Source organism: Streptomyces sp. NPDC002640 (genome assembly GCF_053592575.1).
The window spans coordinates 1-52,761 of record NZ_JBSFVZ010000005.1; the positions used below are offsets into that span (position 1 = coordinate 1).

General features: G+C 69.3%; 56 protein-coding genes. 49 read left to right on the plus strand and 7 right to left on the minus strand.

Annotation, left to right across the window (positions count from 1 at the left end; all coding sequences use genetic code 11):
* Positions 1–82: 82 nt before the first annotated feature.
* Positions 83–1,390 (minus strand): ATP-binding protein, encoded by a 1,308-nt coding sequence (locus ACWD3O_RS08265; protein WP_451415233.1) that lies wholly within the window; start codon positions 1,388–1,390, stop codon positions 83–85.
* 419 nt (positions 1,391–1,809) lie between these two features.
* Here ACWD3O_RS08265 and ACWD3O_RS08270 point away from each other — a divergent pair, with 419 nt between their 5' ends.
* From ACWD3O_RS08270 to ACWD3O_RS08300, 7 genes are all read left to right on the plus strand, one after another.
* A complete protein-coding gene (locus ACWD3O_RS08270; protein WP_451415234.1) occupies positions 1,810–3,744 on the plus strand; it encodes a hypothetical protein in 1,935 nt (644 codons plus the stop codon).
* Between the two features lie 225 nt (positions 3,745–3,969).
* The gene (locus ACWD3O_RS08275; RefSeq protein ID WP_451415235.1) at positions 3,970–4,134 is read left to right on the plus strand and encodes a hypothetical protein; all 165 of its coding nucleotides are present in this window, start codon (positions 3,970–3,972) and stop codon (positions 4,132–4,134) included.
* A gap of 191 nt (positions 4,135–4,325) precedes the next feature.
* Positions 4,326–5,474, plus strand: a complete 1,149-nt coding sequence (locus tag ACWD3O_RS08280; RefSeq protein WP_451415236.1) for a hypothetical protein — start codon at positions 4,326–4,328, stop codon at positions 5,472–5,474.
* A 369-nt stretch (positions 5,475–5,843) separates the two neighbouring features.
* Entirely contained in the window at positions 5,844–7,286 is a 1,443-nt protein-coding gene (locus tag ACWD3O_RS08285) for a hypothetical protein (RefSeq protein WP_451415237.1), read from the plus strand.
* A gap of 248 nt (positions 7,287–7,534) precedes the next feature.
* A complete protein-coding gene (locus ACWD3O_RS08290; protein WP_376620886.1) occupies positions 7,535–7,762 on the plus strand; it encodes a hypothetical protein in 228 nt (75 codons plus the stop codon).
* A 267-nt stretch (positions 7,763–8,029) separates the two neighbouring features.
* Positions 8,030–8,308: a hypothetical protein gene (locus ACWD3O_RS08295; RefSeq protein WP_451415238.1), complete on the plus strand. Its 279-nt coding sequence runs from the start codon at positions 8,030–8,032 to the stop codon at positions 8,306–8,308.
* 134 nt (positions 8,309–8,442) lie between these two features.
* Positions 8,443–8,766, plus strand: a complete 324-nt coding sequence (locus ACWD3O_RS08300) for a hypothetical protein (protein WP_451415239.1) — start codon at positions 8,443–8,445, stop codon at positions 8,764–8,766.
* A 31-nt stretch (positions 8,767–8,797) separates the two neighbouring features.
* Here the strand turns inward: ACWD3O_RS08300 and ACWD3O_RS08305 are convergent, their stop codons facing one another.
* Together ACWD3O_RS08305 and ACWD3O_RS08310 are read right to left on the minus strand one after the other, a co-directional pair.
* Positions 8,798–9,130: a hypothetical protein gene (locus tag ACWD3O_RS08305; RefSeq protein ID WP_451415240.1), complete on the minus strand. Its 333-nt coding sequence runs from the start codon at positions 9,128–9,130 to the stop codon at positions 8,798–8,800.
* 131 nt (positions 9,131–9,261) lie between these two features.
* Positions 9,262–9,534 carry a hypothetical protein gene (locus ACWD3O_RS08310; protein WP_325749252.1) on the minus strand — a complete coding sequence of 91 codons (273 nt, stop codon included), beginning with the start codon at positions 9,532–9,534 and terminating at the stop codon, positions 9,262–9,264.
* A 207-nt stretch (positions 9,535–9,741) separates the two neighbouring features.
* Between ACWD3O_RS08310 and ACWD3O_RS08315 the strand changes: the two genes are divergently transcribed.
* The 35 genes from ACWD3O_RS08315 (at position 9,742) to ACWD3O_RS08485 (ending at position 44,148) form a co-directional block, all read left to right on the plus strand.
* The gene (locus ACWD3O_RS08315; RefSeq protein ID WP_451415241.1) at positions 9,742–9,990 is read left to right on the plus strand and encodes a hypothetical protein; all 249 of its coding nucleotides are present in this window, start codon (positions 9,742–9,744) and stop codon (positions 9,988–9,990) included.
* A gap of 29 nt (positions 9,991–10,019) precedes the next feature.
* Positions 10,020–10,256, plus strand: coding sequence for a DUF3263 domain-containing protein (locus ACWD3O_RS08320; RefSeq protein WP_398689317.1), 237 nt, complete (start codon positions 10,020–10,022; stop codon positions 10,254–10,256).
* A 204-nt stretch (positions 10,257–10,460) separates the two neighbouring features.
* A complete protein-coding gene (locus tag ACWD3O_RS08325) occupies positions 10,461–10,724 on the plus strand; it encodes a hypothetical protein (protein ID WP_451415242.1) in 264 nt (87 codons plus the stop codon).
* Between the two features lie 243 nt (positions 10,725–10,967).
* Positions 10,968–12,134, plus strand: a complete 1,167-nt coding sequence (locus tag ACWD3O_RS08330; RefSeq protein ID WP_451415243.1) for a hypothetical protein — start codon at positions 10,968–10,970, stop codon at positions 12,132–12,134.
* A 28-nt stretch (positions 12,135–12,162) separates the two neighbouring features.
* The gene (locus ACWD3O_RS08335) at positions 12,163–12,453 is read left to right on the plus strand and encodes a hypothetical protein (protein ID WP_332757046.1); all 291 of its coding nucleotides are present in this window, start codon (positions 12,163–12,165) and stop codon (positions 12,451–12,453) included.
* Between the two features lie 62 nt (positions 12,454–12,515).
* Positions 12,516–13,160: a bifunctional DNA primase/polymerase gene (locus ACWD3O_RS08340; protein WP_451415244.1), complete on the plus strand. Its 645-nt coding sequence runs from the start codon at positions 12,516–12,518 to the stop codon at positions 13,158–13,160.
* 254 nt (positions 13,161–13,414) lie between these two features.
* The gene (locus tag ACWD3O_RS08345) at positions 13,415–13,957 is read left to right on the plus strand and encodes a hypothetical protein (protein ID WP_376620896.1); all 543 of its coding nucleotides are present in this window, start codon (positions 13,415–13,417) and stop codon (positions 13,955–13,957) included.
* Positions 13,958–14,114: 157 nt separating this feature from the next.
* Positions 14,115–14,933, plus strand: a complete 819-nt coding sequence (locus ACWD3O_RS08350; protein WP_451415245.1) for a hypothetical protein — start codon at positions 14,115–14,117, stop codon at positions 14,931–14,933.
* 138 nt (positions 14,934–15,071) lie between these two features.
* A complete protein-coding gene (locus tag ACWD3O_RS08355) occupies positions 15,072–15,350 on the plus strand; it encodes a hypothetical protein (RefSeq protein ID WP_451415246.1) in 279 nt (92 codons plus the stop codon).
* Between the two features lie 166 nt (positions 15,351–15,516).
* The gene (locus tag ACWD3O_RS08360) at positions 15,517–16,026 is read left to right on the plus strand and encodes a DUF6884 domain-containing protein (RefSeq protein ID WP_451415247.1); all 510 of its coding nucleotides are present in this window, start codon (positions 15,517–15,519) and stop codon (positions 16,024–16,026) included.
* 249 nt (positions 16,027–16,275) lie between these two features.
* A complete protein-coding gene (locus ACWD3O_RS08365; RefSeq protein ID WP_451415248.1) occupies positions 16,276–17,436 on the plus strand; it encodes a DUF2637 domain-containing protein in 1,161 nt (386 codons plus the stop codon).
* A gap of 425 nt (positions 17,437–17,861) precedes the next feature.
* Entirely contained in the window at positions 17,862–18,482 is a 621-nt protein-coding gene (locus tag ACWD3O_RS08370; protein WP_451415249.1) for a hypothetical protein, read from the plus strand.
* A complete protein-coding gene (locus ACWD3O_RS08375; RefSeq protein ID WP_451415250.1) occupies positions 18,482–20,515 on the plus strand; it encodes a peptidoglycan DD-metalloendopeptidase family protein in 2,034 nt (677 codons plus the stop codon). The genes ACWD3O_RS08370 and ACWD3O_RS08375 overlap by 1 nt, the downstream gene beginning before the upstream one ends.
* A 200-nt stretch (positions 20,516–20,715) precedes the next feature.
* A complete protein-coding gene (locus ACWD3O_RS08380; RefSeq protein WP_451415251.1) occupies positions 20,716–21,351 on the plus strand; it encodes a hypothetical protein in 636 nt (211 codons plus the stop codon).
* A 227-nt stretch (positions 21,352–21,578) separates the two neighbouring features.
* Complete coding sequence (locus tag ACWD3O_RS08385; protein WP_451415252.1) at positions 21,579–22,106, plus strand: hypothetical protein; 528 nt, start codon at positions 21,579–21,581, stop codon at positions 22,104–22,106.
* A gap of 244 nt (positions 22,107–22,350) precedes the next feature.
* Positions 22,351–22,662, plus strand: a complete 312-nt coding sequence (locus ACWD3O_RS08390; RefSeq protein WP_451415253.1) for a hypothetical protein — start codon at positions 22,351–22,353, stop codon at positions 22,660–22,662.
* A gap of 132 nt (positions 22,663–22,794) precedes the next feature.
* Positions 22,795–23,214 carry a hypothetical protein gene (locus ACWD3O_RS08395; RefSeq protein ID WP_451415254.1) on the plus strand — a complete coding sequence of 140 codons (420 nt, stop codon included), beginning with the start codon at positions 22,795–22,797 and terminating at the stop codon, positions 23,212–23,214.
* Positions 23,215–23,227: 13 nt separating this feature from the next.
* On the plus strand, positions 23,228–23,638 hold the full coding sequence (locus tag ACWD3O_RS08400; RefSeq protein WP_451415255.1) for a hypothetical protein: 411 nt from the start codon (positions 23,228–23,230) through the stop codon (positions 23,636–23,638).
* The gene (locus ACWD3O_RS08405) at positions 23,635–24,126 is read left to right on the plus strand and encodes a hypothetical protein (protein ID WP_451415256.1); all 492 of its coding nucleotides are present in this window, start codon (positions 23,635–23,637) and stop codon (positions 24,124–24,126) included. The genes ACWD3O_RS08400 and ACWD3O_RS08405 overlap by 4 nt, the downstream gene beginning before the upstream one ends.
* A gap of 218 nt (positions 24,127–24,344) precedes the next feature.
* A complete protein-coding gene (locus tag ACWD3O_RS08410) occupies positions 24,345–25,607 on the plus strand; it encodes a hypothetical protein (protein WP_451415257.1) in 1,263 nt (420 codons plus the stop codon).
* Positions 25,608–25,695: 88 nt separating this feature from the next.
* On the plus strand, positions 25,696–26,952 hold the full coding sequence (locus tag ACWD3O_RS08415) for a SpaA isopeptide-forming pilin-related protein (RefSeq protein ID WP_451415258.1): 1,257 nt from the start codon (positions 25,696–25,698) through the stop codon (positions 26,950–26,952).
* A gap of 90 nt (positions 26,953–27,042) precedes the next feature.
* Entirely contained in the window at positions 27,043–27,921 is an 879-nt protein-coding gene (locus ACWD3O_RS08420) for a sortase (RefSeq protein WP_451415259.1), read from the plus strand.
* Between the two features lie 265 nt (positions 27,922–28,186).
* Positions 28,187–28,798, plus strand: a complete 612-nt coding sequence (locus ACWD3O_RS08425) for a hypothetical protein (protein WP_451415260.1) — start codon at positions 28,187–28,189, stop codon at positions 28,796–28,798.
* Complete coding sequence (locus ACWD3O_RS08430; protein WP_451415261.1) at positions 28,795–31,101, plus strand: AAA family ATPase; 2,307 nt, start codon at positions 28,795–28,797, stop codon at positions 31,099–31,101. The genes ACWD3O_RS08425 and ACWD3O_RS08430 overlap by 4 nt, the downstream gene beginning before the upstream one ends.
* Positions 31,102–31,352: 251 nt before the next feature.
* Entirely contained in the window at positions 31,353–32,057 is a 705-nt protein-coding gene (locus ACWD3O_RS08435) for a hypothetical protein (protein WP_451415262.1), read from the plus strand.
* A 465-nt stretch (positions 32,058–32,522) separates the two neighbouring features.
* A complete protein-coding gene (locus ACWD3O_RS08440; RefSeq protein ID WP_451415263.1) occupies positions 32,523–33,029 on the plus strand; it encodes a hypothetical protein in 507 nt (168 codons plus the stop codon).
* Positions 33,030–33,127: 98 nt separating this feature from the next.
* Positions 33,128–34,015 (plus strand): N-6 DNA methylase, encoded by an 888-nt coding sequence (locus ACWD3O_RS08445; protein ID WP_451415264.1) that lies wholly within the window; start codon positions 33,128–33,130, stop codon positions 34,013–34,015.
* Between the two features lie 197 nt (positions 34,016–34,212).
* The gene (locus ACWD3O_RS08450; protein WP_451415265.1) at positions 34,213–35,640 is read left to right on the plus strand and encodes a hypothetical protein; all 1,428 of its coding nucleotides are present in this window, start codon (positions 34,213–34,215) and stop codon (positions 35,638–35,640) included.
* A gap of 159 nt (positions 35,641–35,799) precedes the next feature.
* Entirely contained in the window at positions 35,800–36,618 is an 819-nt protein-coding gene (locus ACWD3O_RS08455; RefSeq protein WP_451415266.1) for a hypothetical protein, read from the plus strand.
* A 66-nt stretch (positions 36,619–36,684) separates the two neighbouring features.
* Complete coding sequence (locus ACWD3O_RS08460) at positions 36,685–36,921, plus strand: hypothetical protein (protein ID WP_451415267.1); 237 nt, start codon at positions 36,685–36,687, stop codon at positions 36,919–36,921.
* A gap of 96 nt (positions 36,922–37,017) precedes the next feature.
* Positions 37,018–40,584, plus strand: coding sequence for a hypothetical protein (locus ACWD3O_RS08465; RefSeq protein ID WP_451415268.1), 3,567 nt, complete (start codon positions 37,018–37,020; stop codon positions 40,582–40,584).
* A gap of 109 nt (positions 40,585–40,693) precedes the next feature.
* A complete protein-coding gene (locus ACWD3O_RS08470) occupies positions 40,694–41,005 on the plus strand; it encodes a hypothetical protein (protein ID WP_451415269.1) in 312 nt (103 codons plus the stop codon).
* A 139-nt stretch (positions 41,006–41,144) separates the two neighbouring features.
* Entirely contained in the window at positions 41,145–41,633 is a 489-nt protein-coding gene (locus ACWD3O_RS08475) for a single-stranded DNA-binding protein (protein ID WP_451415270.1), read from the plus strand.
* 260 nt (positions 41,634–41,893) lie between these two features.
* Complete coding sequence (locus ACWD3O_RS08480; RefSeq protein WP_451415271.1) at positions 41,894–42,652, plus strand: hypothetical protein; 759 nt, start codon at positions 41,894–41,896, stop codon at positions 42,650–42,652.
* A 473-nt stretch (positions 42,653–43,125) separates the two neighbouring features.
* Positions 43,126–44,148: a hypothetical protein gene (locus tag ACWD3O_RS08485; protein ID WP_451415272.1), complete on the plus strand. Its 1,023-nt coding sequence runs from the start codon at positions 43,126–43,128 to the stop codon at positions 44,146–44,148.
* On the opposite strand, the gene ACWD3O_RS08490 is transcribed toward ACWD3O_RS08485, so the two are convergent.
* Entirely contained in the window at positions 44,135–45,463 is a 1,329-nt protein-coding gene (locus tag ACWD3O_RS08490; protein WP_451415273.1) for a hypothetical protein, read from the minus strand. The two genes, ACWD3O_RS08485 and ACWD3O_RS08490, sit on opposite strands and share 14 nt — an antisense overlap.
* A 307-nt stretch (positions 45,464–45,770) precedes the next feature.
* Here ACWD3O_RS08490 and ACWD3O_RS08495 point away from each other — a divergent pair, with 307 nt between their 5' ends.
* The 6 genes from ACWD3O_RS08495 to ACWD3O_RS08520 all read left to right on the plus strand — a co-directional run bounded on the left by ACWD3O_RS08495 (position 45,771) and on the right by ACWD3O_RS08520 (position 49,667).
* Entirely contained in the window at positions 45,771–46,304 is a 534-nt protein-coding gene (locus ACWD3O_RS08495) for a hypothetical protein (protein ID WP_451415274.1), read from the plus strand.
* The gene (locus ACWD3O_RS08500) at positions 46,301–46,846 is read left to right on the plus strand and encodes a hypothetical protein (protein WP_451415275.1); all 546 of its coding nucleotides are present in this window, start codon (positions 46,301–46,303) and stop codon (positions 46,844–46,846) included. The genes ACWD3O_RS08495 and ACWD3O_RS08500 overlap by 4 nt, the downstream gene beginning before the upstream one ends.
* Positions 46,843–47,520, plus strand: a complete 678-nt coding sequence (locus ACWD3O_RS08505; RefSeq protein ID WP_425823752.1) for a hypothetical protein — start codon at positions 46,843–46,845, stop codon at positions 47,518–47,520. The genes ACWD3O_RS08500 and ACWD3O_RS08505 overlap by 4 nt, the downstream gene beginning before the upstream one ends.
* Positions 47,517–48,014, plus strand: coding sequence for a hypothetical protein (locus ACWD3O_RS08510; protein WP_332757082.1), 498 nt, complete (start codon positions 47,517–47,519; stop codon positions 48,012–48,014). The genes ACWD3O_RS08505 and ACWD3O_RS08510 overlap by 4 nt, the downstream gene beginning before the upstream one ends.
* Before the next feature lie 241 nt (positions 48,015–48,255).
* Positions 48,256–49,110 (plus strand): hypothetical protein, encoded by an 855-nt coding sequence (locus tag ACWD3O_RS08515; RefSeq protein ID WP_332757083.1) that lies wholly within the window; start codon positions 48,256–48,258, stop codon positions 49,108–49,110.
* Positions 49,107–49,667 carry a hypothetical protein gene (locus tag ACWD3O_RS08520; protein ID WP_451415276.1) on the plus strand — a complete coding sequence of 187 codons (561 nt, stop codon included), beginning with the start codon at positions 49,107–49,109 and terminating at the stop codon, positions 49,665–49,667. Before ACWD3O_RS08515 ends, ACWD3O_RS08520 begins: the two co-directional genes overlap by 4 nt.
* 678 nt (positions 49,668–50,345) lie before the next feature.
* Here the strand turns inward: ACWD3O_RS08520 and ACWD3O_RS08525 are convergent.
* The 3 genes from ACWD3O_RS08525 to ACWD3O_RS08535 form a co-directional block, all read right to left on the minus strand.
* Entirely contained in the window at positions 50,346–51,143 is a 798-nt protein-coding gene (locus tag ACWD3O_RS08525) for a glycosyltransferase family 2 protein (protein WP_451415277.1), read from the minus strand.
* Positions 51,144–51,183: 40 nt separating this feature from the next.
* Complete coding sequence (locus tag ACWD3O_RS08530; RefSeq protein ID WP_332757086.1) at positions 51,184–51,546, minus strand: hypothetical protein; 363 nt, start codon at positions 51,544–51,546, stop codon at positions 51,184–51,186.
* Positions 51,547–51,725: 179 nt separating this feature from the next.
* Positions 51,726–52,070, minus strand: coding sequence for an SH3 domain-containing protein (locus tag ACWD3O_RS08535; protein ID WP_351866868.1), 345 nt, complete (start codon positions 52,068–52,070; stop codon positions 51,726–51,728).
* 386 nt (positions 52,071–52,456) lie between these two features.
* Between ACWD3O_RS08535 and ACWD3O_RS08540 the strand changes: the two genes are divergently transcribed.
* Positions 52,457–52,761, plus strand: a 305-nt coding sequence (locus ACWD3O_RS08540; RefSeq protein ID WP_451415278.1) for a hypothetical protein, incomplete at its 3' end; no start/stop codon positions are given.

The following is a 52,761-nucleotide window of genomic DNA, read 5'->3' on the forward strand; positions in this document are numbered from 1 at the left end:
CTGTCCGGCGGCCGGCCTCCAACCAACCCTCTGTTGCGGGCCCCGTTCGAACGGGGCCCGCAACAGAGGGTTGGTTCCAGGATCAGACCTGGCCTCCCAGAGCCAGGGCCTTCACGGTCGCCCCGAAGACCTTCGAGGCCACATCGGTCACCGTCGGTACGTCCTCCAGCCGGGGGCACTGACCCACGATGACCGACGCCGCGAACATCTCGCCCGCCGTCTTGGCCACCTTCGAGGCGAGCAGCAGTTCGCGCATCTGGGGGACCCACACCCCAGCGCCACCGTCCTCACGGTCCTTGGCATCCTTCGTGCGCAGGTTCTCCGCGAGCTTGATGAACTTCGCCGGGACGCCCAGAGCCTTGGCCGCGTCGAGGTCGGTGGTGACCTCCACCGGGACCGCGAAGCGGGACACCAGGGCGTCATCGAGCTGTCGCACTCCGATGCCCTCGGGGTTGTAGCCGCACAGCGCGTAGAACCCCGGCTCAGCCTTCACGACAGGCGCATCCGGCTTGTCATCGAGGCTGAGCGTTCCGCGTCCGTCGAGAACCGAGTACAGGACGGCCAGAACCTCAGAGGGAATACGGGTGATCTCGTCGACGAACAGCGGACGCCCCTCCTTCATCGCGCGGGTCAGCGGGCCGTCGGCCCACTTGAACGTGCCGTCGTTCTGGGGCAGGTAGGAGCCCACGAAGTGGGAGACAGTCATGTCACCGTGACCGTTGATCGTGATCAGGTCCCGGCCGAAAGCCGCCTCCGCCAGGGCGGACTTGCCGGTACCGGGCAGGCCGTACAGACGCACCGGGATACCGGCAGTGCGCAGGTGCTTGAGCGTCGCCACGTCGTGGTGGCCGCCCAGGTCGCGCGGCCGGTAGATCTGACCGTTGGGACGGTAGTACTCCCGCTCACCCTTGATCATGGCGTCACGCTGGTCGGCAGCCTGAGCGCGGGGGGCCGCCGTGGCGGGCTGGGCCTGGGAGAGCTGACCGTCGATGAACATCTTCGCCAGGGTGCGCAGCACATCGGCGTCGACGTGGGCACCGGCCGGGTTCTGTGCCTCCACCTCGAAGTACTCGACCGTCTTGCGGGCGTCCTTCGAGTCCGCCTCCGACAGGCCCGAGTCGTCGATCAGGATGGGCTTGATCAGGATGTTGCTGTAGCCCTTGCGGTCGTGCTTCTCAGACCACTTGCGCTGGAGCACCTGCCAGGCCTCCTTGGCGAGCACCTTCGGGTTCTTCGTTCCGGAGTCCCCGACGGCATTGGCCCGCCGGTACACCGGCTTGGTGTGCCCGGCGCTCGCCGTGTGGCAGTAGCCGGTGGACGTGGCAACGGCAACGTAGGTCTTCTGCTGCGGGCTGGAGAGGTCCTGGACCTTGAAGCCGAGAAGGAACATCGGGAACTCCGGGTGTCTCGTTCGGGAAGGGATCTTGCGATGCCCTGAACTTATGAGAACCCCGGCAAACGCCCAACTTCGGTCTGTCCGGCGCAAGTTGGGGCCTTCCCGACGTACGGTGTGAGCTCTTCAACCGCCTGCCGTCCTCCGAGTGCCAGCGGCTTTGGGCAGCTCAGCGGGCCGAGAGCCAGGCATCGCTCCGCAGGCACGCTCCACGACCCGCGCCCGGAGGCAGACGCCATCGACAGCAGCCGGCAGGGGTGTTCCGCCGAGCGCACGGCGGCGCTGTCCGCGGCACTTCCCAGGCGCCACAAGGCCTTCTCCACCTTCAGATTCTTGGATTCGCGGCGAGTCGTTCCAAGGCCGTGGGCGGTGGCCCAATCAGGGCGCAACGAACCGCCGACCGAAAGGCCCCCGCGATGACCGCCCGCACCAAAGCGCCTGTGACTTCCCCCTGGGACGACGTGAGGCACCCGGCATGGCTCGCCCTGTCGGCTCGTACCGGAGACTGGCTCTCGACCGTCTCGGAACGTGACGACGTGATCGCGGTCGTTCACCCCGGCGCTCCGGAAAGCAAGTACGCGGAGTTCTACCCGGCGCTGGCCGAGGGCCGCTTCGCCCCGGACCAGCTTCTTGAGGGCCAACCGAACCCCGCGCTGATCGACCCGAACGCGTGGGCCGACCGCTGTGCACACCCGGCGTTCGCCGGTGCCATCTGCCACGAGGCCGCGCACGCCAAGCACACCAAGTTCGCTCCCACCCGGCAGCACAACGCGTCGGCCGTGCGCTGGGCCACGATCCTGGAGGAGCCCCGCATCGAGCACCGGCTGATTCAGGACCGGCCTGGCGACCGATCGTGGCTGCGGGCTTCCACCCGTCACGTTCTTCTGACCGGTGTCAGCGGCGGGCACGATGACAAGTCGGTGCCGGGCGCAGTGCACCAGGCGGTGCTCATCCTGGGCCGTGCGGCCGGTGGGGTGCTGGACGACTATGAGGTACAGCCGGTCACCGATCAGGTGACGGGCATCCTCGGTGACGCTGTGATGGGCGAGCTGAACGGCATCTTCCGTGAGCTGTTCGAGCTGGACGACGACGACCAGGACGGGCTTATCGCCCTGGGAGCACGAGTCGCCCGCCTCGCGCAGGACGACGCGGACGACGACCAGCAGAACGGCGAAGAGAGCGGCAGCGGGCAGGGCCATGGCGGCGGGGCAGGTCAGGGCGGGCAGGGCACAGGCTCCCCGTCGGGAGGCACCGGCCAGGGAGGCTCCGGCGACGCCGAGGACGGGCAGACCGAGAACGATCCGATCACCGTCATGATGCCGTGCGGCGCGGTTACCTGGGGTGACCCCTCTCAGACCGGGAACGGCAGTGATGACGGCGGCGGTAGCGGCAACGGCGACGGCGACGGCGACCAGCAGAGCACCCCGACTGTGGCTGAGCGCGTTGTCGACCAGATCGCTCGCGCCGCTGTGGCATCCGCGCACGCGAAGATCGCGGTTATCCTCCCGAAGCGGCCCGACTACACCGGCCGCCAGGCAGCGATGAAGGCTGCGCAGAACGTGTTCGCTGGCGGTGGCGTCGGATATCGACAGATCAAGGTCCGGCAGGTGAAGCCCGACGAGAACCAGCAGCGGCAGGCGCGTGCTCTGCTCAACGCTCTGTCGAAGGCGCAGTACCGGGATGTGAACCGTACGACCCGCGCCGTCAGCGCCCCGCCCGGCCGGATGGTCATGCGGGAGGTCGTACGCCGCGAGGCGCAGATCCGGGCTCGTACGGAGGTGTCTGCTCTGCCGTGGCAGCGCACCTCTCGCCGTCAGGAGGAGAACCCGCCTCTCACGGTGGGGATCAGCCTGGACGTGTCGGGCTCCATGAGTCCCTGGATCGGGCCGGTTGCGTCGACTGGATGGGCCCTTGCCCACGCTGTGGCGTCCCCGCGTCTGGCGGGCACCGTCGCCTCCGTGGCCTGGAACGGCGTCAACCCCACCGAGATAGGCACGGCGCTGATCAAGCCCGGCAAGCGACCGGCCACGGTGCCGGTGCCTGTCATGGACTGGAGCGGCGGATCCGACGGCTGCGGCCAGTCTCTCTACGCGCTGGACGGCACGCTGAATCTCACGGGCAAGTCCGGCGCGCGCGTTGCGGTGGTCATCACCGATGGAGAACTGCCCAACAAGCCGGATGTGCAGCGGGCGGCCGACCACCTCACCCGCGCGGGTGTGCTGCTGCTGTGGCTGAGCGTCAGGGACGGGGGCTGGGCTCCCAACGGGGCTCACGTCGAGTACCTGAGCGACCCGGCGAACTTCGGCCCCGTGGTCGGCCGTGCGCTCGCACGTGCGCTGACCAACGCCTGATCACTGATCACCCGAGGGGGCCGCACCAGCGGCCCCCTCTCTTCTTTCCGTGTTCCTCCAGCCAGTCAGCCGGCACGGCCCGCGCTGTCCGCTGCGGCCGCCACAGTCGGCGGACGGACGCCACGAACAGGAGTAGCCACCGTGACCCCACCCAAGGACCCAGACGTTCCCCGAACTCATGCCCCGCGCCGCCCCAGACTCCTGCGGGGTCAGGGCCGGCACCTGATGAACGCCGGCTACCTCAGCTTCATCGTGTTCGGCGTAGGCGCCCTGACGCTCACGGACTGGGTGCGCGGAGCCGACGGGTGGATCTGGCTGCCCGCCGTGGTGCCCGTGAGCTTCGTGATCGTCGGAGCAGCGGTCCAGACCCGCGACGAACACACCGGCTGACGGCGGCGGACGGACGCCTTGAGCAGCGGCCCGGCCTGTCCTGACACAGGCCGGTGACCAGCTCCAGCTCGCCCTCCGCCACCCGGCATTCGCGACCAGATGAGCTTCTACCACCGGGTTCGTAGCTTTCGGCCACGGTCCCGCCTCCGGGCGGCTCCGTGGACCCCCGCCGCCAACGACCAGGTAGAGCCATGCCGAACTCTCACGCACGAGCACTGCGCACCCACGACATCAACGAGGTCTTCGTTCAGGAGCTGAAGGCCCGCGAGGACCAGCTCCGCTCGAACCACGTGTGGATCGCTCCCGTTCTCGACCAGCTCTCCGGCGGCCGCGTGGTCACCCCGCCGCGTTACGTTCCGGCTCGCTTCACCCTTGCGGACCAGGCCGACCTGATCGACGAGGCCTCTCACGTCGGCATCTACCGGATGTGGGCCCGGCGCGGTCGGGTGACGTTCGATGTGAACGAGCACCTGGCCGCCGAGCTGTATCGGTCGACGTACAAGGAGCTGCCCGGCAGGATCTTCGACCACCTGCCCTACATCAATCCGCTGGTCGTCCTCCCGGACCCGTGGCCGATCCGCTACCAGAAGTCGGACGGGCTGGTGAGAGGCTTCTTCGTCCACGGGTACAACCAGCTGCCCGAGCGGCAGACGTACACCGACGAAGACATCGAAGGCCTCGGTCTGCTCTTCGTCATCGACCTGCTCGACGACGACACCGGAGAGGTGCGGCAGCAGACGTACATACGCCTTCACATCCCCACCGGGCTGCGGCAGTTCACCCTGAAGCAGGCGGTCGGCTTCGCCGCAGCGCGAGCGGAAGCCCGATGGGCACGCACCCCTGAAGAGAAGCCGGTCCTTGCCCTGTTCGAGGCCCTGCTGAAGCCCGCTCTCAGCATCCTGGTGTACCTGTGCTGCGACAACCGGGACGTCGTCGAACCTCCCGTCGTCAAGCCCACCCGCAAGAAGCGCAAGAGGCCTGTGCAGCGCGACCGGGACCCCTTCTTCGTTGAGGTCGGCTGGCGCGTGGGTCCTCGCCTCCACGCGGCCAGGCGTGCTGCTGGAAGGGTTACGGAAGGCGATGGTGTGCCCTCTGGAGTGCAGCGAGCGCCGCACCAGAGGGCCGGGCACTTCCACCGCTACTGGACCGGCCCGAAGCGGACTCAGGAGGTCACGATGTTCGTTGAACCGCACTGGGTCAACTTCCATCTGCTCCCGGAAGACGTAGACCCGATCACCACGGTCGTCCCGGTGGACCCGCAGCGGCATGATCCGCTCCGCAGGCGCGGTCTGCGCAGCCACACCGGGAAACCGCCGAAGGCGTGGGCGTACGCGGCGTGACCGGCTTACGCCGCCAGCCCTGGGGTTCCTCCCGGGGCTGGCGGCTGTCGAGGACCTGATCTGGGGCGGTTGGCCTGTCCGTCCCCACCTCCTCGTGCCGCCCCTGCACCCCGCTGGCTCCGCGAGCCGGCGGCTCCCGGGCAAAGGGCCGGCCAGTCGTACCGATCGGAAGGTCAGAGCCGCCCCGGAACGGCGCCCCGTCCGCGGGCTGCGGACGGCCCACTTCCTGTGGTCGCAGGCGCGGATTCGCCGTGCCGTGCGCACCTGAGCTCCTCCTCTTACCTTCGCTCCCACCCCGAGGCCGGCCGCGCAGATCGCGGTGGCGCCCGAGGGCCCTGAACCCACTCGATCCGCCTTGGAGCCTTGACCATGTCTGTGCCGACACATACGCCCCGCACGGTCGGCGTGCCTGGGATCGGCACACTGACCGTCCTCGACACCGTTCTGCCCCATGGGCGGGTCCGATTCAAGGTCACCGGACCGCATATCAAGGGCACCTTCATCGTGGCCCCGGAGGCCAAGCGAGGTGGCACCGTGCTGCCCGCGACGGTCCAGGTGCAGTACGGCGACGGACTGGAGCCGCAGACGTACTACACACCGCGGCCCGACGAGCCCGTCGTCTACCGGGTCGGCGTCCATGGCCACACCGCCGGGCTCGACCCGGATGCCATCCCGACGCGCTACTTCCTGGGCCCGTACGCCGTGGCCTCCGGCCGGACGTTCCTCACCGAACGACTGCCGGACGGCACCCGTCAACGCACCGAAGCAGTGGTCCGCTGCCTCTTGGAGCTGTGGCGCGACCGCGACGATGTCACCGAGCTGAAGCTGGCGGCCGCGGTCGCCCGAGCAGACGAGCACGCAAGGTACGAGGAGCAGCAGGCCGACCAGCTCGAGGCCGAGATCCAGAAGGTGACCGCCCAGCGGGTCTCGGCCCGCCGAACGGTCAACCAGCTCACCGGCATCCTGCGCCGGCGGGCAGGCGCTGTCCTTCCAGCAGACCCGACCCCGGTGAAGGTGCCGTTCTTCGACCGTCACGGTCACCAGATGGGCATCATGACCGTACGAGAGACCCCCGCCCCGGCCGGCATACGGCCTGGCAGCGTGGTCTACAACGTCCAGGGCGCCAGGGTCGCCGGATCGTTCACCGTGGAGCGCTACCGGTACAGCAGCACCCCCTGGCCGGAAGGGATCAACGTTACGTACGGCGTCCCGACCAGCCGCTACGGCCATGAAGCACACGACGAACCGACCATCAACACCGTTCGCCTGAGCGGCGGCTGGAGCAGCAGCGGCGATACGGGACGCATCACCCTGACCACCCCCGACCGGCTGCCGGCCCGCATACGGCTCTCTCCCACCACCGGCTGCTCCGCGCCGGTGGCCACCGAACGACGGGCGTCCGGTGTGCTGCGAGCACTCGCGTTGCGGTATCTCGCGCGGCCGGACGCGGAGGCCCTGCACCTGGCCGCTGCCAAGGACCGCGCCCCGGCGCTTCTCACTGCTACGCGGCAGAAGCTGAAGGAGCTGCGCGAACAACAGCAGAAGCTGACCCGGAAGGCGGCCGAGCACCGCAAGCGTGCCGCGCAGTACCGCGAGCTCCTCGCGCCTCTCCGCACGCTGCCGGATATCCAGTCGGACCCGTCGGTGACCCTCGCCAAGCAGGAGGCGCGCGGCGGAGCTGGTCGAGCAGACGTGAGCAGACGAAGGCTGAGCTCTCCCAGGATGCTGAACGCCCGCGGCCGCGACTCGATAGGCCCGCGGGCAGCCCTCGGTGATCAGCGACGATCGACACCGGCCGTACAGCCAGGGTGAATCCTGCGGTGAGCCAGATGCAGATCATCTTCCCAGACGGCTCCCGCCTGCCCGGGCGGGAGCCCGCGCGCTCGACTGGAGCGCGCTGTCCGGCAGTACGTGACACCGACGCGCAGCTGCGAACGTGTGCTGCCGGACATCCGGAAGGGGACTTTCGCGGCGCCAACGGGTCGTCCGCCGAGGCTGCCTACCTTCAGCTCCACAAGACAGCGGCTGATCAAGAACAGCCCGGACCGAAGGAGCGCCACATGAGCACGGCGACGCTGCAGCCCACTGACGAGGTCGTCATCTCCACCGTGCGGACCCCGGACCTTACCCGCCCGCACCACGTGCTCCCCATCGGTCAGCAGCACATCGACGACCAGGCCCCCATGGGCCGGTGCACCGTGTGCGACACCATCGGCGAGTGGAACGCACTCGTCGACCTGGCGCCTTCCGCGTACGGCTGCCCCGGCCGTCCGCCCTACGGCGCCTGAGGCACCGTCGGAGCGCGGCCCACGTGGGCCGCGCTCCGCAGGCATGCCCTCCGCTGTCCGCTCGTCTCTGAACCATGGCCACCTGCCCCCCGCCGCCTGGCACCCGGCCGGAACGCCCACGGCCAGCAAGGGCTTCGGCTAGGAACACGTCACCCCGCTCACCCGCCCTTCAAGCGGCTCTCCCCGGTTTCGCGCGCGCTGAGGAGATCGGGCCATGCGGTGCGAATCTCCACCTCGTCAAAGCGACCCGACCCCGGAGGACACATCATGCGTAAGCTCGCCCTGATCCTGGCACTCGGTCTCCTGTGGGCGGCGCTCCCGAGCCTGGGCATGGTCCTCTTCAGCATCGTCTGCTCCGTGATCAGCGCCGTGCTGGTCGTCGTAGCGCTGGTCAAGGCTCACCTGGCCCTCATCTGCTGCATCGGCGCGGTTGCTGTGCTGGCCCGCACGAACCCCACCGCCATTCCCAGGGCGACCCGCTGGCTGGCCCGCGCCATTGCCGACTCCGTCGCGGCCGTCATGCCGCAGAAGACCGACAAGGCCTGACAGCGCCGGGCCACTCGCTGCCGGTGCCTGAGGCCGGGTTCGTCCAGCCGGTGTCCACCGTGCCGTTGACGGTGCGGTCGTCGGCCGGACCGCGCCGTCAATCGACATCGTCGCCCTGTTCAAGCTCGCAGCGCATGCTGAGCGACGGCTTCTGGGTCGAAGCCAGCCTGAGAGCGGTCGCTGGGGGTTCCCCGTCCAAGCAGGCCCGCGCCCAGTACGAGGAGCTGACCAATCACCCGGCCGCCCCGACGCCGCAGGATGCCGTCGACGCGATGATCCGACGGATCATCGCGGATCCGTACCGGGCAGGGTCGACTCGTTCGCCGAGCCGGCCTGAGTGGGACCGGGTGGCGGCGGAGGGCTCCTTGGTGATCCCCTACCAGGTCCATGATCCGAAGCGGAATGCGCAGGCCAAGCAGCGTTTCGTGATCATCCTCCGCATCGTGTGGGCGGACTGACGCCGAGCGGCGCCACGCGGCCACCCCATGTCTAGAGGTCGCTGTGCCTGGGCCTGTGCCGCTCAGCCAGATCTCGCAGCCACTGCGGCGTCTCGTCGGGCTCATAGGTTCCCAGCATCTGCCAGCCGGACGCCCGAACGTCACCGATGCGGCCTTCCGGGCCGAGGCGATAGCCGGTCACGGCGGCTTTGAACGGCATGTAGGCCGCCTCGCCCGGCCGTGCGCGGTACTCGATGACGACCGCCTCCGGGTCGAGGATGTATGCCACGTCGGCGCCGTCCATCACCACGTACGCGGGAACGCCGGAAACGATCATGTATTGCGTGACATCGGTCATCGTGACCGTAGCGGTGACCTGCAACATCTCTCCTTCGGCCGGGCCGTTCGATCGGGAAGCGGCGGTGTCCCGGGCCCGGCAGGGACGACATCCCGTCCCTGCCGGGCCGGCCCACGGCCACGTTCCCGGCGGCTGTGAAGAACGGCCGTCGTTCTCGCTCACTGGCCACTCGCCAGCGACCACGGCTCCGCGAGGTCCAGGTCGCCAGCCATGCCGGCGTCGCTGTCCGAATCCAGCTGCGCATCACGAGCGGTCACTGCCCGAGCCCACCACTTGTCCCTGAAGGCAGCGACGCGCGTGAGGTCCTCCAGGTCGAGGCCGTCGCGTTCGGTCTCGAACGCCGCCACCTGGTCGGCAGGCAGAGCCTCCCGGATTCCGCGCAGCGTCTTGCGGGGGTGCCGCGGTGCCGGCTCTACAGGCTGCGCAGTCATGGAGACCCTCCTTGTCCGGGCGGTGGATCGGTTCGCTCCCCGCCAGCAGGCGCGCCTTCGAGGATATGGCCCGCTGGCCCACCCCTTCCAGCGAACGCCACCAGCCGCCCGAATTCGCCAGCTTTCCGAGGATGCGCCCTCTGACGTCTAGCTTCGGTGGCGTCAACCCCGACCAGCCCCACCGACCACTGGGAGCACGCCACCCGCATGACCCTCACAATCTACGCCCCTGCCCTCCCCTGCGGCCGGTTTCCCGCTCAGTGCACGAACGACGGCGCCACCGAGCACGCCGCCCACGACTGGAATCTTCCCGGTGCCACCCACGCCGGGTGGCACTGCTACGGCTACAGCACCACCCCCAGCGGCACTCGTGTCGGCTGGGCCGGCGGCACCGAGGAGCCCGGCGACGCCATGGACCTTTGCCAGAACAACCCCGCCACGCCTGCCGCCAGCTGACGCGGGAGCCCACTACGGGAAGGGAGCTCATGAACGCACTGACCGGCGACGCCCTCCTCGTCCTCGCCTCTGCAACCCATGTCACCGAGCTGGGAGACACCTCCGCGCAGGACGCGTACATCCAAGACCGCCTTGGTCTGCCGACCGCCATGTACTGGAGCGTCCTCCAGGACGTGCTGGACGACCCTTCGGCCACGCAGCATGCCCCGGCAACGATCACGGCCCTGCGGGAACGGCACGGACGACACGCGTACCCCACCCCGTGATGACCGTGCTGGTGGTCTGCCTCGCGAAGCAGACCACCAGCACGGTCCGCCGCTGCTGACCGGTTCGCTTCGCAGCATGTCGCTGAGGCACCAAGCAGGACTCCGCCGACCGGAGCGTCCCTGATTCGCGTGGGGGCGCTCCCTGAAAGTGGCTGCTCCTAACCTCACCGACGTCCGTTTGCCCAGAGGGAAAGGCCTTCTCGGTTGAACACCATCACCTCCGCAGCATCCTCTGCCGATCCCGTCACTGTCCGCCTCATCCACGCCTCAGGGCAGTGGAGCTTGGAGATCTACGACGATCAGCGCACCCGTTTCACCGTCTGCAGCAGGGACGAGGCTTCGCCCGAGCCACCGACCGACACGGCAGCGACGCTGCTGCTGAACACACACAGCGTGCTGGTCCCCGACGGCGCCGTCTGGGCGCACCGGGCACCAGGCATCTTGGAGGTCCGCGCACGCCGGATCTGAAGCGAGCGCGCCCGGGAGCCCTGGCAGAGGCCTGGCTCCCCGGTGGGCTCGCAGGTGCTGCCCGTTTCGCTGACCGCGGGACCTGTCCGGGCCTTCCCCAAGCTGAAGGAGCGGCCGGCGCCCGGGCCTATGCGGATCCGCCTGCCCGTGCGGCGCCGAATTCGCCGCAGCGGCCACCGCGGGGGTGCCCTCTGGTCAGCTCTGGGCACAGAACAGCCCTCCCCGCATCGGAAGAAGCCTTCGATGAGTACAGCCGCACCAGCAGCCGTCCCGCCCATGCCCGCATCAGTCACGCCGGCTGCCGAGCTCGACGACACGTCCATCACGGACGAGATCGCTGCTCTCCTCCAGTGGGACCGACGGCACCTCCTGGCCACCGGTGAAGGACCCCACATACCCCGCGGTGAACCGAGCCGCATCGCCGTCTGCGCTCTCGTCGGTCGCCTCAGGGAGCTCGAGCGAGTTCAGAAGCAGCGCGCGGACGACGCCGCGCGGGCGGCGTTCCAGAACCAGGAGATCCAGCGCAAGGCTGACAACCAGGCCCGTGCGAAGTTCGGACCTCTCATCCACAGCAGCAACGGCTCCTACACGTACGTGGTATCAGCGGACGGCCTCGGTGAGCTCGGCATCGTCAGCCGGCGTGGCGGAGGCAGGAAGTGGCGGTACCAGCGGGCGGGCACCGGTTCTTCCGGCCCGGAGTACGACACACGCCGCGAAGCCGCCGGAGACCTCGTGTGGCTCGGAGACCTTGCCGCTGAATCCGCTGCACGTCAGCAACAGCAGGACGCCGCGCGCACTGCAGTGCCCGAAGGATGGACATGGGGCGACTGGGACGATCTCGGCGAGGACGACATCATCCGTACCCCGATGTACGGACGGGCCGAAGACGGAACGCTGTACCCGCGAGCGTGGCGTCCGGCCGCGGAGGTGCTGGCCGTTACCCGGCTGGGTAACGGCTGCGTAGTCGTGTCCCTGGCCGGCCCCGGGGGCTCGTACGCCGATCCGCTGTTCGTCAGCAGCCAGGACATGAAGGACGTCGGATTCCTCTGGCCCGCCGGTCGTACCCGGCCGGAACCGCGGCCTTACCGCCACAAGCTCCGGATCCGGATGGCCGACATCGCCGACGACATCGCGACTGTCCAGCGCCGACTCGGCCCTACGCCCGAGATTCGGAGCCTGGTGGAGTTGGTCGGCCGGCTGGAGCGGGCACGGACGCCCGACCTTTTCGCCGACCTTCGGCGGGTGGAGGCGGGCACTGCGAAGCTCCGGGCACAGGTCAGCGACCACGAACAGTCCTACGAGGTCCAAAGGATCAAGAGCTGGGCGGTAGCCGCCCACATCAAGGCTCAACAGGCCCTCGCAGCGTTCTCCGCAGACCCGGACTTTGCATCGGCGGTGCCGACCGCCTGACTGCCGGAATCCCCGAAAGGTGACTTTCATGCGCTCGAAGCTCGGACTTCTCCTCGCTCTCGGCCTCCTGGCCATCGCCTTCCCCAACGCGACGATGCTGCTCTTCGAGACTCTGTGCATGATCGTCAGTGCTGTGATGATCACGGTCGCGTGGGTGACCGCACACCTGTCGCTCGTGTGCTTCGTCGGCTCCGTGAGCGTGCTCCTCTACTTCTTCCCCGGCACCTTCCGGCGGGCCGCCCAGTGGCTGGGACGAGCCCTGGCCGATGCCGTGCGCACCGTGTTTCCCCAGCAGACGCAGAGCCCCACCGCCCGATGAAGAGTCCGCGCGGCCGTCGCACTGACGGCCGCGCGGCTGCCGACGCCAGAAAGCCCTCTACCGTGAGCACCGACCACCCACCCCGACAGACGCTCAAGTCCGCCGCGCTCGCGGCCGCCGCCCGAGGCTGGCGGGTATTCCCACTCCGGCCCGGCACCACCACGCCCGCTGTCCAGAACTGGCAGCAGAAGGCGACCTCCGACACCCACAAGATCAACGCCGCCTGGGACCACGGGCCGTACAACGTCGGACTCGCTCCCTGCCCGTCCGGCCTCCTCGTCCTCGACCTGGTGCCGGCCAACGGGGAACTCCCGCCGCTGCGTCACCGCTCCCCGGGTATCCAGGACGGCGCGGACATCCTGGCCGACCTGACCGACAAAGAGGGAGCGCGGTTCCCCGTCGAGACGTTCTCGGTACTCACGCCCGGACGCGGCCTCCAGCTGTACTTCACCCATCCCCACGGCCGCTGCCCCCAAGCCAGCCTGGGAGCAGACAGCCTGCTGGGCTGGCACGTCGCGATCCGGTCGGCGGACTCGTTCGTTCCTCTGCCGGTCAGCACCACCGCCGAAGGCGCGTACGAGATCGCCCATCCCGGGCGGGTCAGTGCCTGGCCCGACTACCTGGCCCGGAAACTCCCCACCGCTGCCTCGTCCCGTACGTGCCCCGGACGAGCCGCCACGCAGCAGGAAGCTCTACCTATCGGCTGATCAGGCACATCCTCCGGTCTCCCCGGCCCCGGCAGACACCTGCCGGGGCCCTTCTTGTGCCCACAGCCCCCTCAGCCGCCCTGTCCGGCGTCCCACCCGTGAGCGCACACCGCTATGGCGGCCCAACGGGCTGGTTACGACCGCCTCCTGGCCTGTCGGGCAGTCAAATTCGCCGGACCTCTCGACCTCGCCGGCGCTCTGCGTAGCTTCCGGTCGGCACCCCGCGACCCACCCCGACAGAGAAGGCGACCGCCATGGACACCGACCCGGCAGCAGACGACCACCACGCGGAGACCCGGCAGGCGCTGCGCCGGTGCGGAGACGCCATCGGACTCGAGGCAGCCCGCCAGAACCTTCCGGCAGACCTGTACGTCGCCTTGTTCGGACGCATGCAGGAAGGGCTGCTGCGCGGCATGGTCCACCAGCTCGGAGACGGCGAGCACACCCTCAAGGTCTTCACCGACCTCCCGGGCGACACCCTCGTCATCACCGCGCCGACACCCGATCACGACCGTCATCTCGGCCCGGACCTGGCCCGCGCGGCGTTCCTCCTCCTCGCAGCCCACGGCCCGAGCCACTCGGCAGGCATCACCGCCTGCACCGTCCACGCGGACGGACACAGCACCCTCCAGGGATGGGTCGTCCTGGACGGCGTCCCGAAGCCGCTGTCGGCCGACGTACTGCAGACCCTGTGCTCCGTGGGAGGGCAGCTCACCGAAGGCTCGGCGACCGGCGGCCGGATCGACTACGTCAACGCCTTCACGCCGGTCCCCCTGCCCGCAAAGAAGGGGGCCTGAGTGCCTCCCTGCGGCTTCACCCCGCATTGCGGCGACTGCGGGGAAACCGACATCACCCTCAACAGCAACGGCAGGACCACCTGCTGCGACGCCCCCATCTGCGAAGGCGCCTCTGACGCCGCCTACCGCCACGACCGGACCACAAGGAAGAACTGACATGCCCGCCCACTCCAACGTCAACGGCAGGTGCACGGAGCCGCGAAGTGTTCACGCTCCCACCCTCGCAGCCGACGCCCGGCCTCTCGTGAAGGGCCGTCACCGCGCCGGTATCAAGCCCGTGCACGCCAACGGAGAGCCTTGTCCTCACCGGAAGGGCGAGGACTGCCCCGGACGTGAGTACCGGGCCCAGTGCAAGAACGCGGGATGCCACTTCGACAAGCAGTTGGATGCCCGCGTCCAGCTCGAGTTCGTGCGTGACACTAGCGCCTGCCCGACGCACCCCTCCTCGGCTGACACGGACGCCGCCGGCGCCGCGAACGAAGAGGACGGCGCAGAACCGGTCGACGAGAAGCCACAGCAGGCGGCGCCGCAACTTCCGCTGCAACCGCAGATCCGTAAGACCGGGCCCGCATCCCAGCCCTACCGACTCACCTGCCCCGAGCAGGGCTGTGGCCGTCTTGGTGACTACGCCACCCGGCGGATGGCATCGGATGCCTTCGGAGAGCACGTCGACCTAGTACATCCGGCACTCACCCCGCTGGACCTGATCCGCAGCGTCGTACAGCTTGAGGGAGACGGCGACGGCCGGTGGACTGTGGGCGACCTGTCCGGTCACCGCTATACGGTGCGGCGCATCGGCGAGAACACCTTCCGGGTCGACGTCGACGGTCGGACGGTCACCGTCGTGGACCCCCTGGCGACCCTGGAGCGGGCCCGGCTCTGTATCGCTCAGCTCGCCCGAATCGTCCACGGCCCCCGGGCGGAAGCCGCCCGCATCCAGCTTCTGCGTGAGGAAAGGGCAGCAGCGACAAGCTGAGCAACAGCCGACTGCTCGGATTCGCGCGCGCTCCGTAGGCACCCAGCCTCCGGCATACGTTCCCCGGCGTCACCACAGACCGGCCAACGAGCGCCGAGCCAGGCGCCGTCCCCAACCGACCGAGAGAAGACCACATCCATGCGCACGATCGACACCAGCGACGAGCTCCTCATCAGCCGCCTGCGCGAACGGCTCACCGACGTCCGCTACTACGGCCTCGACAACGAGTACGCCGGAAAGACGGTGCTCTCGGGCACGGCCTGGAAGGCTCTGGACGAGCCCGGCGCGCGCCTCGTGGAGGTGAACGCGCTGCTCGGCATCTACAAGATCATCCTCGACGACCACCGCTGGTATCAGCTCCGTACCGCTGTCGAGTTCGAGCCGCAGCCGCAGCAGCCGGTCGTCCAGGCCGCCTGATCCACGCCGGGCGGGCCCGTACCTACGCGCGGGCCCGCCGAGGAGAAAGCCCCACACTCATGAGCCTCGTTGCCCTCGCCGCGATGATGGTCACAGCCCTGATCGGCATCGTGGCGGTCGCGTACGCCGTCAGCCCCACCCGGCACACCTGCCCGGGCAGACGCTGATGCCCACTCCGCACCGCCGTCGCATCGTGATCATCAGCTGTGGTTCCCGCAAGTCCCGCAAGCGCAAGCCCGACGGCAGCCTGCAGGAAGTGCCGGCTGGGAAGCTCTACACCGGGCACTACCACCGTTCGCTGCGCGCTGCCGCAGAAGCGCTTACCAGCAGCCCCTCGCAGATCCTGATCGCCTCAGCGTTGCACGGGCTTGTCACGGTCGACCAGCCCCTCATCCCGTACGAGATGACGATCGATCACCCTTCCTCGGTGACCAGCGACCACCTCCGCCAGCAGGCCGAAACGTTCGGCCTGCACAGCGCTGAGGTCATCTTCCTCGGCGGCAAGCGCTACGCCCACAGGCTCCTTCCCGCGATCCCGCAGTGTCTGCGGCCGCTCACCGGCGGCATGGGGACGCAGCGCGGACAGTGCCGGGCGGTAGCCGAACAGCCGGAGCTTCGGCGCCAGTGGTGGGAGGAAGCCGCAGCTCTCCTGCGCGATCACCGCCGCCAGGACTGACCACACGGACGCCGACCGGCCCAGAGGGAACCCTGCCGCGCCGGCTCCACGGGAGGTGTCCGCTTCGCTTCCTACCGTTCGCCGCATGACCACCCGTACTGATCACCGCGGCGATCTCGGCACCTGCGGCCATGCCCCACGCGAGACAGCCAGGGCCACAGAACTGTTGGGAGCCCGCCAGTGACCCCGCCCGACGTAGAGCAGCCGCAGCCCACCCGGGCCCCACGCGCTCACGCTCTTCTCGTCGCTGTGATCACCGGCGGCGGCCTGATCATCGCTCTGATCGGTTTCATCGGTTCTTACGCGGCTGTCCAAGACCTCGCGGAGGCCAAGGGGTTCGGCGACTTCGCCCGCCTGTACCCGATCGGCGTCGACGCGGGGATCGTGGTCTTGCTCGCCCTCGATCTGCTGCTGAGCTGGATCAGAATCCCGTTCCCGCTGCTCCGGCAGACGGCGTGGCTCCTGACCGCCGCCACCATCGCCTTCAACGCCGCGGCGGCGTGGCCGGACCCGCTCGGCACAGCCATGCACGCCGTCATTCCCGTGCTGTTCGTCGTGACAGTCGAAGCCGCCCGACATGCGGTCGGGCGGATTGCGGACATCACGGCCGACCGGCACATGGAAGGTGTCCGGCTGACCCGGTGGATCCTGTCGCCGGTGCCCACGTTCCGGATGTGGCGTCGGATGAAGCTCTGGGAGCTTCGCTCCTACGACCAGGTCATCAAGCTCGAGCAGGACCGGCTGATCTACGAAGCAGGGCTGGAAGTGCGGTACGGGGCCGCCTGGCGGCACACAGCACCCATCGAGGCCCTGATGCCGTTGCGGCTGGCGAAGTACGGCGTTCCCGTGCAGGCCGATGCCCTACCGGTCCTCCAGCGATCCAACGCACCCGAACTTCCGGCCCCGCCCCCCGACCGGTCCGAAGGCGCTCCGACCACCTCGCAAGCCGATCCGCCGCCAGCCGATCCACCGAGCGCCACCCCGCAGGAGGAACCACCACCCCCCGACCTGCCTGAAGGCACCCCGACCGCCGCGCAGCAAGACCCGCCGCCGTCCCCCCAGGAAGAAGAACCCCCTGCTCCACCCGCAGACGGTCGCGCCGCTGTGAAGACGGCTTACGACGCCCTGACCTCGCCAGACGCGGACCTGTCCGCCCGGAAGCTGGCCCAGCGTCTCGCGCCCAGCCTCGGGCTGACCGAGAACACCGTGCGGGTCTACATCACCGCGCTCCGCAAAGAGCGCAGCCGCCTGAAAGTCGTCCCCGACCCCACCGAGGAGGACGAGTCCCAAGCCTCCGAAACGATCGACACCGCTCCTGGCACTCCCGCTGACGCTGACCCCTCACCCGCACCGCATGAGAAGAGCCCCCATGAGTTCCATCGCACCCAATCCGTACAGCCCCCACGCTGACGCAGATCCCCGGTACCGGCACATCCTCCCCACGCCGGCATCCCTCGGTGCCCCGCCTCCCGGCGCCCTGCTCCCCACCTCCTGCGGACGACTGGCCGTCGTCCCCGACGAGGCTCTCCGCCTGGCCGCCGGCACCGATCTCCCCGACGGGCTCTGTCCGGCATGTCTCGCTGCGCTGCGTGGCGAGGAGCTGCCGGTCGACGTACGACCGATCAGCAACTGCACCTGCGGGATGACCACAGAACACGACGGCCGGTGCGCCCTGTGCCGGCAGGAAGACCACGACGAGTGGTGGCCCACCCGCGGAGCCGCAGCAGCCTAACGGGCACCGCTGAAGCAGCTGCCGCACGAGCTCCCCAGGAGGTGTCCGGTCTGCTCCCTACGGTCGCGGGCGTCAACGCCCCCGACCGTCCCAGGGAGTCCCCGTGGAACGACGCCGCGCCGTCATCATCGCCGCCGCCCTGATCGCCCTGGCCGCCTTCGTCGGCCTGGCGGTCACCCTCAACCGCAGCAGCCCCGAAGGGGAGAAGAAGGACACCACTGCTCCCGCGCCGGACACCACGAGCGAACCCAGCACGCCGGCCGGGCCGGTCGACTCCGTCCCAGCCGTCATCGAACCCCAAGAACTCGCGGCCGCCCACACGGTGATGCGCGAGTACCTCATCACCCTCGGCACGTACACCTACCGCACGGACGCCGCCGCCTGGACGGCCAAGGCCCGCGAGCTCACCGACGGCTCCCCGGCCATCGTCGACCAGACCACCCTGCCCACCGGGCGAGCGTGGGCCGAGTGCGAGCGGACGAAGTGCTCCTCCACCGCCACAGCCGACCTCAAGCGCGACACCGTGATCAGCAACGCGCCCGTCGACGGCGCCGGCCGGTCGGTGACCACCCTCGCCTCCACCACTGTCCGCCTCCACCAGGAAGAGCAGACCAGCCAGAGCACCGACTTCCAGATCACCGCGACCTACACCAAGGGCGAGTGGAAGATCTCCGGCCTGCAGCTCGCCAGCGTCGGCGACGCGGGCACCACGGAGAACAGCTGATGGCCGCCCCCATCGCCGCGCTCGCCGCACGGAAGATAGCGGCGGCCGCCGCGCGCCGGGCGGCAGCGCGCGCCGCCGGCAGGTACGGAGGAGGCAAACGCTGGAAGTGGTGGCTGCTCGCCGGCATCGCCGCCTTCTGCGCTGTCGCCGTCGCCTTCCTCACCGCGTTCGGCGCGATCGTCGGAGTCCTGGGATCGAAGTCCGCAGAGGCCGCATGCCTGGACGACGCCTCAGCACAGCAGGGCTCGACCGGCGTCCCCGGCGGCGGTGCCTACAACCCGATCATGCCCGGCAAAGGCATGTACCTCCCGTCCGACACCGCGCGGGCGGAGATACCCCCGCGGATGATGCTCGCCTCGATCCGGGCCGCCGCCCGGTACCCGGGCCTCGACTGGACGCTGATCGCCGGCCAGATGTACCAGGAGACCCGCTACGGCCAGCACCCGTCCGCTGCTCCTGGCGGTGACAACGGCATGGGCTACAAGGGCATCCTCCAGTTCGGTGACCCGGCGTGGCAGAGCTACGGCGACGACGGCAACGGCGACAAGGCCAAGGACCGCTACAACGTCGAGGACGCGGCATTCGCCGCGGCCAACTACATCCACGCCCTCAAGGCCGAGACCGACTCCTGGAACGCGCTGCGCCGGTACTCGGGCTCCACGGTGTCCAACACCACCTACATGCGGGTCGTCACCACCCAGTCCGCCCGATACCGGGGCGTCTTCTCCAGCGACAGCACCATGATCGAGCGTTGGCAGAAGCACCTCGCCGACACGATCAAGAAGAACCCATCCTTCCCGACTCTCGGCAAGACCTCCGGCATCCCCGAGCCGGTCAACGACTTCAACGCCAAGGTCACCAACGCCGCACAGATCAAGTCCGCTCCGGCCAAGAGCTGGTCGACGCCTCCGCTCGGTTCCGCCCCCGGGACATCCACCACCCCCGCGACGCAGATCGCCACCCCCACGCCGGGCAGCGGCACACCGTCCAGCGGCGGACCCTCCGGCGTCAACTCGGTCGGGTGGCAGTGGCCCATGAAGCAGGGCACCTTCACCTTCACCGCCGAGTTCGGACAGAGCGGCGGACGGTGGTCGGCCGGCCACACCGGCATCGACCTCGCCGCCCCGAGTGGTGTCCGCTTCTACGCCCCGGCCGACGGAAAGGTGATCTTCGTCGGTGACGGAGGCGCTTACGGCAACCTCACCAAGATCGAACACGCGGGCGGAGTCCAGACCTGGTACGCCCACCAGTCGACGTTCGGCACCCGGGTCGGCATGGAGGTCAAGCGTGGGGAGCACATCGGCAACGTCGGCGCCACCGGCAACGTGACCGGTGCCCACCTGCACTGGGAAGTCCGCCTGCCCGGTGTCCGCGATCCGCACAGGCCCGGGCAGAACAGCGGCCCGGGCCCGGTCAACCCGAAGGACTGGATGAGCGGTAAGACGACAGCCTCGCCCACCTACGGCAATGATCAGTACGCCGAGGCCCAGGACCAGGCCCAGGCCTGCGCCGCCGACTCGGGTGGTGCGATCGTCATCCCCGACGGCGCCGGTGCTACCGGGCCCCTGCCGGCAGCGGACTCCGAGGTCGTACGCGCGGCTCTCGCCTGGGCGCAGACTGGTCTCGGCAAGACCTACCTGTACGGTGCCCGCCGTCTCCAGGGCGACCACCCGGCCGACTTCGACTGCAGCTCCTTCACTCAGTGGGCCTACTACCAGGCCACCGGCGGCAAGCTCAACATCGGAGGGGACACCACCGCCCAGCTTTCCAAGCTGTCCAAACACAAGGTCCCGGCCGACCAGGTGCAGGCGGGCGACCTCGTCTTCTTCGGCAGCGAGTCCAACCCCGTCCACGTCGCCATGGTCTGGGACCCGGCCACCAAGAAGGTAATCCACGCCGCCAACAGCAAGTCCCCCGTCAAATTCGGGTCCTGGACCGAGCAGAAGGACCCGCTGATCGGGTTCTACCGCGTCGAGATCCCCTCCGGCACCACGGCAGTCGGGCCGAACGGCGGTACCAGCGAAGCCCACTGATGCAGCCACAGGAGACCGCGGACCACGCGGATCGATTCGTCGGCTCACCTCGGGTGAGCCGACGTGCTGGCAGCTGCCGCCGGCCCTCCTGGGTCGGCGGCAGGCCTCCCCACGGCGGATGCCGATTCGCTGCACCTCGCGTTGCCGAGGCGCAGCTGGTGATCTTCGGTCGAACACGGCAGCCCGACACTGGAGAGATCATGAGCCTGGCGGTATCCGAACCCTTGCCTCTCAACGACCCCATGCACCTGAGCCGCCCCGTCCTGTGCCAGGAGGACCGTGCGCCGTGGGTCGGACAGAAGGCCACCGGCCCGCACCGGGCCACTGGATTCGTTCACCGGGTCTACTCCACCCCCTTCGGCGTCCAGGTAGCCCTGCTCCAGACTGACAGCCGAGGCCTCAGGCTTCAGGTGACGGAACTGCTCTCTACCGCCACCCTGCCTGCCACACACCGGGCCGCGTACCTTCGCAACCAGCGCACGCTGCTGAACATGCCTGTGCCGGGCACCGGGGCGGACGCCCGGTCTGTCGCGGCCTGGCACCGCCGGGCCAATCTCTACATGCACTACGACTTCGCCCTGAAGTACGTCGAGGCAGCGCTCCTTGAGCACGTCAAGGCGGGCGACGAACTCGTCTACAGCCTTGGAACGCGCCTGGTGGTTCTCGACCCCGACCTCGAGCGAGACCCTCTGGTCGGCAGTCGACGGCGGATCCAGGTGCGAGCCACCGACGAACACCGGGACACTGTCCGCTGCTGGGGGTGGGCCGACGGTGAACAGGCCCTTCTCCTGCGCCATGACGGCCTTGGCCCGCTGCCCACCCTCGGCCTCCTGTGATGGACGAGATCGTGTGCAAGTGCGGTGCACGCACCTATGAGCAGCACTTGGCAAGCGGGCGGCCCGCACACACCTACAAGCGGGACAAGGCGTCGAGTCAGGTGCGCACGTAACGAATCACTCTGCGAAGCGCACCCATGGCCTTCCCTGTTTTCGCCCTGGATGGGAAACGGCGCTGCACGGCGGCACGCTGCACCACATCACCGCAGCGACGAACGGAGCCGAAGATGACCACCGCTTCCCACACCAACCTCGTGGCCATGCGCTTCACTGACGGCGACGTCGTCAGCTCCAGCGGGACAATGTGGCGCCGGGGCCTGCGCCACGCAGGGCAGTGGGCCACACTGGACGATCAGCACAGCAGCCGCTCCGACGACGCGATCCGCACCGTCCTCGCGTCGGAGGACGGCACATACGCTCCCGCCCTCCCAACCGTCCACCGGCCGCTGCCGGGCACCAGCTGCGCCACACGCGAAGCCCTCGACGCGCTGGTCTTCCGCCCGGCGGCCGGAGCGCTGCTGTACACCGTCTCCCTCAACGGCATGCAGTCGTTCCTGGGGAACGACCGGGGCATCCAGCGGCGCAACCCGACGCCGCTCAACCTGGCCTCCGTACGCGCATCCCTGCAGGGCACCCTGGCCAGGCACCAGCGCGCGTCCATCACCTACCACCGCGCCACCGGCCGTCTCTACGCCCGCTACGCCGTCGCTGACGCCGCCCTGCATACGCACGTCTACGTGCTCACCGCCAGCTGACCACCTCGAAGCTCCCTCTTGCCGAGCAGGTGAGAGGCAGCAGACCAGGACGATCCAGGCCGTCGCGCGCCCGCGCGACGGCCGATGTACGCCGCGACGGCAGGGCATACGCTCCGCCCCCCTGCCGGTGGTCGACCGGCGAGTCCCCCGCCCGAGCCGATGCCTCAGAAACCGTCTCTGAACCGCTTTGTCAGTCCGGACCAATACGCTTGGCCGCGCTTGCGGCCTGATTCCAGGAGGAGAAGTGGACCTGTCCGTCACCGGCCCGTATTACGCCGGCGTCGTGCTCGCTACGACAACGGGGGCGGCGCTGCTGATCTCGGCCGTCTCCGGTCACCGCCACGGCAACCCCACGGCTGGCCTGCCGGTGCTGCTCCTCGGCCTGGTCGCGGCCGAAGGCCCGGCGCTGCTTTCCTCGGCCGTCGGCCCCGACCCCGGTGCGGACCTGACCGGCCCCGTACTGGGCGGCCTTGCCGGTATCGGCATCGGAGCCGTCGTCGGCCTCGCCATCGTTGTGTTGCTGACCACCCGCTGGTCTCGCCACAGTGAGAGATGAGCGATAGCGGTCTAGAGACGGGTTCTCACCGAAGACGCAGCTCTTCGAAGGGGTTGTCCGGATCGGGAGGCAGAGTAGGCGCCGCCTCGGGATCACCCGACGGCGCCTACTCCGACGGTTAGGACCTGTCTCATGCCTCAGCCCGTACAGCTCGTCCAGTTCGACCTGACAGAGCGAGACGCGCTCCTCGCGGCTGGTCAGCCCAAGGCCATCGAAGCTGCCCTGCGCGCGGTCACCGCCCGGATCAAGCGGAACCTCAAGGCAGTGACCGATCTGGCTTCCGACAAGAGCGTGGGTGCCAGCCCCGAAAAGCTGACGGAAGCCCGCGCCGGCATCGAAGCCAGCCTGGCTGTCCTCACGGTGTGCCCGGCTGGTGAGATCGCGGACCTGCGCAAGAACCTGGAGGCCGCCCGGGACCTGGTGGACGAGGCGCTGCAGATATCCGCCGTCGGCGTCCCGGCGGCCGCAGCGGACCCGCGCACCGCAGATTCGCCGGCGCAGGCGTACGACGGGGAGAACGCCGCAGAGTACGGGCTCTCAGCCCTCCAGTAGGAGGAAGACCGCGGTGCTAGCCCCTCTGATCGACTCGACACCCGTCTGCTACCTCGGCAACGACAACCAGCTCGTGTGGCGTCCGTGCCGCATATGGCAGCTGGACGAGCAGCACATTCTCGCTGTGGTCACCGAGACGACCGAACCCACGATGAGTATCGAGACGGCCGCCGCCGCGATCCGCCTCACCCTGGAAGGGCTGCGCCAGCCCTTCCAGGTGACCATCGTGGAGCACTGGCCTGCGGGGACCGGAACGGGCGGCGAGCACTACGCCGAGCAGTACCGGCACGACAGCGGCCGCATCCTCTGGAAGCACGTGGAGAAGGACGAGCTCCGGGCCAAGCTGGCCAACTTCGACTCCACCCAGCCATCTGGGAGTCCCCTCACGGCCAGGGCGCGCCAGCTCGAAGGACCGGCACAGTGAGAAGCGGGCACGCCACCCCTTCGGCTCTGCTCGCCGAGACCGCACTGCGGGAGCTCCTGACCCTGTCCCGGGGGAAGGGCACCACCCTTGCCCAGATCACCGAGGCTGCCGAACTGAGCCTGCTGGAGATCGACATCGATCGTCGACAACGCCGCCCCCGTGGGAGCGGGCATCCCTGGCTCGCCAAGGTGACGAGCTTCGCCTTCCCCCGCGCGTTCGCCACCCGGGTATCTGCCGCCGCCCGTGCATCGGCCCCCGAGCAGATGACCGAAGAGGAACTGCTGCGCCATGCCACGGCGGAGGGACAGGCACACAATCACATCTGTTTCACCGCCGAAATCACGGACGGTCCGAAGACGGCGGCCGGCCGCCAGATCGAAGTGCAGTTGCCGGATACCGAAGCCGAAAAGCTGGCCAACCAGATCCTGAAACTCATCACCTGGCGCCAGAGTTCCGCTTCCGAAGGCACAACGGCGCGCCCGGCGTAAGACCCCATCGGTAGCGGCCCCCACCGCCAAGGCGCCGCCGGGAGAAGTTTCGCGGCCGCGTGACCAGATGTCCGGCACGGTGCACTGTCGCCGGGCATGAACCGCCCGGTTCATGCCCCGCCACAGCGCAGGCGGGACCCACACCAGAAAGGGCACCCACTGTGGCCTACACCCTGGGAATCCGAGGCTGCCAGCACCTCGGCTACCACAACCCCCGGATGCGACTGCACCCTCAGACACGCTGGAACCAGCGCGTTGTCGACGGGCACCTCGCCCACGACCTGACCATGCGCGCCATGCTCGACGCTGGGGTGCAGGGCATCATCGACGGGGGCGACCTCACCCACCGGGCCCGGCCCCTGCCGCGCGACGTCGAACACGCCAACCGCGTTGACGACCTGCGGGCCCGAGCCAACATCTGGGGCCTGGGCAACAGCGGCAACCACTGCGCTGGCGCGGGAACGGACATCTCGGCCATGGGCACGATGCACCGACCCGATCTCGGCATGCACGCGGTCTACCCCGACCCTCGCCGTGGCCCGGGCGACGGCACCGGCCCCTACCCGGGCCTGTACGAGATCCACCAGCCGACCGACGGCCTTGCCATCCACGCAGTGTCCCACTACGGCCTGGACCGCTCCCTGGCCGACGCCGGCATCCACATTGACCCCGTCCCGCTGCCCGGCCACGTGAACCTCTTCGTCTGCCATGGCACGTTCGAAGCCGACGGCCGTCTCTACCACTGCATCAACCCCGAGGGGCAAGAACGCCCCATCCCCCTGGAGTGGGCCCACCGCGGATGGGACGCGCTGCTGCTCTCCCACTACCACTCCCTCGGCGCTGTACCTGGTCACGACCACGACGGTCCCGGGCAGGTCTGGTACACCGGCTCCTCCCTGACCCGGGGCTTCTCCGACGACCTCGGCCCGCGCGGCTGGCTTCACGTCACCGTCGAGGACACCGGCCGCGTCCACGTCGAAGCCCGCACCATCTGGCAGCGGCCTCAGCACGACCTTCCCGTCATCAACGCCGCCGAGCTGACCACCGAGGACATCGACCAGCTCATCACCGACCGCATCGCCGCGCTGGAACTGGAAGACCCCGAAAGCGCGAAGCTCACCGGAGACGCCGGGGCGATCGTCCGCCAGCGCATCAGCGGCACCACCCCCGGCCAGCGAGCGGCTCTGCGAGCCCTCCAGCCGCGATGGAGCCGCCTCGCCTCTGCCGCCGCGTCCTGGCAGATCGACTACCCCCACCCCACCCAGGCGCAGGACGCGGACAGCACGCTGGGACGGCAGCGCCGGATCACAGGGCGGATCACGGACTACGGCACGGAATTCGAAACCCGCAGTGCCGAGCTGACCCGGCGCATGGGCATCCCCGACGTCATCGCCGAGCCGGTTCGCACCAAGGCCCTGCAATGGGCCAAGGAGATCACCCCCACCTCCGCCTCGTCGAGCGAGGCTGCGATCACCGACTGAACCCGCCGGGGCGGAGGTGTCCGCTTTGCCGACGATGCTGCACGGCAGACGGGGCTGAACTGCGGCCCCACCGGCAAGGAGAAACACCTTGACCCTGAACACACGCCGCCCGGCGCCGGGCCGGACGCTGCGCCGCTCGACCGTTCTCGCCACAGCCCTCCTGGTCGGCGCGACCGCGCTGGGCGCCGCCCCCAGCGCGGTCGCAGCGGACAAATGGGGCCCCGGCTTTGCCATCCCCGATGACCTCAACAAGCCGGACGCCTCCCACCTGGGTGCGTACGGAGCGCCGGGGGCCCCGGTCAGCGGCATCACCGGCCGGGCCTACTGCGCCGACCCGACCCTCGCCGGTCCAACGGCCGGCGGCCAGTACGGCAAGGCCACCGAGGTCACCACCTGGACCTCGAAGGCCACCGGTCGGCAGGTCTCCAAGGAGAACACCGCCCGCGCCGCGTACGTGCTGTCCAAGTACGGCGACACCGCCAGCGATAGCCAGGCAGCGGCCGTCGACGCGGCCGTGTACAGCTTCCTCGAGCAGGGCAGCACGTACGCCCTGCCCAACGGCAAGCGGGCCCTGGAGCGGGTCTCGTACCCCAACGTTCCGAAGGAGGTGAAGACCAAGGCAGAGGGGTTCATCACCGAGGCGGGCAAGCTGGCCGGCCCGTACAAGGTCAACGTGCACACCCCCGCCGCGTTCAAGCCCGGCGAGAAGACCACCATCACGCTGGACGTCACCGCCGCGTCCGGGCAGAAGGTCCCCGGCGTCCAGATCCAGCTCAACGGGGCGGGCGCCGTCGCTGGCGCGGGCACCGTCACCACGAACGACGAAGGGGTCGCCACAGCCACCATCACACCCGCCAAGGCAGGGACCGTCGAGCTGAAGGCGGTGGCCAAGAACCTGCCCGCCTCGACGCTGATCGCCCATCTGCCCGCCAACGACAAGGCACAGCGGATGCTCGTCGCCGGCAGCACCACGAGCGCCGAAGCCCAGCTCAAGATCACCGTCAACGCGCTGAAGGGGAGCATCAAGCTCCTCAAGACCGCCAGCGACACCAAGAAGCCGCTGTCCGGGGTCCAGTTCGAAGTCAAGGACGAGGCCAACAAGACGGTGGCCAAGGGCACCACCAACAGCCAGGGCCTCTGGCAGATCGACAACCTCCCGCCGGGCACCTACACCATCCACGAGGTCCAGGCCGTGGAGGGCTACCAGCTCGCCGTGGACCAGAACGTGACCGTCGTGGACGGCAAAACCTCCGACGTCAGCGTCATCGACGTCAAGATCCCCCAGCCCGAGAAGCCGAAGCCGCGGCCGGTGGACATCACCGAGCTGCCGAAGACCGGCGCGTGACCACAACCTGACGGCTCTCACTCGCCGACGCTGCGGGCCGGGACGTCCACGTCCCGGCCCGCGCCCCACCGACCCATCCCTGGAGCGCACGTGTCTGACGCACCACACAGCCCCGACAGCCTTCCCACAGCACAGCCGACCACCCGACCGCGCCGAAACCGACGAGCCCTGGCCGCGGGTATCGCCGCCATCACCGTCGCAGGCCTCGCAACCACCGCAGTCCTGGTGACCCGCGGGGACGATGAGCCCTCCACCCGCGCGCACCAGTCCGCCGCCACCCAGAAGCACGCCGCCACCGAGCCGACATCGACCGCCCCGGATCCGCTCACTTCCTCTGCCACTTCCGCCACCCCCGACGAACCCGCCGCCGACGAGCCCATCGGCGGCGACCCGAAAGTGCCGGACCAGACCGTCAAGGCCCAGTCCGACGCATCCGCCGCACTGGACACCTGGTCCTCCTCCAACCCGAAAGGCAGCGGCCCCCACAGCGTCGGCGGAAACCCCACCACAGGGGGCGGCGGTGCAGTCACCGAAGTCCTGCGCATCCCAGCGCTCGGCAACGACTGGGCCCAGCCCGTCTACGAGGGTGTGACCAGCCGACAGCTACGAGCCGGCGTCGGGCACTTCCCCGGCACAGAACGTCCCGGACAGATCGGCAATTACGCCATAGCCGGCCACCGCTCCGGCGTGGCAAGCCCCGCCTTCAAGAACATCGACCGCATCAAGCCCGGTGCGGCCATCTCCGTCACGACGGCGAACCGCGTCACCTACACGTACAAGGTGGCCTCCGTTCAGACCGTAGACCCGAGCAACGTGAACGTCATCGCCCAGGTACCGGGCAAGCCCACTGCCACTCCCACCAAGCCGGTGCTGACGCTCGTCACGTGCTGGCCGGCCAACGGCTCGTCCAAGCGTGTCGTCGTCACCGCCGACCTCGTCCGATCAAGCGGAGGAACCTCCGTCCGATGATGGTGTCCGGTTGCCCTGCGCGGTCCCGGCGCCCTGGCCGGCCCTCTGTTGGACGGCCAGGGGCGGCTTCGGCCTCGGGGTCATGGTCGGTCTCGTCATCATCGGCGCTGACCACCCACTTCTCCCTCCACAGCGAGAGGTGAGAAGGACGGTTCGACGATGAGGGCCGGAGACCACAGAGCCAGATTCGCGGATTCTCGCGCCGTACCTCGTCAAATGGTGATCTTCGGGCATCACCTCGCGACCCTGCCCCGAAGGACCCGGCATGTCTCCCAGCCTGACGATCACCAGAAACTTCTTCGAGCCGTTCCGCACCTACACCGACGCCGCCGCCCACCAGGCGCTCGGGCATGCTCGGATCTTCGAAGTAGAGCTCGTCACCCGGCACCCCGACCGGGGGCAGCTGCGCGCCGTCGGCTGGATGAGCAATGCTGCCCCGGGCTCGGAGCGGCACATGCAGGCGGTGGACGAGGACGAGTACCGGAGCGGTGTGTGGAAGCCGCACGCGCAGACAACCACTTTGCTGGGCCACGCCAGCGTGGACGACCCGACGCCGATCCTTCTGGTGTGCACTTACGCCTGGTCCTGCCCGTGCAACGCCCCTGCCCTGATCGTGTACGCCAACGGTCCCGACGCGGAGACCACCCGGGTCGCCGCCGATGACGCGGCCTGGGCTCACGCCGGGAGCCTCGCGCTCGCGGACGGCGAGTACGTGGAGGGTTCCGAGCACCACCAGTGCGACGCCCCGCAGCTGAAGCTGGTGTCGGCTCTGCGCACCCTCCACTTCGCCGCACCCCGGATCCAGACGCCTCCCGGGCGGGACTCCAGCACCGTTCTGCGCGTCAACATCCGCCCCACGGACGGAGCAGTCGCATGATCACCCCCATCCGGATACGCGTCCGCAACATCCGCTCGGTCCGGCACGGCGAGATCACCATCCCCGACACCGGCATCACCGCCCTGCACGGGCCGGTCGGCTCGGGGAAGTCGACCTTCCTGTCCGCCATGGTGTGGGCGCTGTACGGCGAGGTCCCCGGAGGACTGAAGCAGGCCGACATGCGCCGCTCCGGCGCGGACGGTGAACCGTGCGAAGCCGAAGTCGACTTCATCTTCAACGGGCAGCGGTACAGGGCCCTTCGGGGCCTGCGGCAGCGCAACCACCGGGGCGGCGTACGAGAGGAGGCGTACGCCCGCTGGTGGACCAACGGAGCCACCGGCCGCGGCCAGGACGAACCGCAGATCAGCCCGAGCAAGCTCACCACGAAGATCTACGAGCTGACCGGACTGACCGGCCGGGCCTACTGCGGGGCCTTCTTCATCGCACAGGGCGAACTGACCGGGCTGGCCGAAGGCACTCCCGCCCAGGTCCAGCAGCTGTTTGAAGAGCAGACCGGGCTTGGCGACCTTACGAAGAAGGTCGATATCGCGAACGCCGAGGCCCGCCGGGCCGAGGAACTGGCGGCAGCCATGCCCGGTTCCCGTGAGGAGACCGATGAGGCCCGCCGCGCGCTCGACGAGGCCCAGCAGCAGGCGGCTGAGGCTCACGAGACGCATGAGCAGCTTGCCGAGACAGCGCGCCAGGCCGCCGACCGGGTGCGTAGCGCCGAGGAGCAGGCCCAGGATGTACAGCGGCGGCACCGGCTGGCGGAACAGGAGCGGATCAACCGGGCCCGTGCTGATGAGCGGGTCCAGCAGTGCGAGCGGCGGGTGGCCTCTCTGACCGGGGAGCTGCGCCGGGCCGGCCGTACTACTCCCACACCGGAGGTCCTCACTCGGCAGTTGGACGTCCTGCGGGACGCTGTCCACTCGGCCGAGCGAGCTGTCGAACAGACCGATGCCGCCGAAAAGCATGCCACCGCAATCGACGGCCGAGTGCGGCAGACACGAGCCGAGGTCGACCGGCTCGCCGACCCGGAACTGGACCGGCGCATCGAATCGGCGAAGCAGCAGCACACCGAGTACGAGCAGCGGCGCGGGGCGCTCAAGGGCGAGTACACCCGCCTCAGCCGGGCACTACAGGCGCTGACCACGGCCGAGTCCGCCTGCTGCCCCACCTGCGTTCAGCCGCTGCGGAACGTGGGGGTCTTGGTCGCTGAACTGCGTGGCCAGTGGGAGCGCTGCATCAGGGACGGCAAGAACGCGAAGGCGAAGGCGGAGGCGGCGGCCCAGCTTCACGATGCGCTGCTCTCTCGGCGCCAGGAACTCACGCAACTGTCCACTCGTCTGGACGCGGTGCATGCTGAGGCGGCTGCCGCCCGGCAGCAGGCCGAGGCGGCACGACGCGCGGCCGACGAGGCCGTGAGCGCTGTGGTGGTTCACATCCCGGGCTTCGACGGGCCGGCGAACCCTGAGCGGGCCCTCCAAGCCGGTCGGGCCGCCATCGAGCAGCTCGGCACCGAACTCGTCCAGGCTCGGCACACACACGGTCTGCGTACTCAGCTGGCCAACGCTGAATCTGAGCTGGAGGCTGCGCGCGCCGACCTGGCCGCGCGGGAAACCACACACCCCGACGTCACGGCCAACGAGCTGGCCGAGGCAACGGGCGCGCTGACCGCAGCACGCGCCGAACACAATCAGGCAGCCGCCGAGGCGTCCGAGGCGAACACCCGCTTCCTGGTGGCGGCCGAACGCGCGACCGTGCTGGCCAAGGCACACGAGGCTGCCGAAGCCCGGATGCGTGCGAAAGCCGACAAGCTCCATACGGCGCACATCCTGCACGAGGCCGCCGCGGCATTTGCTCAGTTCCGACGCGACCTGTTGGCCGAGTACACCGCAGCGGTGTCACAGGCGGCCACTGACGTGCTGACCCAGATCACCGACCGGCACGTGCGTTTCGAGATCGATGACGCCTTCGTCCCGCGCGTGCACACCGCCGAGGGCACGGTACGCCCCACCCGGGTCCTCTCAGGAGGAGAGAAGGCCACGGCCGCACTCGCCTTCCGGCTGGGCATCACCGAGCAGATCACAGGTGGCAACGCGATCGGAATGATCATCGCGGACGAGATCACCGCAGCTCACGACGCAGACACCCGTCGAGCCGTCCTCACATGCCTCTCCGAACTCGGCTGGCCGGCCCTGGTCGTATCGCACGGCGAGGAGATCACGGAAGTGGCTCAGCAGGTCATCAGCCTCAGTCAGCCGGACGAGAACACCGGAACCATGATCGCCCCAGCAGCCTGAGTAGGACCCTCTACTCTCCCCGTCACCGAGGACGAGGAGGCGGGCTCCTGCGCTGCGGAGCTGTCCCCCAGCAAGGCCACCAGGTGGCAACGCCACCCGGCGGGGCGGACCCCTGCCGTGTTCGCATCTCGCGCCGCGGAGGACCCAAGGACGTGGGGGGTGCCTAATTACAGCCGAATCGACCAGCGCGCCTGCCTGGCCCAGTCCGTTCAGTGCCAGGCAGGACACCACACCGCAGGGAGCCACGCCTCATGGCGATCAGGAACAAGAGACTGCCGATCAGCGAGGCCAACGGGCACCAGTTCGTGAACAATGAAGCGGAGGTGCATGTGTTCAGCGGGGAGATGCTCCCCGCAGGCTTCCCGTTCGGCGGCTGCCGTATCTGCGGTCAGCACCCCACCTATGAGGTCATCGAGGAAGCCGCCCACGTGCAGGAACCCTGTTCCCACCCGGACGGAATCACTACGACGATCACCCTGAGCGTGCCCTCCGGCAAGCTCCTCGTCTCCGACAACCTGCGTCCCGTCTACAACTGGGGGGACGACGCCCTGGTCGACTACAACTGCGTACTTGGCCGGGACAGAGCCATCAAGGCGATGGCCGCCATCGGATGCGCCTTCGGGCCCGCGAGCGATCGCAGTCTGGGTCTCTACCGCACGGAGCAGGACCGCTACATCATCGCCACTCCGTGGATCGACTTCGACAACGACGAGACTCCATCGATCCCTGAGGAGACATGCCTGGCTCAGATCTGCACGGACATCTGGTCCTATGCCCTCGCCGACTACGAGCACTGGCTCTCGATGGGCGGGGAGCCTGAAACGCTCGACTCGGGCGACACCGTCGTCAACGTCACCCCAGGGACGTACCAGTTCGTCCACCACTCTGGCGAACGTGGCTTCAACGTCGACTCCGAAGGAACTGTGATCTTCGCTCACGTCGATCGGGTCGCGTAGCTCACGCGGAGACGCCCTCCCGGACCAGGGCCTCGGCCCCGGCTTGGGAGGGCGCGCTTCTGCACGTGCCTACGACTTGTCCGCGACCAACCCCGCGGCGCCCGCGCCAAGGCGCCTGCCGAAGCGGGGTGCCCCGCCGGCGTGCGGACCCTCCGTGCGTGGAAGAGCGGCAACAGCCCGACCTCATCAGAAGCTGGACCGCTCACAGGACCCCCAGCCGACCGGGCTGCTCCATGCCGACCGGATGAAGCAGCAGTGAGGCGACGTCTGCGCCTGTCCGGCGAAGGGCGAACAACTTCATGGCCCGAGGCGCAGCGATCGCCCTCCTACTCGCGAGGGCTCGGCGAAATGCCTGTTCCAAGGCCCTAATGACGGCCGGCACCCACCGCACATGCCGAACCGCTGGCTGACCACGGTGCGCGTTGCCGACCCTCAACCCACTCACATGGCAAGGAGCCTGGTCCGTTGACCTCTTCGACCGCACCCGTTCTCGTTCTGCGCGCCATCACCGACGCCTACATCGCCCACGTCAAGCAGGGCAACCTCCACTCCGCCCTCGGTCACATGACACTTCTGGCCGAAACGTACGGGCTGCCGGCGGTGCGCGACCTCGCTGCTGAACTCACCTGCAACCTCCACGCGCGCTGCCCGGCCCGCTTCCGCAACTCCCTTGGCGGCGTGAACATCTCCGCCGTCTCCCCCGCCCGCCCGGCTGATCCCTCCACCGTCCTCGACGTCGCATCCCGAGCCAACCAGATGATGGGCCGCGGTCAGGTGACGGCTGCGGACCTGTCGCACACCGAGGCCCACATGCACGTCACGGAAGACGTGCGCCGCGTGGTTCAGGCAGCACTCGACACAGCCTCGCACGGGCAGAAGTCGGTCTCCGCCCATCTGGCCGTCCTCGTGACGCCCCAGCAGCTGTCTGCTGCCGTCGCCCTCCTGACCAACGGCCTCATCGTCTCGCCCTAACCCGCCCAGACCCCGGTGGGGCGGCTCATGAGCCGCCCCACCGGGCTGCGGATCACGTGTGCCCGAACACTCTGCTCCACCGAGGGAGAGACCTACTCATGACCATGTACGGAATACCCCCGGCATCCTTCCGCCGCGCGATGGCTCCCGAATCCGGCCGCGACCACGCCCGCCACATCGCCGATGTCGCCCTGGCCTGGTGGTTGGAGAACCGAGGGGGTACCAGCGACCTGCCGATTGCCGTGGGCACGCTCGCCGCCCTCGCTCTGGCAGCGCCCCGCACCCCTGCGGGCCCTGACTACGGTCCGCTGCTCCTCCCGCTGGACGACCAGGAGGCCACCGACGTCCTGCGTGCGGTGTGGAACAACCTCTGGTCCTACAACCCTGTCCTGGCCGAGGCAGCGCGCCCTCTCCACGAGTGGCTCGCCCAGGCGGGTGACGGCGACACTCGTGGGCTCAGCGACTACATCCGCATCCTGGTCCGTGCCGGCTTGCTGGAGTACGCCAGCGATCTCACACGCTGCGAAGACGAAGACCTGATCGGTCTTCTGGTCCAACGGATGCGCAGTTACACCGACCGGCAGAAGGCCGGCCAGTTCTTCACTCCGGCGATCGCGGCCGACCACCACGCGGAGATCCTCCTCACCGAGCCGGTCCCGCCGGGTGCCCGGCTGATCGAGCCGTGCGCCGGAACCGGAACCATGGTCCGCGCGGCAGCCGCCACGCTGCGGTTCCAAGGGAAGGATCCCGCCGACTACTGGTGGTGGATGAACGACATCGACGAGATCCACGTTGCGTGCTGCGCCGTCAACGCCGTGCTGTTCCGGCTCGGTCCGAACGTCACCGTGTCCCGCGGCGACGCTTTCCACGACGTGGGTGAACTCGAGAAGGACGCTCAGGCGCGCGCCGACCGGGCTGTCAGCGAACAGCGGCGCAGGCCGGTGCTGTACCCCACGCGAGCCAGGCCGGTGCACTGGCCCGCGTGACCGGCGGCAGGCGGCTGGCCGTCAGCTCTTCCCGCCTCCGAGCGGAACCGCCGACGAGGCTCTCCCGCCGACAGTGCTCAGCGGAAACTCGCCAGGAGGAGGAGGTGGCATCACCTCCTCCTAAGCTGCCCAGAACCACCCTTCGAACGGCTCACCACCCGGAAAGCATCAGCAGACCTCACAGGAGCACCGCCACCATGACCTCTGACCACCACGTTGCACCTGAACAGGTGTACTGGTCGTGCAGCCCTGACGGCGGCTCCCGCATCCGCATCACCGGCGTCGGCACCTCACACGCCGAGGCAGTGAACGCGACGACCCTCCAGGAGCCGCAGCAGATCTCCCTCAACGATCTCCACCCGTCGGCGACCACGGCCGCAGGGGACCGGAGGCGTACCGGCTACGTTCTCGACACCGGCGTGATCGACTCGCTGCCAGCCGCCAGACATGTGCAGGACCTGATCGTCCAGCGTCCGCACCTGCCCGTCACGGCCATGGCCCGGCACGCGCAGGTGCCCCCCACGACCCTGAAAGACCTTCTGCGTGCTGCTGAGCGAGGACAGCAGCGCAACGTGAGCGCCGACGTGGCCCACCGCCTGCTCCTGCTCAGCGCCGCAGACCTTCCCAACGAAGCCCGCGGCTACGGTGGGCAGTCCACTGACGCTGCCCCAGTGGTGGAACATGTGGACCGCATCCTCGTGGAACATCCCGAGATCTCAGTAGCCGTCGTAGCTCACGCCGCGACGATGACGGTGAGCACACTGGCTGCCACCCTCAAGGACGTGCGGGCGGGCCGGCCCCGGACCATCAAGGTCCGCTTCGCCGAACGACTGCTCGCCCTGAAGGCCACCGACCTGGCACCGGCCCTCCGGAAAGACGCCGTTGACGCCACCCCAGTCGTCGAGCACGTCCGACAACTTCAGGAGGCGTACGAACTGGCCAGCATCGCCTTCATCGCCAAGACAGCCGGGGTGAATTCGTCCACGCTCACGAGCGTCATCGACGACCACGCCGCAGGACTTCGCAGAGGAATCCACCCGACGATGGCACGCCAGGTTCTCGCGCTCACCGAGCTGCCTGCTCCTGCGTTCCAGCGTCGTCCCGGGGTCACCGATGTCGGCCTGATCCGCCGCCTCCGGGGACTGTGCGCGCTCGGCTGGACGCTGAACGCCATCGCCCGCGCGGGCGGCACCACCGTCAAGTCCCTCACCGACTTCAACCAGACCGGCAGCGCCACCCCGTCGGTCAAAGCCGCCGTACTGGCGGCCTGGGGGCAACTGTCGCATCGGCCAGGGCCCTCCGAACTCGCCCGCCAGCGAGCCCTGGCCAAACGGTGGGACCCGCCGCTGGCCTGGGAAGAGGAAAACATCGACCAGCCGGCCGCCGAGCCCCTCGGTACACGCACGGCAGGGCGCTCCGGCGAGTGGACACCTGACCTGCTTCGCCTCGAACTCGAATTCCTGCGGGACGAGGGCCTCAACTGGACCGAGTCCCTGGCCCGCCTCGGCCTGCGCAGCCAGCGTGCGCACGAACTCCTCGCCGAGGGCGAGGAAGCCGTCGAGCCCGGGTGTCCGCCCCTTCGTCTACCGTCCCGCCCACAACCCAGCCACGAGCTGGCCGCCTAGCTGCTGGAACCGAGGAACGAGCAACTGCCTGAAGCCCGCACCACGACCACCTCCCGCGCGTCGGAAAGCCTCGACGCAACCTCCGCGACCACGTCCAGGTCGTCGATGACGACCTGGACGACACACCCCGAACATTCGTCCCAGACCAGGAGCCACCACATGAACGCCATCAACAACTCCGAGACCCCCGACTTCGGAGTCGAGCAGTGCGACCCCGCCCGGCCCGCGCCGGCCGTCGTCGTCACCAACACCGCCGACATGAAGTCCCCCGGGCACGGTTACACCCTCCCCCTCATCGGCCGGGAGCGGCCGCACACCTTCGAAGCCGTCCTGCGGGACCAGGCCCTGCGCGTGTTCGCCGACCGGCCGGCCGACATCCTCGCCCAGCTCATCCCGGACTACGCCGGACTGGAGTCCGCCCTCGAGCAGGCCATAGCCAGCGGCAACCAGGACGCGATCGACCAGGCCGAGCTCGCAGCGTTCGACGCCCGGTCGGCGCACGCCACCACGATCCGGCACACGCTGCAGCAGCGCATCAACGCCACCGCCCACGACGACGGAAGCTGGAACAGCCTCGACGAGGAGGAGCAGCAGCTGCTGGCCGCCGCGGCCGCCGGCACGGTGCCCACCGGAGTGATCTACCTGGCGCCGGCCGAGGACGACCTGGGCAACCCGGCGGAGGAAGAGCTCGGCGAGTGGTCGGCGCCCGTGCCCCTCGTCCTCAACCGCGGCGAGTACGTCGACGGGGACGTCAGCGAGCCCTCCTCAGGCCTGGAGACCGAGATGCCCGACGGCCGCAAGGTCGTCGTGGTGGTCGAGCACCCGGAGAACCTCGTCATCCTCGATCCGATCGACCCCTTCACGTACCTGTCCTCTCTCGGACGCGCCGGCGTCATCGAGTTGCAGGAGCGCGAGTACGTGCCGATGGACGACCTGTACACCTCCGTCCTGGAGAGCAGCGCGGCCGCGGACGCCTGAGGTGCCGGCCGCGCCGGCGACGCGGCTTCCGACGGCGCCCGCACGTGAAGAAGGAGGTCTCCAGCGGTGAGGGAGCTGATCGCCTTCATCACCATGCATCTGCTGCCGCCGACCGCCGCCTTCGCCGCCTGGAACGAGTACCGAAAACGGCGCCGGGCCATGCTGGTGCTCACCTTCGCCGGCTCAGCGACTGCAGGCCTTGGCCTGCTGCTCGACAGGCCGGGACTCGGTCTCATCGGTCTGCTGCTGCTGTGCCCGCCGGTCATCGCCATGCGCCGTGACTTCCGCAACGACAACCAGTGACAGCCCCCGTTCGGCCCCCAGACGGCCCGAACGGGGGCTGTCCGCTTTGAGTCGCAAGATCGCCCTTCAGTAAGACATCCACTGGAGGGGCACAACGTGGTTTGCCGCGAGAACAAGGGCCGCTCGGCGGTCATCGGCTATCAGAAGCACCTGCTCAGGCAGCTCGGGTACACGGACTATGACGACTTCGAGCTGCAGTCGGGCGTGCACGAGTTCGGTCACCAGTACGAGGGCTTCCCGGCTCCCACCGAGAAGGAGCAGCTGGCCTTCCTCAAGGGCCTCAAGCAGCAGATCGAGAGCGACCCGCGGATCTCGCAGGCCGACAAGTACCGGGACAGCGACCGGCAGCCGGGGATGGTCACCCGGATCGATCAGGAGATCGCCCGGCTGAAGACGGGGAAGGACGAGCACGGCCGGCCGCTGCAGCCCAAGCACAAGATGCGCGGCCAGGACCTGGCGGCGATGCAGCGCCTCGGTGTGCTTCTGCAGCGCAACCAGGAGGCGAAGGACGGGTACTTCGACGTCTACGCCCGCACGATGGGAGTCTCAGCCGCGGCGGCCCGAAGCCGCTGGAAGTCGCTCGTCCGCCGGCAGAAGTCGGAGCGGGAGAACACGCGTATCTCCCTGACCGACAAGTGGCGTGACCAGCTGGCCGTCTCAGGCTTCACCGCCCGGCAGCAGGCCGACATCGGCCAGAGCAACGTCTCCCGTGAGGCCCTGCGCATCATGGAGGAGGAACGGCGCGCTCAGCTGGCCTCACTTCCCACCCGTCCGGCCCTGACCTCGGCGCAGCGGGTACGCCTTGCCGAGCCGGGCACCGGCAACGTGCAGTGCACCGGAGAGGGCGGCTGCGGCCAGTTCGGTCACGAGCGGAGTGCCTGCCCCAACCAGTTCCTCGTCACGCAGCGGGACGATGCCCGGGCGCGGTGGAAGAAGCTGGACAAGGAAATCCGTGGCCACCAGGAGCGGGCCGATGAAGCCGCCCGCAACAACTGGGCGCACATCGGCCCGGGGCTCACCAAGATGGAGGAGATGCGCAGGGAACGTGACACGGCTCTGCAGCATGACCAGCAGATCACGAACTCCCTCGTCGGAGGTGTCGGCCAGGGCACCGTCAAGTGCGAGCAGTGCGCACAGTTCGGGCACCTGAAGGACGAGTGCCCGAACACCCGTCGCGTCGAGGAGCTGGAAGACCTGCGCCAGCGGGTCAACGAGCGCCAGAGGGCGATGGAGGAGATCTTCTCCAAGATGGACGATCTGGAGGCTCAGGGCAGCTACGACGAGGAGGAGTTCGAGAAGCTCCGCAGCCAGGCCAAGACGGAGGAGGCCTACCGGAATCACGCTGGCATCCAGTTCAAGGACAAGAAGGCCGAGATCGCGGGTGCGGCGATCCGCTGCATCGGTGGCTGCGGCCAGTTCGGTCACGAGCGGAGTGCCTGCCCCAACCAGTTCCTCGTCACGCAGCGGGACGATGCCCGGGCGCGGTGGAAGAAGCTGGACAAGGAAATCCGTGGCCACCAGGAGCGGGCCGATGAAGCCGCCCGCAACAACTGGGCGCACATCGGCCCGGGGCTCACCAAGATGGAGGAGATGCGCAGGGAACGTGACACGGCTCTGCAGCATGACCAGCAGATCACGAACTCCCTCGTCGGAGGTGTCGGCCAGGGCACCGTCAAGTGCGAGCAGTGCGCACAGTTCGGGCACCTGAAGGACGAGTGCCCGAACACCCGTCGCGTCGAGGAGCTGGAAGACCTGCGCCAGCGGGTCAACGAGCGCCAGAGGGCGATGGAGGAGATCTTCTCCAAGATGGACGATCTGGAGGCTCAGGGCAGCTACGACGAGGAGGAGTTCGAGAAGCTCCGCAGCCAGGCCAAGACGGAGGAGGCCTACCGGAATCACGCTGGCATCCAGTTCAAGGACAAGAAGGCCGAGATCGCGGGTGCGGCGATCCGCTGCATCGGTGGCTGCGGCCAGTTCGGGCACGCACGAGACGAATGCCCGAACGCGGCCCTGCTCGACGAGGTCGAAGAGCACGCTCGCGAGGCGGACCGGATCCGGGAGAAGATCCGAAGCCGCGCCGAGCTGCGCGGGCAGAACCCCGACACCGCGCCGCTCACCGACGCTGACAACGCCCTCTACGACGACTGGTACGCCAAGAGCATCGACATCGACAAGCGGCTTCTGGACGCGGGGATCGACCCTGCGCAGATATCCACGGCCACCGCTCTGTCGAAGGCCCGCACGTCGAACGCTCCGGCGTCGGCACGCATCCAGGAGGTCGGTTACAACCCGGACACCGGCTACCTCGAGGTCACGACCAGGCCGTACACGCGCAAGCGTGACGGCCAGGTGATGCCGGCCAAGACGTACGCCTACCGGATGTCGCCCGGCCAGTACCAGCAGATGATGGCGGCCTCGTCCCTGACCAGCTACGTCAGCCAGTCGGTCTGGGCGAAGAACGGTAACAACGTCGCCTACCAGTTCGAGAACGTCGCTGAAGCGACCGAGGCGTCGGTGCAGCGTAAGTGCGCCACCTGCGGCCAGTGGGCCTCCATGACCTCCGCGCACTCCTGCCCTGTGTCCGGATCCCGGGCCGGGCAGGACGACAGCGCTCGCCGTGCCCGGATCAAGGCGGAGAAGCAGGCCGCCCGTGCCGCCGGCCGGCCGGTCCAGATGCCTCCGGCGGTCGCGACGGTCCCGCCGAGCGCGGCACTGCGCTTCGGTAACGAAGGATCGCTCCTCTACGCCGACCGACGGCGGATCGACACGGAACTCTCCTCGGGAAAGGTCGCGGTCGCACAGGCGCGAGCGAAGTTCCTGGACGCGAGCGTGACCGGTCAGGCGGTCGCCTGGAACGACGCGGACGGACAGATGAAGCTGTCCACGGACCGCGACGACGGCGCCACCCTGCAGTGCACCTGCCGGGACTTCAAGAAGAACCACACCTGCCGGCACGTTCGGGTCGTCGGTCTGGCCATGGCCAAGCGGTATGCCGCCGACCACCCGGCCGTCGGCTCGCCGCTGCGTAGCGCGCCGCTGCCCGCAGCCGCCCCGGTTCGCGAGGAGACGGCCAAGGACGCCCCGGAGGAAGGGTTCACCCGCAAGTCGTACGCGCAGATCAGGGAGGTCCGAGCAGCATGGCGCGGCAGCGAGCGCAGCCGAGCGGACCAGTTCGCGAAGGCGCAGGACGGCCGCTGGCTGTACGCGGCCGGCGCCGTCGACGGGAAGACCGGCAAGCCGGTCAAGACACCGCAGGTGTGGTCGGAAGGCGGCATCAGCGTGGACCCGGCGGACGCCGCCGGAAGGGAGTCGGTACGGCTCGACCGTGAGAAGGACGTCCAGGACGGGCTCCGCGCGGGTCTGCGCAAGCAGACCGGCAAGCACTGGTCGGTGACGCGGAAGCCCGACGGGTGGCTGCACATCACCACCGCGCTTCAGCGCCGGACCGGAAGCAAGGAGATCACCACCGCCGAGCGGCGTGAGCTGGCAGCGGCGCTCAAGCTCCCCATCGACGCCGTCTCCCCGCACGGCGTTCCCGTCCCTCCCGGCAACGGATGGCGTGCCGAGATGCTCGACCGCGCCTCCGGCCGCGCACCCCGGGTACTCGGAGAGCGGTACGTGGCCCGAGCCGACCAGCGGCCCGAGGTCGTGCACAGCGTCTGATCCGCCCATGCTGGCCGTGCCATCGGTGACTGGCACGGCCAGCAGGGGGTGTCCGGATTGCGGGCGATGATGCTTTCACCCCATCCGCACATGAAGGGGACCGCCCGTCGTGTTCACCACCGAGCTGCGCCACCACATCCTCGACCAAGGACTGGCCGCGTTGCGCCGCACCGAGACAGAACGCCAGTACCTCGACCCTGACGTCCAGCTACTGGCCTACACCGCCATGACCACCACCCTGGCCGGCATCAGCACGCGGCTGCTGGAGGCTCTGTCCTGTCATCAGCCAGGCCTGGCGCGGCGCCTCGCCGACGAACTCCTCGACCTCCGCGACGACCCGCAGGAGATGGCCGACTACCTGCGTGCGCAGGCAGCGGCCGCCACCCATCGACGTAACACCCACGAAGTGCAGGCGGCCTGAGATTCGCGAGATCTCGCCGCCGACGCCCTCCCCCGACACCATTCGTTCGTCACCACCCCACGGCGGCCGGCACACACCGAGCCACCCCCCCCCGGCAACGTGCGCGCCGGCCGCCACCCACTCACACCAGGAGAAGTGCATGGCAGGAGAGACCGTCATCACCGTCATCGGAAACCTCGTCGACGACCCGGAGCTGCGCTTCACTCCCTCCGGCGCGGCGGTCGCGAAGTTCCGTGTGGCCTCCACCCCGCGCACCTTCGACCGGCAGACCAACGAGTGGAAGGACGGGGAGAGCCTGTTCCTGACCTGCTCGGTCTGGCGGACGGCGGCGGAGAACGCCGCGGAATCGCTCCAGCGCGGCACGCGCGTCATCGTGCAGGGCCGACTGAAGCAGCGGTCGTACGAGGACCGAGACGGCACCAAGCGCACGGTCTACGAACTGGACGTCGACGAGGTCGGGCCGAGCCTCAAGAACGCCACGGCCAAGATCGCCAAGACCACCGGCAACGGCACGGGCCGTGAGGAGTTCGGCAACGCCCGCCAGGCGACCAAGGCGGCGGGAGACCCGCCCGCCGAGGACCCGTGGGCCACCAACTCGGCTCCCCCGAGCGACGAGCCGCCGTTCTAGCACGGGTGAAACCGACCGACCGGCGGGCCAGGCGAACTCCGCCTGGCCCGCCGGAGGCATGTAGGGGACAGGACAGGGAGAAAACACGTGGCGGCCTTGATGACCCGCCTGGGCAAGCGTCGCGACTGGTGCTGCCCGGGACACAGCCTCAAATCTCTCGACCACGGCACCGAGCGCGCTCGTGAACACCGTGAATGGCACCGAGAGATCACCCAAGAACTCACAGACCGAGAGGACCCCGCTCCGTGCCCGCCCCTCCGATGATCTCCCCGCTGCTCACCTACAAGCACATCGCCGCCCTGCGGCGCGACGCCGCCCGCGACGTCATCACGCTCATCGCCTCCACCCTCCAGGAGCAGATCCCAGGAGCCGCCTATCTCACCTTCGGCCAGGAGGGCGACCTGTGGTGGCTGGAAGCAGTCCTCGCAGCCGACGGCCGTCGGCTCCACACCATCGGCCACCCCCGGCCCGAACGCCTTCCGTCTCTGCCAGCCGGTTCTGCGCACCACTCCGCCTGGCAGGCGGCGGATGCCGACCCCACCAGCCCACAGCAGCTCCTGTTCCGCATCATCCAGTTGCTCAACGACGGGATGGAGCCCGATCTCCTCCCTGCCGACCTTCCCCACGGGCCCGACCGCCGAGGCATCCCCTGCATCCTCCTCGCGCCTGACGCCCAGCCGGATGACGAACACCCCCTCAACGCGAACCGGCTGCTGCGCCCCCACACCACCCCCACCCCTGATCTTGCTGGGCCCGAGTCACCCATCACCGAACTGCTGCGAACGGCACACCCCGACCAGGTACGAACAGCAGCGGAAGCCGGACGCCCCACCGCACCGGCAGCGCCGGAAAGGCAGCGCACCCGCCACTTTCACATCAGCGAGGAGTGCATCCACGGGGAGGTCAAGCGTCGCCTGTGCGATCACATCCCGAGGAACGGCAACTGGCGCGTCCGAGAAGTCCCATGTGCCGAGACATCCTGCCGCGACGGCCGCCCTCAGCCTGACGTCCATCCGTGAACGGACCGTAGTGCCGACTCGCACTCAGCCAGCGCGCACTTCGCAGGTCAGGACTCCCGCGGCGGGACGACGGGGGAACGCCCCGCCGCAGGCGTCGGTTCACCGTACGTCCCACACACGAGTCAGACGGCGGGTCGCCGCTGATTGTCCGAAAACCGGCCCGGCGCCACAGAACGCGACCTGTCGTCGTGCCCGCCGCTGCCGAGGACAGCTGGTCTGATACGCCGGACCCGGCGTGTGCGGTCCGGCTGGCAGCGGCAGCCGCTACGCTGCCCTCAGCGCTGGACACGCACCGCGCAGACCCGCCACCCGCTCCCACGCAGCAGTGGCACGCAGGGGTTCGAAGGCCCGCCGGCCAGGAGACCGGCACCGGCGCCACGTCGGCAAGGGCCCGTGGAGTAGTACCGCGCACCCTCCTCCGAGCGAACTGGGGCGGCGCCGGCGTGGGAGACCCGCCCGTGGAGCCGTCCGCCGTGACGAAGAACCAGAACACCAGCAACAGCCTCGCTGCCCGCGCTCGCACCCTGGCCGAGAAGACCGGCATGCCGTACACCGCCGCCCTGCGAAGCCTGCGCACCCCGCGCACAGAGCAGACCGTCCCGGAGCCCGGCTTCGCCCTCACCAAGGAGGTCGAACGGTTTGTCGACGGCCGGGACCAGATCGGCGTCGAGTACGACCTGCGCGCCTTCCTCGCCGAGCGCACCGCACGCCGGTACGACTGCTACGAGTGCGGGGAGGACGTGCACACCGCCACCGACCCCACGAGCGTGCAGTTCACCGTGTCCGTCTTCGACCCCGACCTCAACCCGGGCACGCACGTGATGATGACGCAGTACGCTCACCTCGCCTGTGCACCCTCGGAGATCCGCTGGGCGGTGCCGGCCGAAGTCCCCTCGCAGCCGTTCACCGTCCGCGTCGACGCCGGCACCGAGGACGGGGAGCAGCGCGTCGTGGCCTACGAGATCACCGCCACCGCGCACCTGCTCACGGGCGACGAGCCCGACGACCCGCAACTGCCCGTGCTCCTGCTGAACGCCGAGGTGGAGAACTACGAACCCCACCCAAGCCTGTACGAGTTCTTCGACTTCAACCTGCTCGAGGACGGCTTCCCCGCCCAGGGCGCCGGGGAACTGGGGCCGCACGGCTGGTCGGTACGCCTGGAGCACCCGGGCACCGGCCCCTTGGCGCCGAGCTGGGTCGCAGTACGCGCGGCCACCGCGCCCGCGGACGCGGACGCCGGGCACGGGCACTTCTTCCTCGGCGCCGTCGACCTCACCGACGCCTTCGTCTCGGCCGTCCGCGAGCGCGGCCAGGTGCTCCTCCTCGCTGGCCCCGTCGGGCCACGCACTGTGCTGCCCGACCTCAACGGTGAGGACGCGGACGTGCTCGACCTCCTCAACGACCGGCTGGTCCGCGGCGGGTGGTGCCCCCTCGACGCCCCCGCAGACGGTCACGCCCGCCCAGCGTTGTCCGAACGGGCCCTCACCCGGTCGTGACACCAGCCGCCGGAGACCCGTCGGCCGGAGCGTCCGGCACGGCGGGTGGATGCAGCTCCCGGCGCAGCGCGCCCCCGTCCACGTACGAGGCCACGGTCCGCGCCAACTCCAGGAGCCGGCGCACCACCAGGTCGTGCTGGGGCGGGTCCGTGAAGTCCCGCCACACGGACCGGGCGGAGGGCTGCATCTGCTTGGGCAGCGGGCGCTTGCGGGTTCGGGTACCGGCCAGGGTGCCGTACGCCTCTTGGACGGCGGTGTCGACCCGGTGCAGGCCGCACACCGGCGGCTTCGGGACCTTCACGCTGTCCCGTCCCGCGTCGGCCGCGGCCACCACCGCGGCGGTCAGATCCGACCCGGTCGGGCTGCCCTCGACCGCGGCCGTGTACGCGACGCAGACGGCGTGCGCGTACCGGCGGATGGCCACGACCGCCTCCGCAGTCGCCCGCTCCCGATGCACCAGCGCCAGCGCGCTACGAGCCTGCGCCTGCTCCAGCAGCAGGGCGTGCCACTCCGCATCGGCCTCCCCCTCCCGGGGCGCCGCGGTCTTCCCGACGTCCCGCTCCGCCTCCTCCCACCGGCGGTGCGCCGACCACTGGGCCCGGTGCGCCAGCTCGACCGAGCCCTTCATCCGGTCCAGCGTCCGCTGCAGCTCGGCCGGCCACGGCTCGGGGCCGCCGTCCGGGTCCGGGGCGGCGACGTCCGGGTACAGCACGGCGTAGCGAGCCCACAGGGTGCGGTAGTGCTCACGACCGGCCTCGGTGATCCGATAATCGCCCTGCTTACCCTCGGCGTACGGCGGCGACGGGCGGCCGACGAGCGCCTCGTAGGTGTTATGGCCCCAGATCCGCCCCGTGCCCGGGTCAGCCCTCCACAGCCGGACGAGGCGCTCCCACGCGTACTCCGACAGCTCACCGGCGCGGCGCCGACCCGGCTCCTTTGTTCCCGCCCGCACCGCCGCGCGCCCCGCCCGGGTGAGCTTCGCCTTCACCGTCCGGGACTTCCCCCTGGGCCCTTCGACGACCTCGTCCCGGACCTCGATCAGCCCGTACCGCTGGAGCGCCTGGAGCGTCGACCCGGCGCCGTCGTCCCGGACGTCCCGAAGGGCGAGGGCCCGCTGCACCGAGGTGAGCCTCGCTCCCGGCGTGACCACGTCGATCCACCGCCACACAGACGCCGGTGTGTCGTCGTAGCAGCCAGCGGCGGCGTCCTGCGCCCGCGCGGTCTCCTGCGCCTGGTCTTGGTCGTACAGCACCGTCATGTAGGTCTGCTGCCGTGAGTTCAGCGCTTCCCATGCCGCCTGCGCCTTGGTGGCCACTAACTGCTCCCTTCCCGTGCCGATCCCAGCCTGACGCATCACCAGGCACCGCTCGTGCAACACCGGTCACCGCCCGGCGGTCTTGCCTCTGTGTCGGTGGCAGCCGGTACCGTGTAGCTGTACGCCACGGCATGCCGCGAACCGCCGTTTCCGCTGCCGCCCCGCGCCCACGCCGCACCGGGGCAGCGCCGCCGGACAAGGACTGCACCAGGGTCCCGCGCAGTACCACCCGAAGGATCCGTCTGTCCGGCTGCGCCCACTCACGCGACGTCCGGCGGGAAGCGTGGGGTCCCGCTGTGGAGCGACCGTGACCAAGACCGGCAGCGACTACCTCAAGCGCAAGGCCCGGGAGATCGCCCGTACGACCGGGCGCCGCTTCCCCGACGTCCTCGCCCAGCTGCGCCGCGAGCGTGACCACGCCTCGGCCGGCCGCCGACCGCGTACTCCCTCGACGGAACTCGTCCTGCGCTGCCGCGGCTTCGCACACCCCATCGACGGAGGACGCTGCGCCCAGCCCGCCGGCCACCCCGGCCACTGGACGTGGTGCGGGCCCGAGCCGCACTTCGCCGCCTACGTCTGGCAGGGCTACGTCGAGGCCCGGGACGCGGCCGAGCACGCCAAGCACGAAGCGTGGCTGACGTCCCTCACCCCGCAGCAGCGCGCCGAGTACGAAGCCGAGAACGAAGCCGCCTACCACCAGGCCATGGCCGACGAGGCCGCCGAGCCCTACGACCCGGACGAGGACAGGCGCATCGAGTACGCGCTCGACGCGGCCGACGAGGAACGCTGGGCCGACGAAGCCGAGGCCGACGGTTTCGAGTACGACGAGGAGTACCGGTGAACTACTGGAAGATCGTGCAGGAACGCGCAGCCGAGTGCTGGGTGGCCCACACCCAGCCGGGTGCCTCGTCGCTGGCCGGCCTGCCGGCGATGGCGACCCACGCCGAACAGTTCGGCTTCTCCTACACCCTGCATGTCGCGCAGATGCTTCTGTCCGGCGTCGTCTTCAAGAGGTGCCCGGACCGACTCCGTACGGCCGCCGGTGTCCCGGACCTCAAGCGCCTGGTGCTCGATCGCGCCGATGCAGTCACCACGCTCACCGTGGCCGAAGACCTGCGGGCCGTGCGGGGCATGCGGCTCGACCAGGCTCTCGAGCACGTCGAGGACCTGGTGTCGGCCACCGCCCGCGCCCGGGTAGTCGTGCAGAGCGTGCTGGAGCAGGTCCCACGTGGCGCGGAGGGCCGGGCGCGGATGCTGGACATCCTCTTCGAGCTACGCGGCGACCCGACAGCCATCGCCGGGGTCCTGGCCCTCACCGGCAACGCCATGTCAGCGGTGATCGTCCCGCAGAGCCGTAACACCACGGACGGAGAACCGACGTGACCACGACCGGTACGGCGCTCAAGTCCTACGGCCCCATGCAGTTCCCCGACCGCGCCGGCCTGCACCTGTGGCAGTTCGAACGCGCCCGGCGCCTCGGCCTGATCCCCGGCCCTGACGTCAACGGTAAGCGCTGGTCGCGCGCCGTGTTCGACGACGCCATCGCCCGCATCGACACCATCAAGCAGGCCACCGGAACACTCCCGGACGTCGGCGCCGCCCGGGCCGAACGACACCTCGCCGACCGCTTCTCGATCACCGTCCATTCCGGCACGGCCGCCGAGCTCGCCCGCCGGGGCCACCTTCCCGTCAGGGGGGAATACCACGCCCGCCCGCTCTACTGCGGCCTCGCTCTGGAAACCTTCCGCGACCGCCGTACGGTCCAACGCGCCTCGGCCGCGGGCCGCCTACACCTGCGCGACGCGGCGGCGAAGACCCTCGGCGTGAGGGAGAGCGACTTCGACCACCTCCTTCGGGCCGGCCTGCTCACCCATTCCGAGATCGTCGAGGGACGGCACCACACTCTGGTTCGCCTCTACCGTCAGGCCGACCTGGACCGGCTCCTCCGGAGCCGCCGCATCGACTGGCGGGCTGTCCACGCGACCCCCAAGGGCCATCGATCCCCGCTCGCTGCCCTCCCCACCAAGAAGCGCACCGATGGGGCGACGGGCGGATGAACACGCAGCTCGACGACCTCTTGCAGAAGCTCTCGCTGCTGGACCGGCTGGAGTTGGTGCGCCGGGTGCGGGTGGGCTCCCTGACACTGCACGTCGGCGACCGGGTGAGGGCCAGCCACCGCCTTCGGGGCTCATACCCGGACGAGGACCTGGAGGCTGAAGAGGGGTGGGGCGCGGAGCCGGCGGACTACTGCCTCACCCATGACGTGCCGGCCGGGGCGCTCGGCCGCGTGACGCTGGTCCGGCAGTACGTCACCCCGTTCCCGTACTGCATTCGCTTCGACAACGACGTCGAGTTGGGCCTAGCCGAGGGCGATGTCTTCCGCGTCCCCGAGCAGCCCTCGGAACGACAGCGGGAACAAGACGAGGCGCTCTGGCACGTCCCAGCCGACGGGGCGTTCACCACATACTGCTGCCGCTGGATCGACCGGCTCAGCCGGATGTGCCCGCAGTTCAAGGGCCACCCAGGTCCGTGCGGGCTGCCACCGCAGTGACGGTATCGTCCCAGCCCCGGCTATCACGCCGCACGAGCATCAGCGAGCGCGCAGAGCGTTTCCGAGTCGATGCCACCACCCTGTCGGCCGTGCACCGGTGCACGGCCGACGCCTGCTGCACTCGCTAGAGCACCCCATGCCCCCCTCCAGGACGACCGTGTTCACGGCCGAGGAGGGTGTCCGCTTTACCCGGCACAGTGCTCCCTGCATCGGCTTCAGCGGCAGACCCCCGGAGAGCATCATGAACCACACTTCCGAGACCAGCCTTGAGAAGGCGACCGAGCCGGAGACGGGCGTCATCACCGGCGTCGTCGTCGATGACCCGGGCACACCCTGTACTCCGGAGTACGCACGGACTCTGACGGAACGCGCCCTGCATCTGGCCGACGAGCTGGACGGCACGATGACGGAGATCGTCCGTGTGAAGGCATGGGAGCCCTTGGGCTACCGAGACCCGCGCGAGTACGTACTCAAGGAGTTCACCAACTCCTCCCGAGCGCACCGCTACCGACTGGCGCGCTTCGCCGCCTTCGCCCACCAGCTGACCGAACGGCTCGGTGACGACGCCTTGGAGCTGCAGCTGACCGAGCGCGCCCTGCGCCAGGTCGCTCCGAGCCGTGACGCCGAAGTGATCAATGCTCTGGAGAGCCGCCTGGCCGATGCCGATAGTTCGGAGGACATGGACGAGGCGGTGAACGAGACGCTCCGTGCGCACTCTCGAAACGCGCCACCGGAGGAGGACATGTGGGCCGGCGAGGACGAACCCCAGGCCCGGCAGGGCGGTGCGGCCCCCGCCTCGCGGCGCGACGACAGCGAGGGCTGGGGCGCTGATACCGACTTCGACTCTGACGGCTTCGATGACGAGCCACAGGAGCCTGTCCAGCCTGCCGTCGCGCCCCCGAGCAAGGCCGCTCTGGCGGAAGCTGACCGCTACGAGGAGTTCTTGCGCGCGATGCGTGTGATCGCCGCGACGGGCGGCGAGCTCCCCGGCATCCTCGACAACGCCGATGAGCCTGAGGAGAAGGAGCTGATGGAGCTGGCGCAGAAGGTGGGCGGGGTCGCCGCAGCTACGGAGGAAGCACTCAGCGCCCTGTGACCGAGGGCGAGCACCAGACGCTGCAGGCGGTGGAAGGCGTTGAGGCGGTTCTCGCGAGAGATTCGCTTCTGCCAGGTACAGCCCGAAGCTGTGGCCCTCACCCCGCCTCAGCCTCGGAGGACCTCGTGTTCACGGCCCGCCACGCTCGCCCCCGCCGCATCACGACTCAGCAGTTCACCCACGCTCTGGCGTCCAGCGACGTCGTGCGGGAGATCCAGGCGGCCACGGGCCTGGTGCACCGCTACGAGGCATACGGCCTGAGCCGAAGCAGCGCCGGTTGGGTCGCGGAGGACCACCTGCGCCGGGCGCTGTTGGGGTTCCAGCAACTGGTGGACGCTTACGTTGCCGGAGCGCGAACGTGGGCGGGCCGAGCGTGGCGACGGCGCCAGACGCGCGACGTGCTGGAGAGCATGCGTGAGGCGCTGTGGTTCACCATGCGGATGCAGGAGCCGACTGAGCTGTTCTGGCCGCCCGCCCTCTTCTACCGCAACGTCAGGACCACCGTGCTCGATCAGGCCATGCTGCTGCTCGATGAAGCGGAGCTCACAGCCGCATGACGGCACCAACGGCAAGGCCGAACCGGCGAGATCCGAACCAGAAGAGGGACTGTGCTTCAAGACCGAGCTCGACTCGGCGCCGATGGGATCACTCAACCGGTGCCAGCTCCCCTCTACCAGGCTGACTACCTGAAGCTGCTCGGCGCCGGCATCCTCATCGACCGCCGCGGTCACGCCCTGGGCGCCGCGGAGTGCGGCTGGGCGTGCGGTGGTCTCACCGACGGCTTCACGTGTCCGCTGAGCCTGAGCTGCCCTCTGTGCCACGCCCAGCCGTCCCAGCGATGCCGCAGACCGAGCGGACATGATGCAGACCCACACGTCGGCCGGCTTCATGAGGCTGGAGCGATCGACCGGCAGCGCGAGGAACGTGGTGACCCAACGCTGCCAGCCCCTTGGCCTGCGGAATGATCCAGCAGGCACCACCACCCGGGCTTGCAGTCAGACCAGTGACTTCGCCTCGTTCAGGCAGTCTGGCGAGTTGTAGGTTCCGCGAGTTCGTGAGCAGTGGTTGCTGCGGAAACGCCGGAATCCGGGCTTCGTGAGCACTGCCCCTGTCGGCCGATCATGAGCACCAGGACGGTCACGGAGCCAGAGACCGTACCCACGGTCTCGACGAACCCGCAGGTCGCGAGATCGACTGCTCACCGAACTGCGGAATTGCTCGGACAGTGCTCATGATCACGCGGAATTGCTCACGAAATCGCGGAACCTACACGAGTGCAGCGCCCGGTAGAGAGCTCGTTCGGCCCGACCTTGGTTCCAGGCGTGCGTACGCGCGTCGAACTCCGCCTGATCGCGGTAGTCCACGTCGGCTGTCCACTGGTCATCGTGGTCCCGCCGATGGTAGACGACAGCGGGCAGCAGCTCCCCGGCACTGCGGCCCGTGACCCCCATGACGTAGGTGTAGTCCTCACCCTTGTGCAACCCGCCATGGCCTACGGCCCGAGCGAGCTGGGTGTCGGTGAGGAGCATGCAGTGCCCCAACGGGGGCTTGCTGCCAGTGGCTGTCGGCCAGTACGTCCAGACGTCTCCGGGCTCGTGCCTTCCGACCGGGGTCGGGCACATCCACGTCTCCAGGCTTCCGTCGACCCGCCAGTCGGCGGACCAGCCGGCGACCCACCGGAGCCCACTGTCCATGGCGCGGTCGTACCGCACAGCGAGCGAACGCTCGGGCAGCCGATCGTCATCGTCGGCGAAGGCGACGAAGCGTGCGGACACGTAGTTCAGCGCCGTATTCCGAGCCGGCGCGGGACCCGGATCGGGCCGGGCGCAGACCCGCACTCGATGATCCTTGGCGATCAGCTCGGGGATGCGCTCCGGATCCGCGCGGGGGCCATTCGGTGCGATGATCCATTCCCACGTCACCTCTGTCTGCAGGCGGAGGCTCTCATAGAGCTCCTCCAGGTAGGCGAGACGGCGGTTGCTCAGGCCGGTCGGGGTGATGACGGCGACAGCCGGTTCGTCGGTGTAGGGCATGTTCGACTCCGATGTGGTGCAGGTCGGGCGGTAAGAGGGGCTATGCGACGCGGCCGGCCGTCGGCTGCTGCTGTCCGGGGCGCTCCGCCCAGCTGCCAATCAGTGCGGAAGGTCGCAGCGCGATCAGACGTGCGGAGCGGGGCAACTGCTCGGCATACGCCGCCAGCGCTGATTCGTCGTCGAGCGGGTCGGGTGCGAGTCGGGCGAGGGCGACCAGCAGCTGTACCGACTCGTCCTCGTCTTGGTCCAAACCGGACCAGCGCAGGACCAGGAGGTCATCGCGTTCTGTGGCCCGCTGGGGGCGGGCCCAGGGCGCCGCCTGCTTCCATCCGCTGCTGTCCAATACGACAACGGGGAAGATCACACCGAGGCCGTAGTGGGCGGCCAAGGGTGGTCGGTTCACGGAATGTGTCTCCTTCCGAGGCTCCGCAGGGAGGGGAGGACTCAGGTGGCGTTTCAGGAATCGGTGGAACTTGGCCGTGTTGGGCTGGGTGGGCCCTGGCGCTCTCGCGTCAGGGCCCACCCATGGCGTGAAGGCCGGAACGGCGCCTTCGGGGGCGGTTGCCGCGCCCTGTGGCGCGGTTAGTCCAGTTGCATCGGCACCGAGATGTAGTAGGCGCTGATCCATCCGGTCTTGCCCGAGTTGGCCCCGCTGCGGACCTTGATGTGGGCCCAGGTGCCGCTCTTTGCGTAGCAGGCCACCGTGATCTTGGTGTCGGTGCGCAGCAGGCCCAGGGACGTGTAGCTGGTGCTCGGGCCGTTGCGGAGGTGGACGGTGGTTGAGGTCCAGGCGGTGTAGTCGGCCACGTTCTTGGTGCACGCGGTGGAGCCGACTGCGGATGCGGGAGCGGCGAGGGCGGTGGCTCCACCGAGCATGAGGGCTGTGACCGCGGTGGCGGTCGCGGCCCGGCGGGTCAGAGGTCGCATGGATTACTTCCTTCGTTGTCGAGAGACGGCGTTCGGCTGGCGGCGCGAGACATCCTCGGCGGTGCGCGAGCCTCTGGAGGGCGTCGAAGAGGCACTGGTGGGACCTGTGCCGGCACTGCGAGCCCCGCTGGGTGGGTCGGAAGCTGTGAACTACTCATGTCCTGAACGTATGAAGCAGAGCGGACAGGCTCTTCTGCGGCCGAATGCTGTGCCGAGGCGCTGACGACGGGGGCCCAACAGGACAGTGGTCACCACCCCGGCGCGTGGTCGAGGCCGCCGGTAATGCGCTTCGAGGGAGGTGTCCGCTTCCGTTCCTACTGTGCGTCTCGTTGGAGATCGTCGATCCGCGGCGGCCTGCCAACGTGCGATGAAGGGCAGCGAGACGCATGAGTAAGAGGAGTACGACGCCGCGCCGGCGCATGATGCGGGTGGCCTCGGCCGCCGTCATGGCAGTCGGCGTGCTGGGCGTCGCCACCACCGGTGCCTCGGCCGCAGAGGTGAGCGCCACGGCGCAGGTGAAGGCCGATGCGGCCGGGGACGAAGGGGCCAAGGCCGACGCGAAGACGGTCGTGACGCCCGCGGACGACCCGACCGAGCCGGGAACCGACCCGGGCACGGACCCGGGAACCGATCCCGGCACCGATCCCGGTACGGACCCCGGTACGGACCCGGGCACCGATCCCGGTACGGA

Coding starts and splice junctions, on each gene's coding strand:
- ACWD3O_RS08265 (WP_451415233.1), bottom strand. CDS start 1,390: ATGTTCCTTCTCGGCTTCAAGGTCCAGGACCTCTCCAGCCCGCAGCAG.
- ACWD3O_RS08270 (WP_451415234.1), top strand. CDS start 1,810: ATGACCGCCCGCACCAAAGCGCCTGTGACTTCCCCCTGGGACGACGTG.
- ACWD3O_RS08275 (WP_451415235.1), top strand. CDS start 3,970: ATGAACGCCGGCTACCTCAGCTTCATCGTGTTCGGCGTAGGCGCCCTG.
- ACWD3O_RS08280 (WP_451415236.1), top strand. CDS start 4,326: ATGCCGAACTCTCACGCACGAGCACTGCGCACCCACGACATCAACGAG.
- ACWD3O_RS08285 (WP_451415237.1), top strand. CDS start 5,844: ATGTCTGTGCCGACACATACGCCCCGCACGGTCGGCGTGCCTGGGATC.
- ACWD3O_RS08290 (WP_376620886.1), top strand. CDS start 7,535: ATGAGCACGGCGACGCTGCAGCCCACTGACGAGGTCGTCATCTCCACC.
- ACWD3O_RS08295 (WP_451415238.1), top strand. CDS start 8,030: ATGCGTAAGCTCGCCCTGATCCTGGCACTCGGTCTCCTGTGGGCGGCG.
- ACWD3O_RS08300 (WP_451415239.1), top strand. CDS start 8,443: ATGCTGAGCGACGGCTTCTGGGTCGAAGCCAGCCTGAGAGCGGTCGCT.
- ACWD3O_RS08305 (WP_451415240.1), bottom strand. CDS start 9,130: ATGTTGCAGGTCACCGCTACGGTCACGATGACCGATGTCACGCAATAC.
- ACWD3O_RS08310 (WP_325749252.1), bottom strand. CDS start 9,534: ATGACTGCGCAGCCTGTAGAGCCGGCACCGCGGCACCCCCGCAAGACG.
- ACWD3O_RS08315 (WP_451415241.1), top strand. CDS start 9,742: ATGACCCTCACAATCTACGCCCCTGCCCTCCCCTGCGGCCGGTTTCCC.
- ACWD3O_RS08320 (WP_398689317.1), top strand. CDS start 10,020: ATGAACGCACTGACCGGCGACGCCCTCCTCGTCCTCGCCTCTGCAACC.
- ACWD3O_RS08330 (WP_451415243.1), top strand. CDS start 10,968: ATGAGTACAGCCGCACCAGCAGCCGTCCCGCCCATGCCCGCATCAGTC.
- ACWD3O_RS08335 (WP_332757046.1), top strand. CDS start 12,163: ATGCGCTCGAAGCTCGGACTTCTCCTCGCTCTCGGCCTCCTGGCCATC.
- ACWD3O_RS08345 (WP_376620896.1), top strand. CDS start 13,415: ATGGACACCGACCCGGCAGCAGACGACCACCACGCGGAGACCCGGCAG.
- ACWD3O_RS08350 (WP_451415245.1), top strand. CDS start 14,115: ATGCCCGCCCACTCCAACGTCAACGGCAGGTGCACGGAGCCGCGAAGT.
- ACWD3O_RS08355 (WP_451415246.1), top strand. CDS start 15,072: ATGCGCACGATCGACACCAGCGACGAGCTCCTCATCAGCCGCCTGCGC.
- ACWD3O_RS08360 (WP_451415247.1), top strand. CDS start 15,517: ATGCCCACTCCGCACCGCCGTCGCATCGTGATCATCAGCTGTGGTTCC.
- ACWD3O_RS08375 (WP_451415250.1), top strand. CDS start 18,482: ATGGCCGCCCCCATCGCCGCGCTCGCCGCACGGAAGATAGCGGCGGCC.
- ACWD3O_RS08380 (WP_451415251.1), top strand. CDS start 20,716: ATGAGCCTGGCGGTATCCGAACCCTTGCCTCTCAACGACCCCATGCAC.
- ACWD3O_RS08385 (WP_451415252.1), top strand. CDS start 21,579: ATGACCACCGCTTCCCACACCAACCTCGTGGCCATGCGCTTCACTGAC.
- ACWD3O_RS08395 (WP_451415254.1), top strand. CDS start 22,795: ATGCCTCAGCCCGTACAGCTCGTCCAGTTCGACCTGACAGAGCGAGAC.
- ACWD3O_RS08410 (WP_451415257.1), top strand. CDS start 24,345: ATGCGACTGCACCCTCAGACACGCTGGAACCAGCGCGTTGTCGACGGG.
- ACWD3O_RS08425 (WP_451415260.1), top strand. CDS start 28,187: ATGTCTCCCAGCCTGACGATCACCAGAAACTTCTTCGAGCCGTTCCGC.
- ACWD3O_RS08430 (WP_451415261.1), top strand. CDS start 28,795: ATGATCACCCCCATCCGGATACGCGTCCGCAACATCCGCTCGGTCCGG.
- ACWD3O_RS08435 (WP_451415262.1), top strand. CDS start 31,353: ATGGCGATCAGGAACAAGAGACTGCCGATCAGCGAGGCCAACGGGCAC.
- ACWD3O_RS08445 (WP_451415264.1), top strand. CDS start 33,128: ATGACCATGTACGGAATACCCCCGGCATCCTTCCGCCGCGCGATGGCT.
- ACWD3O_RS08450 (WP_451415265.1), top strand. CDS start 34,213: ATGACCTCTGACCACCACGTTGCACCTGAACAGGTGTACTGGTCGTGC.
- ACWD3O_RS08455 (WP_451415266.1), top strand. CDS start 35,800: ATGAACGCCATCAACAACTCCGAGACCCCCGACTTCGGAGTCGAGCAG.
- ACWD3O_RS08475 (WP_451415270.1), top strand. CDS start 41,145: ATGGCAGGAGAGACCGTCATCACCGTCATCGGAAACCTCGTCGACGAC.
- ACWD3O_RS08480 (WP_451415271.1), top strand. CDS start 41,894: ATGATCTCCCCGCTGCTCACCTACAAGCACATCGCCGCCCTGCGGCGC.
- ACWD3O_RS08510 (WP_332757082.1), top strand. CDS start 47,517: ATGAACACGCAGCTCGACGACCTCTTGCAGAAGCTCTCGCTGCTGGAC.
- ACWD3O_RS08515 (WP_332757083.1), top strand. CDS start 48,256: ATGAACCACACTTCCGAGACCAGCCTTGAGAAGGCGACCGAGCCGGAG.
- ACWD3O_RS08525 (WP_451415277.1), bottom strand. CDS start 51,143: ATGCCCTACACCGACGAACCGGCTGTCGCCGTCATCACCCCGACCGGC.
- ACWD3O_RS08535 (WP_351866868.1), bottom strand. CDS start 52,070: ATGCGACCTCTGACCCGCCGGGCCGCGACCGCCACCGCGGTCACAGCC.